The 57,671-nt window shown below is 66.3% G+C and carries 47 protein-coding genes, 1 tRNA gene and 1 pseudogene (2 of these 49 cut by a window edge); 20 read left to right on the plus strand and 29 right to left on the minus strand.

Annotated features, from left to right (window positions below; all coding sequences use genetic code 11):
* From ACQPYH_RS22770 to ACQPYH_RS22795, 6 genes are all read right to left on the minus strand, one after another.
* On the minus strand, window positions 1-918 hold the 5' portion of the coding sequence (locus tag ACQPYH_RS22770) for a M20/M25/M40 family metallo-hydrolase (protein ID WP_432874759.1). The gene continues 408 nt to the left of window position 1, outside the view; the window shows 918 of its 1,326 coding nt (coding positions 1-918); the start codon lies at window positions 916-918; its stop codon lies beyond the left edge, outside the window.
* Window positions 919-966: 48 nt separating this feature from the next.
* On the minus strand, window positions 967-1,383 hold the full coding sequence (locus ACQPYH_RS22775; RefSeq protein ID WP_432874762.1) for a Rieske (2Fe-2S) protein: 417 nt from the start codon (window positions 1,381-1,383) through the stop codon (window positions 967-969).
* Window positions 1,380-1,910, minus strand: a complete 531-nt coding sequence (locus ACQPYH_RS22780) for a DUF6529 family protein (protein ID WP_432874764.1) — start codon at window positions 1,908-1,910, stop codon at window positions 1,380-1,382. Before ACQPYH_RS22780 ends, ACQPYH_RS22775 begins: the two co-directional genes overlap by 4 nt.
* On the minus strand, window positions 1,910-2,590 hold the full coding sequence (locus ACQPYH_RS22785) for a hypothetical protein (protein ID WP_432874767.1): 681 nt from the start codon (window positions 2,588-2,590) through the stop codon (window positions 1,910-1,912). The genes ACQPYH_RS22780 and ACQPYH_RS22785 overlap by 1 nt, the downstream gene beginning before the upstream one ends.
* Window positions 2,591-2,667: 77 nt before the next feature.
* Complete coding sequence (locus ACQPYH_RS22790; RefSeq protein WP_432874770.1) at window positions 2,668-3,156, minus strand: VOC family protein; 489 nt, start codon at window positions 3,154-3,156, stop codon at window positions 2,668-2,670.
* Between the two features lie 9 nt (window positions 3,157-3,165).
* The gene (locus tag ACQPYH_RS22795; protein ID WP_432874773.1) at window positions 3,166-3,975 is read right to left on the minus strand and encodes a maleylpyruvate isomerase family mycothiol-dependent enzyme; all 810 of its coding nucleotides are present in this window, start codon (window positions 3,973-3,975) and stop codon (window positions 3,166-3,168) included.
* A gap of 151 nt (window positions 3,976-4,126) precedes the next feature.
* Here ACQPYH_RS22795 and ACQPYH_RS22800 point away from each other — a divergent pair.
* Window positions 4,127-4,212 (plus strand) — tRNA-Leu (locus ACQPYH_RS22800).
* On the opposite strand, the gene ACQPYH_RS22805 is transcribed toward ACQPYH_RS22800, so the two are convergent.
* From ACQPYH_RS22805 to ACQPYH_RS22830, 6 genes are all read right to left on the minus strand, one after another.
* A complete protein-coding gene (locus ACQPYH_RS22805; protein ID WP_432874775.1) occupies window positions 4,194-5,951 on the minus strand; it encodes a recombinase family protein in 1,758 nt (585 codons plus the stop codon). The genes ACQPYH_RS22800 and ACQPYH_RS22805 overlap by 19 nt on opposite strands.
* 318 nt (window positions 5,952-6,269) lie before the next feature.
* Complete coding sequence (locus tag ACQPYH_RS22810; RefSeq protein ID WP_432874778.1) at window positions 6,270-7,142, minus strand: methyltransferase domain-containing protein; 873 nt, start codon at window positions 7,140-7,142, stop codon at window positions 6,270-6,272.
* A gap of 260 nt (window positions 7,143-7,402) precedes the next feature.
* Window positions 7,403-8,356, minus strand: coding sequence for an ATP-grasp ribosomal peptide maturase (tgmB, locus tag ACQPYH_RS22815; RefSeq protein ID WP_432874781.1), 954 nt, complete (start codon window positions 8,354-8,356; stop codon window positions 7,403-7,405).
* Window position 8,357: 1 nt separating this feature from the next.
* The gene (locus ACQPYH_RS22820) at window positions 8,358-8,588 is read right to left on the minus strand and encodes a hypothetical protein (protein WP_432874783.1); all 231 of its coding nucleotides are present in this window, start codon (window positions 8,586-8,588) and stop codon (window positions 8,358-8,360) included.
* A 94-nt stretch (window positions 8,589-8,682) separates the two neighbouring features.
* Complete coding sequence (locus ACQPYH_RS22825; protein ID WP_432874786.1) at window positions 8,683-9,066, minus strand: hypothetical protein; 384 nt, start codon at window positions 9,064-9,066, stop codon at window positions 8,683-8,685.
* Window positions 9,066-9,395 carry a hypothetical protein gene (locus tag ACQPYH_RS22830; RefSeq protein WP_432874789.1) on the minus strand — a complete coding sequence of 110 codons (330 nt, stop codon included), beginning with the start codon at window positions 9,393-9,395 and terminating at the stop codon, window positions 9,066-9,068. The genes ACQPYH_RS22825 and ACQPYH_RS22830 overlap by 1 nt, the downstream gene beginning before the upstream one ends.
* A gap of 546 nt (window positions 9,396-9,941) precedes the next feature.
* On the opposite strand from ACQPYH_RS22830, the gene ACQPYH_RS22835 reads away from it, so the two are divergent.
* The 6 genes from ACQPYH_RS22835 to ACQPYH_RS22860 all read left to right on the plus strand — a co-directional run bounded on the left by ACQPYH_RS22835 (window position 9,942) and on the right by ACQPYH_RS22860 (window position 16,297).
* Window positions 9,942-11,225, plus strand: a complete 1,284-nt coding sequence (locus ACQPYH_RS22835; RefSeq protein ID WP_432874792.1) for a hypothetical protein — start codon at window positions 9,942-9,944, stop codon at window positions 11,223-11,225.
* On the plus strand, window positions 11,222-11,761 hold the full coding sequence (locus ACQPYH_RS22840; RefSeq protein WP_432874794.1) for a hypothetical protein: 540 nt from the start codon (window positions 11,222-11,224) through the stop codon (window positions 11,759-11,761). Before ACQPYH_RS22835 ends, ACQPYH_RS22840 begins: the two co-directional genes overlap by 4 nt.
* Window positions 11,762-12,156: 395 nt before the next feature.
* On the plus strand, window positions 12,157-12,480 hold the full coding sequence (locus ACQPYH_RS22845; RefSeq protein WP_432874796.1) for a hypothetical protein: 324 nt from the start codon (window positions 12,157-12,159) through the stop codon (window positions 12,478-12,480).
* Between the two features lie 231 nt (window positions 12,481-12,711).
* Complete coding sequence (locus ACQPYH_RS22850; RefSeq protein ID WP_432874799.1) at window positions 12,712-14,181, plus strand: DUF3375 family protein; 1,470 nt, start codon at window positions 12,712-12,714, stop codon at window positions 14,179-14,181.
* Window positions 14,178-14,927: a DUF4194 domain-containing protein gene (locus ACQPYH_RS22855; RefSeq protein WP_432874802.1), complete on the plus strand. Its 750-nt coding sequence runs from the start codon at window positions 14,178-14,180 to the stop codon at window positions 14,925-14,927. Before ACQPYH_RS22850 ends, ACQPYH_RS22855 begins: the two co-directional genes overlap by 4 nt.
* A complete protein-coding gene (locus tag ACQPYH_RS22860; protein WP_432874805.1) occupies window positions 14,924-16,297 on the plus strand; it encodes a Wadjet anti-phage system protein JetD domain-containing protein in 1,374 nt (457 codons plus the stop codon). Before ACQPYH_RS22855 ends, ACQPYH_RS22860 begins: the two co-directional genes overlap by 4 nt.
* A gap of 656 nt (window positions 16,298-16,953) precedes the next feature.
* Here the strand turns inward: ACQPYH_RS22860 and ACQPYH_RS22865 are convergent.
* On the minus strand, window positions 16,954-19,713 hold the full coding sequence (locus ACQPYH_RS22865; protein ID WP_432874807.1) for a DUF4365 domain-containing protein: 2,760 nt from the start codon (window positions 19,711-19,713) through the stop codon (window positions 16,954-16,956).
* Window positions 19,714-19,840: 127 nt separating this feature from the next.
* On the opposite strand from ACQPYH_RS22865, the gene ACQPYH_RS22870 reads away from it, so the two are divergent.
* Complete coding sequence (locus tag ACQPYH_RS22870; RefSeq protein ID WP_432874810.1) at window positions 19,841-21,523, plus strand: TIGR04141 family sporadically distributed protein; 1,683 nt, start codon at window positions 19,841-19,843, stop codon at window positions 21,521-21,523.
* Window positions 21,524-22,034: 511 nt separating this feature from the next.
* Here ACQPYH_RS22870 and ACQPYH_RS22875 read toward each other — a convergent pair.
* From ACQPYH_RS22875 to ACQPYH_RS22900, 6 genes are all read right to left on the minus strand, one after another.
* A complete protein-coding gene (locus ACQPYH_RS22875; protein ID WP_432874813.1) occupies window positions 22,035-22,940 on the minus strand; it encodes a hypothetical protein in 906 nt (301 codons plus the stop codon).
* A gap of 752 nt (window positions 22,941-23,692) precedes the next feature.
* Complete coding sequence (locus ACQPYH_RS22880) at window positions 23,693-24,415, minus strand: hypothetical protein (RefSeq protein ID WP_432874815.1); 723 nt, start codon at window positions 24,413-24,415, stop codon at window positions 23,693-23,695.
* A gap of 113 nt (window positions 24,416-24,528) precedes the next feature.
* On the minus strand, window positions 24,529-24,840 hold the full coding sequence (locus tag ACQPYH_RS22885) for a hypothetical protein (protein WP_432874818.1): 312 nt from the start codon (window positions 24,838-24,840) through the stop codon (window positions 24,529-24,531).
* A gap of 113 nt (window positions 24,841-24,953) precedes the next feature.
* Complete coding sequence (locus tag ACQPYH_RS22890) at window positions 24,954-25,979, minus strand: ImmA/IrrE family metallo-endopeptidase (RefSeq protein ID WP_432874821.1); 1,026 nt, start codon at window positions 25,977-25,979, stop codon at window positions 24,954-24,956.
* Window positions 25,976-26,851, minus strand: a complete 876-nt coding sequence (locus ACQPYH_RS22895; protein WP_432874824.1) for a hypothetical protein — start codon at window positions 26,849-26,851, stop codon at window positions 25,976-25,978. The genes ACQPYH_RS22890 and ACQPYH_RS22895 overlap by 4 nt, the downstream gene beginning before the upstream one ends.
* A gap of 54 nt (window positions 26,852-26,905) precedes the next feature.
* On the minus strand, window positions 26,906-27,262 hold the full coding sequence (locus ACQPYH_RS22900) for a hypothetical protein (protein ID WP_432874827.1): 357 nt from the start codon (window positions 27,260-27,262) through the stop codon (window positions 26,906-26,908).
* Between the two features lie 147 nt (window positions 27,263-27,409).
* Here ACQPYH_RS22900 and ACQPYH_RS22905 point away from each other — a divergent pair, with 147 nt between their 5' ends.
* Complete coding sequence (locus tag ACQPYH_RS22905; RefSeq protein ID WP_432874829.1) at window positions 27,410-31,888, plus strand: sacsin N-terminal ATP-binding-like domain-containing protein; 4,479 nt, start codon at window positions 27,410-27,412, stop codon at window positions 31,886-31,888.
* Here ACQPYH_RS22905 and ACQPYH_RS22910 read toward each other — a convergent pair.
* On the minus strand, window positions 31,854-32,327 hold the full coding sequence (locus ACQPYH_RS22910; protein ID WP_432874832.1) for a hypothetical protein: 474 nt from the start codon (window positions 32,325-32,327) through the stop codon (window positions 31,854-31,856). The two genes, ACQPYH_RS22905 and ACQPYH_RS22910, sit on opposite strands and share 35 nt — an antisense overlap.
* A 320-nt stretch (window positions 32,328-32,647) precedes the next feature.
* On the opposite strand from ACQPYH_RS22910, the gene ACQPYH_RS22915 reads away from it, so the two are divergent.
* Complete coding sequence (locus tag ACQPYH_RS22915) at window positions 32,648-33,373, plus strand: hypothetical protein (protein WP_432874835.1); 726 nt, start codon at window positions 32,648-32,650, stop codon at window positions 33,371-33,373.
* A 70-nt stretch (window positions 33,374-33,443) separates the two neighbouring features.
* On the plus strand, window positions 33,444-34,610 hold the full coding sequence (locus ACQPYH_RS22920; RefSeq protein ID WP_432874836.1) for a DUF4062 domain-containing protein: 1,167 nt from the start codon (window positions 33,444-33,446) through the stop codon (window positions 34,608-34,610).
* 14 nt (window positions 34,611-34,624) lie between these two features.
* On the opposite strand, the gene ACQPYH_RS22925 is transcribed toward ACQPYH_RS22920, so the two are convergent.
* Complete coding sequence (locus ACQPYH_RS22925) at window positions 34,625-34,873, minus strand: hypothetical protein (RefSeq protein WP_432874838.1); 249 nt, start codon at window positions 34,871-34,873, stop codon at window positions 34,625-34,627.
* Between the two features lie 17 nt (window positions 34,874-34,890).
* Window positions 34,891-35,166, minus strand: coding sequence for a hypothetical protein (locus tag ACQPYH_RS22930; RefSeq protein ID WP_432874841.1), 276 nt, complete (start codon window positions 35,164-35,166; stop codon window positions 34,891-34,893).
* 117 nt (window positions 35,167-35,283) lie between these two features.
* Between ACQPYH_RS22930 and ACQPYH_RS22935 the strand changes: the two genes are divergently transcribed.
* The 4 genes and pseudogenes from ACQPYH_RS22935 to ACQPYH_RS22950 form a co-directional block, all read left to right on the plus strand.
* Window positions 35,284-35,949, plus strand: coding sequence for a TetR family transcriptional regulator (locus ACQPYH_RS22935; protein ID WP_432874844.1), 666 nt, complete (start codon window positions 35,284-35,286; stop codon window positions 35,947-35,949).
* The gene (locus ACQPYH_RS22940) at window positions 35,946-36,884 is read left to right on the plus strand and encodes an ABC transporter ATP-binding protein (protein WP_432874846.1); all 939 of its coding nucleotides are present in this window, start codon (window positions 35,946-35,948) and stop codon (window positions 36,882-36,884) included. The genes ACQPYH_RS22935 and ACQPYH_RS22940 overlap by 4 nt, the downstream gene beginning before the upstream one ends.
* Window positions 36,881-38,470 carry an ABC transporter permease gene (locus ACQPYH_RS22945; RefSeq protein WP_432874849.1) on the plus strand — a complete coding sequence of 530 codons (1,590 nt, stop codon included), beginning with the start codon at window positions 36,881-36,883 and terminating at the stop codon, window positions 38,468-38,470. The genes ACQPYH_RS22940 and ACQPYH_RS22945 overlap by 4 nt, the downstream gene beginning before the upstream one ends.
* A 95-nt stretch (window positions 38,471-38,565) precedes the next feature.
* Window positions 38,566-38,766, plus strand: a pseudogene (locus ACQPYH_RS22950) (AMP-binding enzyme); the annotation flags it as partial.
* Between the two features lie 63 nt (window positions 38,767-38,829).
* Here the strand turns inward: ACQPYH_RS22950 and ACQPYH_RS22955 are convergent.
* The 3 genes from ACQPYH_RS22955 to ACQPYH_RS22965 all read right to left on the minus strand — a co-directional run bounded on the left by ACQPYH_RS22955 (window position 38,830) and on the right by ACQPYH_RS22965 (window position 40,801).
* A complete protein-coding gene (locus ACQPYH_RS22955) occupies window positions 38,830-40,245 on the minus strand; it encodes a M1 family metallopeptidase (protein WP_432874851.1) in 1,416 nt (471 codons plus the stop codon).
* A 66-nt stretch (window positions 40,246-40,311) separates the two neighbouring features.
* The gene (locus ACQPYH_RS22960; protein WP_432874854.1) at window positions 40,312-40,596 is read right to left on the minus strand and encodes an MBL fold metallo-hydrolase; all 285 of its coding nucleotides are present in this window, start codon (window positions 40,594-40,596) and stop codon (window positions 40,312-40,314) included.
* Between the two features lie 7 nt (window positions 40,597-40,603).
* Entirely contained in the window at window positions 40,604-40,801 is a 198-nt protein-coding gene (locus ACQPYH_RS22965; RefSeq protein WP_432874856.1) for a hypothetical protein, read from the minus strand.
* Between the two features lie 291 nt (window positions 40,802-41,092).
* Between ACQPYH_RS22965 and ACQPYH_RS22970 the strand changes: the two genes are divergently transcribed.
* Window positions 41,093-41,422, plus strand: a complete 330-nt coding sequence (locus ACQPYH_RS22970) for a hypothetical protein (protein WP_432874859.1) — start codon at window positions 41,093-41,095, stop codon at window positions 41,420-41,422.
* Window positions 41,423-41,954: 532 nt separating this feature from the next.
* Here the strand turns inward: ACQPYH_RS22970 and ACQPYH_RS22975 are convergent.
* Complete coding sequence (locus ACQPYH_RS22975; RefSeq protein WP_432874861.1) at window positions 41,955-42,863, minus strand: alpha/beta fold hydrolase; 909 nt, start codon at window positions 42,861-42,863, stop codon at window positions 41,955-41,957.
* 183 nt (window positions 42,864-43,046) lie between these two features.
* Between ACQPYH_RS22975 and ACQPYH_RS22980 the strand changes: the two genes are divergently transcribed.
* Window positions 43,047-43,424: a VOC family protein gene (locus tag ACQPYH_RS22980; protein ID WP_432874864.1), complete on the plus strand. Its 378-nt coding sequence runs from the start codon at window positions 43,047-43,049 to the stop codon at window positions 43,422-43,424.
* Between the two features lie 83 nt (window positions 43,425-43,507).
* On the opposite strand, the gene ACQPYH_RS22985 is transcribed toward ACQPYH_RS22980, so the two are convergent.
* Genes ACQPYH_RS22985 through ACQPYH_RS22995 form a run of 3 tightly spaced genes read right to left on the minus strand, consistent with a single transcriptional unit; the run spans window position 43,508 to window position 46,487 of the window.
* Window positions 43,508-44,461, minus strand: a complete 954-nt coding sequence (locus tag ACQPYH_RS22985; RefSeq protein WP_432874867.1) for a TAXI family TRAP transporter solute-binding subunit — start codon at window positions 44,459-44,461, stop codon at window positions 43,508-43,510.
* Window positions 44,458-45,834: a sensor histidine kinase gene (locus ACQPYH_RS22990; RefSeq protein WP_432874870.1), complete on the minus strand. Its 1,377-nt coding sequence runs from the start codon at window positions 45,832-45,834 to the stop codon at window positions 44,458-44,460. The genes ACQPYH_RS22985 and ACQPYH_RS22990 overlap by 4 nt, the downstream gene beginning before the upstream one ends.
* On the minus strand, window positions 45,831-46,487 hold the full coding sequence (locus ACQPYH_RS22995; RefSeq protein ID WP_432874872.1) for a response regulator transcription factor: 657 nt from the start codon (window positions 46,485-46,487) through the stop codon (window positions 45,831-45,833). Before ACQPYH_RS22995 ends, ACQPYH_RS22990 begins: the two co-directional genes overlap by 4 nt.
* Before the next feature lie 243 nt (window positions 46,488-46,730).
* On the opposite strand from ACQPYH_RS22995, the gene ACQPYH_RS23000 reads away from it, so the two are divergent.
* The 3 genes from ACQPYH_RS23000 to ACQPYH_RS23010 form a co-directional block, all read left to right on the plus strand.
* Window positions 46,731-50,084, plus strand: a complete 3,354-nt coding sequence (locus ACQPYH_RS23000) for a LamG-like jellyroll fold domain-containing protein (protein WP_432874875.1) — start codon at window positions 46,731-46,733, stop codon at window positions 50,082-50,084.
* Between the two features lie 52 nt (window positions 50,085-50,136).
* Window positions 50,137-56,277: an RHS repeat-associated core domain-containing protein gene (locus tag ACQPYH_RS23005; RefSeq protein ID WP_432874878.1), complete on the plus strand. Its 6,141-nt coding sequence runs from the start codon at window positions 50,137-50,139 to the stop codon at window positions 56,275-56,277.
* Window positions 56,278-56,586: 309 nt separating this feature from the next.
* Window positions 56,587-57,671, plus strand: partial view of a TRAP transporter permease gene (locus ACQPYH_RS23010; RefSeq protein ID WP_432874881.1) — the 5' portion only. Its footprint extends 787 nt past the window's final position; the window shows 1,085 of its 1,872 coding nt (coding positions 1-1,085); the start codon lies at window positions 56,587-56,589; its stop codon lies off the right edge, out of view.

The following is a 57,671-nucleotide window of genomic DNA, read 5'->3' on the forward strand; positions in this document are numbered from 1 at the left end:
GTTCACCTTGTAGCCGGCGTTCAGCATCGTCGGGTTCGAGGTGTTGCGGATCGTGGCGCCGAACATCCGGCTGAACGTGCCCAGCTTCGCGAGCGTCGAGGTCATGTCCTCGGGATCGAGCTCGACCCCGAGCACGTCCTCCAGCGTCTTCAGGAACTCGCGCACCGTCGGCGTGATCCGCAACGGCCACTCGTGCCCGCCGATCCGGGTGACGGCCTCGACCAGGTTGGTGACGGCGTTGTCGTTGTTGACCATCGAGCCGTGACCTGCGGTACCGCGGGCCTTGAGCCGCATCCAGTTCATACCCTTCTCGGCCGTCTCGATCAGGTACAGCCGCAGGTCGTCCTTGACCGTGATCGAGAACCCCCCGACCTCGCCGATACCCTCGGTGCAATCGGCGACGGTGTCCGGGTGATTGTTGATCAGCCACTGCGCGCCGTACACGCCACCGGCCTCTTCATCGGCGGTGAACACCAGACGCACCGGCCGCCGCGGCTTCACGCCGGCGCGCTGACGGGCGCGGACCACCGACAGCACCATCGCGTCGAAGTCCTTCATGTCGACCGCACCGCGACCCCACACGCAGCCGTCGAAGATGTCCCCGGAGAACGGGTCGACCTTCCAGTCCTTCGGGTCCGCCGGTACGACGTCCAGGTGCCCGTGCACGAGCAGCGGGTCCGCATCCTGGTCCTCGCCGTCCCAATGGGCGACCAGCGTCGCGCGACCCGGCTCGGACTCGTAGATCGTCGATTCGATCCCGACCTCGTCCAGCTTCGCGGCGACATACTCGGCCGCGACCCGCTCCCCGTTGCTCTTGCCGTTGCCGTAGTTCGTGGTGTCGATCCGGATCAGCTCACTGCAGAGCTCCACCACCTCGGCGTCGGGGGCGTACGACGGACGGTCGCTGGGGTTCGTCATGGGGCCCATCCTCCCCCACCGCGACGATCAGGGCACCCCGAGGTCGGGTCAGACCAGCGTGATCGAGTCGCCGGAGATCGTGATCTCTTTCGGCGGCAGCGGACGCGGCGCGGGTCCAGCCACGACGGAGCCGTCTTTGACGGAGTACTTGCTGCCGTGGCAGGGGCAGTCGATGGTGCCGTTGGCAACAGTCGTGACCTGGCAGCCCTGGTGGGTGCAGGTGCTGCTGAACGCCTTGAACGTGCCTTTCACCGGCTGCGTGACGACAACCTGGTTCTCGTCGAAGATCTTGCCCTCGCCGACCGGGATCTCCTCGGTCGTCCCGAGTACGGCGTTCGCGGGCGCGGTCTGGGTCGGTGCGTTCTGCGGCGGCGGGTTCGAGGGTTCGCCGTACTTCGAACAGCCGGCGGCGGTCGCTCCGAGTACGACGGCCAGCACTGCGCGGCGGCCTGGTTGCTCCGTCATCGGATCACTCCGAACGTCGTGAAGAACCACAGCGCCGAGGTCAGCCAGAGGCCGATCAGCGCGGTGAACAGGGCTCCGCCGACGACGGGCAGGAGCCACTTGGGGGCGTCGGTCCGGGTGAGGGTGAGCATCTTCGCGACGAACGCGCCGTAGAAGAAGCAGCCGAGCAGCGAGTGGATCAGCACGCGCGGTTCGCCGTACTCGAAGCCGAGTGCATAGAGACAGTGCGCGACCACGGGCAGCGTGACCGCGACGGCGGCGCGGCCGGACCAGCGGTGGAGCGGCGCGACTTTGGGGCGGCCGTGGTACAGGGCGTAGGCGCTGACAACCTGCACCAGGCCCAGGACCGCGGCGAGCGTGGCGAGCCAGGTCTTGACGGATTGGAAGCTCGAGAAACCGGCGATGTTGATCGCGACGCCGGCCGGATCGTGGAGGCGGCCGTAGACACCGAGCGCGACGGCCGCCGCCGCGCCGGCCGCCAGCGGTACGGCGATCGTGGTCGCTTTCTGGACCTGTGCTGTGCTCATCAGAACGTCTCATCTCCGACGACTGCTTGCGCGGTCACGGGTACGCCGTTCACCGTCGCGGCGCGGGTGGTGGTGTCGAGCGGCGGGGCGGGCGCCGGCGTACCGTCGTCGTCGACGCCGACCTGCTTGCCGTCGGGCAGGACGATCCAGCCGATGGTGCTCTTGGAGTTCTGCCCGCGGTAGAGGCCTGCCGGCGGGCCGGCCTTCGCGATCGAGAACCGCAGCGTGCGACCACTGAGCGTGAAGGTACCGGTGGCAGTGTTGTTGGTGATGGCGGCGGTCAGGCGCTCGCCGGTCTTGGAGCGCAGTACGAGCTGGCCGTTGCGGTAGGTGCCGGTCAGCCAGGCTTCGAGGCTCCGGCCGTCGCAGACGTACGCCGCGGCTCGGTCGCCCTTCGTCGCGATCGCCAACGAGGTTTGACGTTCGTTGGTCCGACCCGCGTAGACCGCGGGCGGTTTGGCTGTCGCAGTCGTCGCCGGCGTTGTGCTGGGCGGCGTCGTTGTGGGCGGCGGCGTGGTCCCGGGTGCCGTCGGGGTGACGGTGCCTTGGGCGGCCGGCGTGGCCGCGGGCGGGCTGCTCGCGGGTGTCGGACTGCCGGTCTGGGTGCTGTTGACCACCAGGAACCCGACCAGCCCGACGGCCGTCGCCGCCAACGTCACCAACGGACTTCGCTGCCCCATCGCCGCCCCACCCCGAGCCTCGTCTCACCCCGACACGAGGATCCCGCCCGCCACCCGCCCGGTCAACGGCTCAGCGGTCAGAGCACCTTCAGGCCGTACATCTCGCCGAGCGGATCCGAGATCAGTTCGATCCGCGCGCCGTCGGGGTCGCGGAAGTAGATCGACGTACCGCTCTCCTCCTGGAACTCGACCCCGTTCGCGGTCAGGCTCTCCTTGAGCTCGTCCCACCGCCCCGGCTCGACCGAGATCGCCATGTGGTGCAGCCCGCCGAGCACCTCGGCGTACGGCCCGAGATCCAGCCCCGGGAAGTCGAAGAACGCCAGCAGGTTCCCGTTCCCGATGTCGAAGAAGAAGTGCGTCGAGCCCTCGTAATCCCGGTTGCCGACCATCTCGGTCAGCGGGAATCCGAGCACGTCCTGGTAGAACTTCACCGTCCGCTCGACGTCCGCACACAGCAGCGCTGTGTGATGCAACCCGCGCGCCGACGACCTCGCACCGGCCTTCAGATACGCCGCCCGGATCCGGTCCCGCTCCGCCTCGATGGCACGCAGGTCGATGTCGGTCATGCGATCCCCTCAGATCCGGAAGAACAGGTTCAGGTACCGATCCGCAACAGCCCGGTCGCCACGGATCGTACCGGCGTTGCTCCGGCCGAACGCGGTCAGCACGAAACTGCCCGGATCGAACTCGATCACCGCCGGCAGATCGCTGACGTCACCGTCCGCGTAGTCCATCCCGTCCGGGCCGACGCTCACCCGGGTGTCCCCGGCGTTCGGGCCGCTGGTGATCCGGATGCCGAGCTCGCACGGATCCTTGGCGCCGGTCGTGTACTTCCACAGCACGAACATGAACGGCACCAGCAGGTCGGCCGCCGCACCCGACAGCCCGTGAGCGCGGCCGGTCCCCTGCCGGATGTCCCAGGAGTGGACGCCGTAGTCCATCAACTGGAACGCCGGGTAGAAGAACGCCGGCAGCGGACCCATGTAGAAGTGCGGGACGGTGAACCCGCCCCACTCGTCGGGCCCGAGCGCGTCGAAGATCCCCATCACCTTGTCGAAGTCGGTCCGCAGCCGCTCGACCAGCTCCTCCCGCGGCACCTCACGCAACGCGAGCGCCTGCCGGTCCACCCGCTCGGCCATCCCCGGCAGCCCGTACGCCGGCGGCACGTCGGCATGCGACCGGGCCGCGTCGAAGGCCACGAAGTACGCCTCGGTCGTGTCGGTGAGATGCGCCACCACATCCCGCACCTCCCAGTGCCCCGCCCCGGTCGGCGCCCGCCACACGTCGTCCGAGTCGACCATCCCGAAGAACAGCTCCGCCTCCTCCCGAACCACCCGGAGCATCGTCTCCTTACCCTCGAAGGCCATCCCGTTCCACGCGTCCACGACGCACCTCCTCCGCCCCAAACCCCTTCCTTGAATTTCAAACTACGCTGCCCCGACCCGCCCGTCACCACTCCGGCCGTCCGATGTGAATTCCACCCCTGGAGTTTGCTACTGTTCTCCGGTCGGCACCGCACCCCGGTGCAGACCACTCGTCCGGGTGGCGGAATAGGCAGACGCGCTAGCTTGAGGTGCTAGTGCCCTTTACGGGGCGTGGGGGTTCAAGTCCCCCCTCGGACACCGACCTTAACCACACGTGTGGTTGGGCTCATGAAGACCTCGGCCACCTGTTCTCGGTGGTCGAAGGTAATGGCCACACCGAGGGCCTTGTAGAGATCAGCAAGGTCCCCTCGATCCGCTCGCTTGAGCGCCTTTCCCACGTCGCCGAGTTCAGCGACCATCTGTTTGACTTCGGTCGCCGTGAGCCGGTCTGTGACCTCTATCGCATCCATTCCAGCCAGAGCCGCACGCTTTTCAGCGACGGCAGCGTTGTACTGACTCGTCAGCTGCTCCGGATCCCAGCCGGCCTCAAGCGCCCGCTGCAGCCGCGCCATCTCGGCCTCTGCCGCGACGATCCGACGCCTGAAGGCAACCTCCGCCACCTGGGCCGGATCCGGGCCATCCTGGGAGCCGACCAGGGCCGCCACAGTGCTGTCTAGATTCCGCGGGCTGAACAGCCCGCCGATCCATCGGTTCACCTGACCAGCGAGGCGATCTTCCCTCAGGTAGACAGTCGGCGGATGATCCAGCAACTCCCGCGCACCGGGCACCAACGTCCGTGCGGCGCAGCGATAGAACACCGCATGGGACCGCTTGGCGCCTTCCATCTTGCGGCCACAGTCCGCGTGCCTGATCGCCCCGCGGAACAGGTACGTCGGCACCGCGACCACCCGGGTCCGATCCGGCGATGATCGTCCGGCGCGGCTGGCCCCTGCCCGCGCCCGGAGCTCCAACTGCACTCGCGTGAAGTCCTCGACCGAGATGATCGCCGGATGCGCAGGCTCCCGCGACCGAACGATCTTCGCTTGAGCCGACCGCCGGAAGCGCACAACATGGCCCGCCGCGACATCGTCCGGATTCAGCAGTTCCTCGACCTTCTGCCACCGACCGTAGACCGCGAAGCCTGTGTAGCGCGGGTTATCGAGAATCGCCCGCACCGTCGAAGATTGCCATCCATCACCAGTTCGATGACGATTCTGACTCGGCGTATGAGCAGAAGGACAGGGAATCCCCTCCAAGTTCAACAGATGCGCGATGGACTTGTGTCCCATCCCATCCAGGAACAAAGCAAAGATCCCCTCGACCACCGGCGCCGCAACTTCGTCCAGTGCCAAGACCCGAAGCCGGTAGCCCTCCTGCGCCTTCCGCGGATTCGGGTGCACCCCACCATCAACAACTACATACCCGTACGGTGCCCGCCCACCCTGATGCTTCCCATCAATCAGCACCTGCGCAGCCATCGCCGCCCGAACCCGGCGCTGCACATGCTGCCGCTCACTCTTCGACAACCCGCCAGTGATCGTCATTGCCATGTCGTGCACCGTGTTGTCGGGTTCGAACCGACCGCCCAGGCTGGGGATCCACAACGACACGCCGTGCCGGTCGAACTTGGGCCACGTCAGGCTGAACTGGTTTCCGAACCAGCACCGAGTCGCCTCCCCGACTACGAGCCCATCCCAGCCGCGCGCGGGGTTCTTGAGGTCCCGCAGGATCTGCCCCGCCTTCTCACGCCGCTCCCAAGGCAACGACCGCGATTGGCCGATGTCGAAGTACTCCGCGACCACCAACCCACCGAGCGGCTCCACGAACCGCTGCGCCTCCCCCAATTGCCACGCCAGAGAAGTCCGCGGATCCTGGTTGTCCTCTGTCGAGCACCGCCCGTAGAACGCCAGCCGGCCGACACCGCTGCGGGAGGTGGCCTCGTTCGCGAGCGCCTCCATCCCCAATAACTCATCCAGGGTTGCCCACGGACCTGCCATATCGCCACTCAAGACGCCTCCTCTGTCGCACGCTTTGCTTTCGCCAGTCGTACAACAATCCGGCAGAGCACGCGAGCCGCCTGTGGACGCACCACCGGCGGCCGACGCGGAACATGCACCTGTACCGGCGCCTCACCGGCCGCCTGTCTCGAACTCCGTTCGCCTTCCATGCCTAATCAACGGCGGGCAGGACCAACATTCGCGGACAACCGAGCCACAACTTCCAATCGATCGACCCCGTGCTCGCAAGGACTGGGATTGATCGTTGCCGTTGACATCCAATACCGCTCAGCACCTATCGATGCCCATCAACATTTCCTAGAGGCGGATGATCCACTTGCCGTCCGGACTGGTGACCTTGGTTGTTTCCGGCGTGAGCTCCACGGTCAGATCATGGAGCGAGAACTGCCCAGCCTCTTCCCATCGCGCGCGGACCCGCTCCAGGTCATCCCACAGGCGAAGTGCGCCGCTTTGGTGAACCTTCCCCGTGCCTTCCTCAGCTCGCGCCCAAGATCCATCACCGGCCAGTAGCCAGACAATCGTCTTGCCGTCATCGTCTGTGGCCGACCGGTTCTCGATGTCTGCGCTGTCCAGCTCGTACAGCGCTCGCAACTCCCAATCGGTCCAGAGGTTCGGCACCGGCCCACGAAGTTCTCGCACCTCATCACCATCGGCGTCCCGGGCGTCGGAATAGACCGCGTCCAGCCGGGGTGGGTAGTTGGCGCCGCTGCGGGTACGCATGAAGCTGGCCGGATCGGATTGGACCGATCCGCGCGCCACCAGTCCACGCTCCAACTTTGCGGACACCAGAAGCGAGGTCTGGGCGATGGTTGTGACGATCTCTCCGCCGGGCCGCAGCGCGGCCAGCCATGACCTCGGTACCGGACGTACCGAGACCGTTGCAATCATTCGGTCGTAATCCCCCTCTGGAAGCTCGCCGGTGGCGTCAGCCACCACCATTCGGGGTCTCCGTCCGAAGCCTTCCAGCCTGTCGCGGGCGGCCTGAACCAGGTACGCATCCACATCGATGCTGGTCACCAGTTCGTCACCCAGCCGGTGTCCGAGAAGCGCAGCGGAGTATCCCGAGCCAGTACCGATGTCGAGCACCTGCTGACGCAGCTCGGGGTTGAGCAGGTGCAGCATCCTGACGATCAGGCCCGGCAACGTCGACGATGAGGTTGGCGCTCCCACAGCTCGATCCTGAGGCTTGGCAAGGTCGGCGTGGAGGCCACCGACCCTCGTCACAAGCGTCTCGTCCGCATACACAGACGCCCACGGATCGCTGACGTTCGGAGTTACAAGCTCCCACTCGAACGCCGGACTGTTCCTGATCCGGTCCCACCACTGGGGAACCAGCACATGACGAGGCGTGGCAACCACCGCGTCGTGCCACTCCGGCGCTGTTGCAGTCACCTCGGAGGCGAGCTTGCGAGCTGCTTCAGTCCAGTCGGTCACGCCTGCTGGTCCTTTCGTTGTAGGGCGTCGGCCATAGCCTCCACCATGGGGACACCGGCTTTGACTGCGAGCCAGTGCCATTGCCCGTTCGGGTTCACCTCGAAGAACACCCAACGACCATCCGGCGTCACGGCAAAGTCGAGGGCTCCGAAGAACAGCCCGAGCTCGTCCATCAGGAGCCGGACTCCCTTCTCTACGTCGACCGGCACATCCAACCGCCGATACGTCAGGGACGCATAGTCTGTGCGCCAATCGAGTTTGGCAGCCTCCGTGCCAGCGTGGATCGCGACCGGGAACATCCGGCTGCCGATCACAGTCAGCCGAACCTCGAATGCCTTCGGGACTCGCTCCTGGAAGAGGTGCGCCGTGCCGGCTAGCGCCTCGTCCAAATCACTAGCGCGCAACAAGGTGGTCGGGATGTAGCGGTGGCGCCTGTCAGGGGCCAGGACGCCTCCGCTCAGACCCTTATAGACCACCTCGTCGCTACCGATGAACTCTCGGGCGTGCTCCAGGTCGGACGTGATCACCGTTCGCGGGATCTCGAGGCCGGCGCGAGCTGCGACTGCGAGTTGCACCGGTTTGTAGTTGGCTGCCGAGTCCCGAGACGGGTGATTGATCCACCGTGCAGGCAAGGAACCAAGCACACCCAGCACGCCGACCCGACCTTCCGAGGCGGCGAACGCTCGCGCCTCGTCGGGCCAGTCCGGCGGTACGGCGAACTCGCCTGGGCGGCGCCACCACACCGAACTGATGGACTCCAGCTCGACGCGGCGGTCGCCGCTCAGCGATCCTTGCCAGCCCTGGGACCCGAGTGTGGCCGCGACCTTCGAGGAGACTGGAAAATCAGCCGTATCGTAACGGACCACACGTGCCCGCCGTCTCGTCAGCTCGTCCACAACTGCATCGGCGGTAATGTCACCGCGGCCGGTCAGGACCAGGACTGTACTCACCTCAGTAGTTGTCGGTCGCGTTGTCCGAGCCCGGCCGCTGACCGTCCCCGGTATCGGTCTCAGTGTTGGTCTCGGGCAGGGCATTCGTCAGCGCGTGATACGGGTTTCCACCCGCATCGAGGTTCATCTGAAGCTTGGCGCTGTACGAGATCGGCAGATCCACCTTCTTCGCCTCGGGCGGCGACGCGAGATGACGAACCCCCAACGGCACCACAATTCGGTCAGTACTCATGTAAATCTCCTTCTCCTAGTGACGGAATCTCCTGCAAGGCGGGGCGGACGTGGTGCAGGGACTGCACGCCCGTCCCGCCGCTCCTGGCCGCGATTTAGTCGCGGGGATCGTGGACGTCGTCGGCGTCGACCGCATGTACGACAACGCCGAGGTCATCCTCTAGCTCTGCGATCCGCTTGTCCTTCTCGTCCCCAAAGGCATCCAGGGAAGGCACCACAACTCCGGTTGCCTGTGAATGCCTGAGACCGGCAACGAGACTCAAGTAAGCGGGCGCAGCGTCAGCGTGGTCGAACAAGGGAAGCGAACCGGCACGCTCGAAGTACACCGTGCCGAGCTGTAGCCCGGCCCTCAGCGCGTAGCTAGATAGCTGCGCCTGCACAATCGTGTGGTGCCCGTGGCCTGCAAATGGTGCGAGCCGGGCATAGCCCAGCACCAAGGGCCGCAGTTGGACGACTTCCCCCATCACAACGCTCGGCATCAGTGGTCCTCGGGTTCGGACCGCATGACGTGATGACCTGAGGGCGCTCTCAGTTCCTCGACCAGCGCAGTCACGTCCCCATAAGGCTTGAGGTGGTACACGGTCGGAACTACGACCGCTGCGCCGTCTTGCCGCACCGCATCGCGCAGCCTGTTGAACGCTGTTGGAGCCTGGCCAGGCTCCTCCGTGAAAACCTTCGCCAGGCGGTAGTTCCAGCGCGCCGCGAACTCGGCCATTCGCCCGCGAGTATCAGCCGCCTCTCTCGGCGAGGTGAACAGCTCCTCGCAGAAGAAGCCGTACAGCGCGGGCCGCTCGTCGATAGTCGTCATGGCAGCAATCCCGCAATGCAATCGGCGCAGCGAGTGCATGGCCAGGCTCCACCGCAGCCGCCACATAAGCCGTCATTGCTCGCAGCCGGCACCGACAGCCCCGAGGACAACGGGTAGGCGAAGTCGTCCGCGGTTCGATTAGCAGGCAGCTCGTCAGGAAACAGGATCTCCGTCGCGCCACCGTGCCCGTGAATGCGCTCGATCGCCTCGACGCCTCCGGGCCAATACGCCACCGTCGGATCAGATCCTCGCCACCGCACAGACGCCGAGCCGTCGGTCCACTCCGCGCCCTCGGCCACGATGCCTGTGCCACTAACCTGCGATGGGTCGTAGTAGCGGATGAGCACGAAGGATCGCGGAGCTGTCAGGCTCATCGCTACCACTCCTTTGGTTGCTGGGATCTGCCGACATCGGCCCAGCACCAGACAACTCCCATTCGCTTCCATAGGAGTAGGACGATCAGGTAGCTATCGCGACGAACGCCCTAGGGTGATTCTTGAGCCGCGTCGCCTGGCGGACACGGAGGGTGAGCGCTACCTTGCAGAGATGGGAAGCACGCGCAACGTGGCTCTTGATGAGTGGATGGCCGAGCACGGGCACAGCTCCAGCAGCCTTGCCGAGGCACTCAATCACGCGCTGATCGAGCTGACTGGAACGCATGGCGGCCTTGATGGGTCATCGGTCCGAGACTGGAAGGCCGGCCGCGTCAGGTGGCCCAAGACGGCCAGCCGCAGGGCGCTGGAGGCCGTCACAGGCCTGCCCGTCACTGCCTTAGGGTTCGTACCACGGGGCCAAACTTCGCCCAGCCCGAGCATGACGCCGCAGGAGGTCCCCGACATGAAGCGCCGCAACTTCGTCGGCGGTATCGCAGCGGCTGTGGCTGTGGCATCAAGCGCTCCCGGCACCGGGCAACGCCGTCTCGGCATGAGTGATGTTGACCGACTACAGCAGCGCTTCGCAGAAATCATTGCCAGCGACCACCGTCACGGTGGACAACTGGACATCGAGCAGCGAGCCGGCCAGCTCGCTGAGCAAGCCCTCAACCTTCAGAACTCGGGCAGCGCTACCCAGCGCGTACGCAGCAGCCTCTACGCCTCCGCCGCGGCCTTCCGTTCCTCGGCCATGTGGGCTGCCATCGACGGCCGCAGGTTCGACGCCGCCAAGGTGCACATGCGCGAAGCTCAGGCCCTCGCAGAGATGTCCGGTGAGCAGGCAATCAAGTTCCGCATCTGGAGCCACGCGGGGACCCTGTACCGGCACACAGGTCGGCCTGCTGACGCGCTCGCCGCCAACGATGTCGCACGCAATCTGCACCTCACTCGCCGCGACCCGCTGTTTGCATCACTTGGCCTGGCCCGTGAAGGGGCGATACACGGTGCCGCACAGGACGCGGCCGGCACCCGCCGCGCATTCGGGCAGGCGCAGGAGGCGATGCTGCGCGCCGACCCCGCCGCAGAGCGGCCAGTCTGGATGCTGGCCTTCTACGACCAGGCCGAGTTGGACTCCCTAGCCCTCTCGGCCCACTTAGCGCTGGGCGATTACTCGACCGCGGAGTTTCACGGCCACCGCTGCCTATCGAACCTCCGACCCCATATGTTCCGATCCTCTGCCATCACCACGACCCGACTTGCGCATGCCCAGCTCGCGCAGGACATGCCAGAAGCCGCCACGGCCACGGCCACGAAGGTCCCCGCCGATGCCGCCACCCAACATGCTCGGGTGACCCGCATGCTGCAAGAGTTCGGAGCTGCATTGCGCGCAAAGGCCGCAGGCAGTTCTGCCGTACAGACTTGGGCCGAGCATGTTGCGACTTGGAGGACCACTGCATGACCGCGACATCGACCCTCGAACTGCGCACGTTCACCAACATCGACGCCGTTCGCGGCGATCTCGTCGACGTGTACGCCGACGTACGTTCAGCGCTACTCCACCTGCCGAACTACGCAGTCACCGCGTTCGGCGAGAGAATCGACAGGCACGGCGCCGAGCCGGGATTCGTGGCAGTCCTTGCATACGCAGACGGGTTCCCAGTCGGTTACGCCTACGCCAACACCATCGAGCACGGCGACCGCTACTGGGAACGCACCAGCCCATCACCAGCGGACAAGTACACCGAGCATCCAGCTGCCGCCCTCAAGGAGATCGGCGTTCGCTCGCCCTGGCGAAAAACCGGCACCGCTCGCCGCATCCACGACGCCCTCCTGGCCACACGAACTGAACCTTTCGTGACACTCATGGTCAACCCAGCAGCCGGCGACGGAAAGGTTCACGCCCTCTATCGGTCATGGGGCTACAACGACATCGGCCAAAGCCAGCCCTCCCCATCGTCACCGCTCCTCAGCGTGATGATCAAGCCAATCGCCTGACAACACTCATCTGACCGACCCCTTGGCCGGCACGACCTCGGCCACCACCCATCGCGCGCATGCGGAGTTCTTCAAACCGGACCGGTCTCCCGCACACCCGGAGGTAGAGGGTGAACTCCGTCATCGCCCATCTGCCGTCGGCCGCGATCAGTTCCGTCGGCTCGCCGATTGCCCCGGCACGACTGGCTAGATCGATCACCCGGCAGCGGACGTCACCACCGTCTTGAGGATGTTCATTGCCTTAGCCTCGGTGCCTACGGCCACTGGGCGGACGTGAACCCGACGATTTGGGCGAGCCGAAGGGGCTGATCACCGACACACATCTTGCACTCAAGGCGTTTCAGCTGAGTTGAAACGCGCGATCCATCAGTTGCCCGGCCCCTCGTTGAGCCATCGTGGACGATTCCGAGGCTACCTACGATGCCATTCCCAACTCACGGCTGCACGTCTGCACGCACTGCGGCGACACCTACTTCGCCTCCAGGACCGATCAGCGCTTCTGCTCGGGCTACTGCCGGCTCCAACACTGGCGAAGCCGAAAGTCGCTACAACCGGAGGCAGCCTCCAACGACTCGGAACGCGTCGAAACCCTCCTCGCAGAGATCCGTCGGCTGGAGCGGCAAGTCGCTGAAGTGCACCGCGCCAACCTGCTACTACGCCATGCCCTCAAAGACGCGGAATGGCAACTGCTGGTATCTCAGAACAGGTTCGGACGGTAGATCCAGAGCTAGCCGGCGCGGTCCATACCGAGCTTGCGGTCCGTGTGCGACGGCCCCGGAATCGGCTTCTACGAGCTTTCCCCGCCGCCGGATTCCCGGTGGCCGCCACGCTCTGCGACGAAAATGTCGGCAGTTGTCGGTAGCTTACGGATAGCCGCGGCTCGAACTCGTCCAGACATCTGACACGGGTCGAGCGAGGAACCCGCGCGGCCGATACCGGGAGGTGTCACCGTGGCCGAAGGCTGGCTGACCGGCGACGTGGTCGAACAGGCATTCGACAGCAACCCCACGCTGTCGCTACTGCGCGCCACAAACGCCCGCTGGATCCTCCCACTGTTCTCGGAGCACCTGGAGTTCGCCGACGGGCCCGTCACGGCGGAATGGTTCCACGAGAAAGTCGCCGATGCCCGCGCCCGGCACCCCAGCTGGCAAGGCGAGGTCACTCCCGTCGAACACAGCCGCAAGTGGATCGACGCTGGCTGGCTCCAGACCGACACCGGACCCGACGGGCGAACCAGATACCGGCTCTCGCCAGAAACGCTGAGAGCGCTTCGCTACATGCGCGAAGTAATCGAAGGCGAGAACACCGTCTCCGGCGCCAGACTGGGCAGTATCGCCCACGCCGTCCGCCTACTCGCCGACATGACCGACCCGAACCGGGAGGTCCAGGTCGCACGGATCGAGGAACAGATCCGCGAACTCCAGCGCCGCAAGGACGACGTCGCCGCCGGCCGGGTGCGGCTCGCGACCGTGGAGGAGATGAAGCATCAACTCCGCGAGATCTTGTCCATGACCGCCTCATTGCCGGCCGACTTCCGGCACCTGCGATCGATGGTCGAGGACCGCCACCAAGAAGTCGCCCGCGACGCCATGACGCAGGGACCGACCAAGGCCGACCTCGTCGAGCGCTACCTGCAAGAGCACGACCTGCTGTCCCAGACCCCAGAAGGCCGCGCCTACCGCGGATTCGCGCGGATGCTCACCTCACGCCAGGCCGACGTGATCCGCGACGACATCGAGCAGATCCTTGACCAAGACTTCGCCCGCACCCAGATGACGACGCAGCAACGAACCCAGCTGGACACGATGCTATCAACCCTGCTGGCCGAAGAACTCGTCGTCCAGACCAGCTACGTGCGCTGGACAGCGTCACTTCGGCGTCTACTCACCCGCACCGCCCACGGCCGGCACGGACGACTGCTGACCATGGCCGACCGGGCATTGAACGCCGGAGCCGAATGGGCGAAAAGTGGACGCGGACCACGCACCATCCCCGACGTTCTCGGTGTCGGAACCGCCGCAGTCATCGACATCACCCAAACCCAACTGTGGCGCGACCACGGACCACAAACAGTTGAGGTTCTCGTCCAGTCCCGACCGACCGCCATACCCGAACACGACCGAGAATCGCTGCGGGTTGCCGCCGGGATGAGCACCAAGGCGGCGACCGGCACCGTCAACCGCCTCCTCCTCGACCGGCACCTCGTCACCGGCAGCGAAGCCTACGAAGCCACCCCCGCCGAGTTCCAGCGCCTGGGGACGCTCCTCAGCCTCCTCGATCTGGCCATCGCGCACGGCGAGGTCGACACCGATCTGGCCGAGGAGATCACCTTGGCGACCGCAGCCGGCCACCAACTGCAAATCACCGTGCCGTACATGGTCTTCCACGAACCTCTCCCCACCAAGGGCGGCCACCCATGAGCGATCCCGAAGACCTCAACGACACCGTGGACCTGTCCAGGCCGGCCGGCCGCAGCGACGCCGGCGCATCCGATCCGGAGGCGGCCTCTCGTCTCCCGATGCCGGCCCGGCGGGCCTACGTCTCGCTGCTCACCAACCGATTTATCACCCGCAGCCGCAACCGCGCCGCCTGGGACGCAGTACTGGACTACGAGACCGAGCTCGGTGAACGGCTGGCCGACATGTTCATGACCCTCGAGGTCGACCGGGCCTACGAGGTCGCCTTCAAACGAAGGATCGCCGATGACGACGCGCCCGTAATGCTGCGCCGCGACAAGCCACTGTCCCGCGACGCGTCATTCCTCCTCATCTTCTTACGCCGCGAGCACGCCTACACCGATGCAGCTGACGACCCCGTCATCGTGTCCCACAGCCAGATCGCGGACTTCCTGCGACCGTTCAGGGAAAGCGGTGACGCCGACGACGCGAAATACGAACGCCGGGTCTCGGCCGCGATCCGCGCGGTCGCCGACCTCGGGCTGCTGACACAAGACCCGGCCGCCGGTTACCTGTACGCGGTATCGCCCGCCGTCGTTCCGCTCATCACTCTCGACGTCCTCACCCACATGGAACAGGTCTACCTGGAAGCACTCAACGACCCCGAGGCCACCGCGACAGCCCAGGACAGCTCGGCCCCGTCTACCGACGAGCCCAGCGGCATCGACGGCTACGAGCAAGGCACCAGTGGCCCGGAGACCGGCCAATGACGACCCGGCCGCCGGTCCTGCAATCCCGGGCCCCAGCCGAAGGGACACCCGAACAGTTCCGCATCGCCCAAGTGCAACTGCTCAACTGGGGCCGCTACAGCAACCTGGAAACCATGCTGGTCGGCCGCGCCGGCACCGCCATCCTCGGCCCGACCGGCGCCGGTAAGTCCCAGATCCTCGACGCCATCGCCGCGGTACTGATGCCGAATCCGCAGGAGTTCAACCAGGCCGCCCGCGACGACCGCCGGGGCCTCAGGGCCGAACGCACCGTCTACAGCTACGCCCGCGGCAAGACCGATCAGATCCTCGACAACAACCGGCACAGCTCATCCACGGCCTACCTGCGCCCGCCCGGAACCGAGTTCGCGTCCGGAGTCGCGGTCATCACCCACCTCCAAGCCCCGACCGTCGACGCGCTGGCCACAGCCGTGCCGGCTCTGGCCACGCACTGGCGTGCTGCCCGCGCCCGCTGGCGCCAAGTCGTCGAACTCCACGCGATCGCCACCATCGTCAAGCCCTACATGCGCCAGATCGTCGACCTCGACGACGCCGACTTCCAGCTCCTGATCGCGGCCGCGGGCTGGTTCACCGACAACCCGCGCAGCGGACTCACCCCGCGGCAAGTACCCGTCGAAGGCATGCACACCAAATGGCTGAAACGCCACCGGCGACTAGTCCTGGCCATCCTCGGCCTCGTCCCCAGCAATGACCAGCCGCCCGAAGACCACACCGGCAACAACCCCAGCACCGCCACAGACACCGGTGCGAGTGCTGACGATGAAGTGCCCGCCGCCGATCTCGATCTTCTCGGCCTGCTGGCCCTGCCCCGCCACATCGACATCATCCTCACCGACACCGCCGACCGGTCGGCGATCGCCGGCCTGCGGCACCTGCGCGCCCCGATCGCCGAGATCGCCGGCCTGCCCCTGCGGCCCAGCATCGTCCTCATCGTGGAGAACAAAGAATCCGCGCTTCTGATCCCCGACCACGAAGGCCTCGTCGTCATCCACTCGCTGGGCAACCACCTCGACGCCCTCACACATCTGCCGTGGCTCAACGACGCATCGCTGCTGTACTGGGGAGACCTCGATCGGCCAGGCATCACCTTGCTGTCGCGTGCGCGAGCACTCCAACCCCGGCTGCAATCAGTCCTGATGGACCCCGGAACCGTCCAGGCACATCTGCACCTGGCTGTCCCCGAGCGGATCAACCGCGTCGATCCACCGCTGAACACTCTCCTTCCTCACGAACAAGCCGCTCTCGAAGCACTCACCGGCACACTCGACGGCCAACACGCACAACTCGAACAGGAACGCCTACCAGCCGCGACAGCCCTCACCGCCATCCTCGCCGCCCTCCTGCACTGCTGACCACCCATCCCCGCGCAGCGCACCGAGCCGCAAGCAGAGATCCGCCTACGACCTGTTATGCCGTCTGTTCTCTATTGTGCAAACAGCTGCCCACAGATGGGTGGTGCTAGAAGCGCCGTGCTGTATCGGGCAGGTGACCATCCACGGCGTCCGTGAACCTGACCTGCGACTGAGTCATCCGCCATCTACCGCTGAGGGTAAGCTTTCAGCCCGGCTGGAACGGCAATGGCCCGAGTTCGCGCAACACAACGGCCTCGTCTTCACCATGACGCTTCCTCATGAGCTGGTGATCGTCGGCGGACTCGAACTGACGCTCTCCGCACCGGTGCACAGCCTAAGACGGCAACCTCGCCGTACGCCTAGAGGAGGTCGACGAGGCGGGAACAGCTACCCGCATCAGCCAAGGCTTGTTCAAACTCAGCCACCGCAACAGCCGTGACCTACAGGCGCTCACCTGTGCGACTTGATGGTTCCCCTCTGGACCGCACACCACCGCGTGGTCGGTGGCCCACACCCTCCGCCTCGCCCTATTTAGCGAAGACCCCCCCGAGATCGAAACCGAAACATCGCCGGCAACATCCTTGTAGAACTCGGCGCTGCCGCCCTGGGAGCCAACGTCCTCGACAACCCACTCCACAAAGGCGGTCCAGATCTGTCTAGGTCGCGATCGGATCCAGGTACGAGCGCACCAGCGCAGATGGGTGCTCACCCAGTTCCGATCGTACGGAGGGCAACGACACGTCCGGGAAGTCACGCAGAGCCTGGGCAACTGCGCTCGGCAACCTGCACCCGTCATCGAGCCGCAAGGCAGCACCGAGTGTCAATTCGACTGTGGCAGTCAGTTCAGGTTGCTTGGCAGCGACCCGAACCAGCCCGTACGCCGCTTCCGCTCGGACATCCGGATCGGCGTCCACCGACATCGAGATCATGAAAGAGAGGTTGTGCGGACTCCCCCAGATATGGAAGAGGCCCGTGAGCGTCGACTTGTCAGCGCTCCGGTGTAGTTGAAGAAGGGCATTCAGCACCTCGTCATCGTCAAGAGTGCCTGCCGCGACCTCGAGTGTGAGCTTCGCAACGGCGATGCCCCGACCGCTGCCGAACGGATCGGCAAGGGCCTTGAGCTCGGGCACAACCGACCGCAGTCGACTCTGGATGTCGGGCGGAAGGTCCGCAAAGTTTGCCGCCAGGAACCGGACGGTGGTCTCCAGCTGATTGGCCAACAGTGTTCCAGCGGAGAGCGCGTCGATGACGCACCCCCACAGGTCCAGATCGCATGTGTGGTACGCGGCGAGCGCCAGATCGTGAAGCTGGTCGTGAACAAATTGGGTGTACTTGGATGTTCCGTCGTCACCTGAGGCGTCAGAGATCATGCCCCGCACGCGTTCGGCCATGGCCTGACCGAGACTGTCCCAGTCTTCTTTCAAGGTAGATCCCGTGGCTAGCAGGCTGCGTACAGCTTGTTGATCGCCTCCGGCCACCAACTGGCGCAGCTCCAGCACAGACTCCTGATCGAGAGATGCCAGGATCTCGAGCAAGCGCGTCCGGTAGTGGTCATCGCGGCTGAGCGCCTTCTGCCTCAGCTGCGTGATCGCCGCCGGCGGCAAGCTGGTCAGCCGTAGGCCGCCTGCAATTCTCATCAGCGAATCTGCAATGCCCGCCGAATCGCTGAACCGGGAGCAAATCAGGTCAGCACAGGCAGACTGCGACGCCAGTGAGGCCACCGTCAACAGGCGCCTGAGGGCACTGTCTACTTCGTTCCACCTGTTGCTCCCTCCACCTGCATGGTGCCGCACATCGCCATCTGTTGCGAGGAGGCTCACAATGCGAGCAACGGTCTGATCCGCCGCTGCCGTGTCGAGGAGGTCACCGGCGAAGGCGATGGTCGCCAGCGCTGCACCCTCAGATCGCTTCGACCACTCACTGGTCACGAGCTCCTCGACCATCGATCGAAGGCCATCAACGGGCCCACTCGCCCACAAACGACGAGCGGCATCCTTGGCTGAGGTCTTGTGCCCCGCGTCGATCAGGAGTTTCAACGCTCCCTTAGTCGCAGCCGCGTCCCCTCCGGTCGTCAGTACCAGTTGAGCGAGCTGCAGGGCCAGGTATCGCCAGCTCCCCCACGCGCCGCAGAATGCGGCGTTCCAGCGGACAGCGTTCAGCTCCGAATAGCTACTGCTGGTCGTGAAGCGGATTCTTCTCGCCGAGGTCCAACCCTCGAATCGATCGGTGAGGTCCTTCCCCAGCGCACGGTTAATGTCCAACGCTCGCCACCAGGAGGCCGCGTTGTCCTGAGCAGTAATGGCGGTCTCAAGGTCGCCCCGCCCGAAGCCGGCGGCGGAATACAGCACCGCCGCACAGCCGCCGCGGATGGCTCTCACAGACGGATCACCATCGAGGGCCTGCAGGGCTCTCAGCGCCTCAGTTGCAGCTGTCACCGCGGCCTCGGGCCGGTCGCCCTCAAGCAGAAGATGCGCCCGCTGGGCCAAAACCCAACCTCGATCAACCAGCTTGGAGTCATCCTGGGCCTGCAGGAATTCGAGAGCTTGGCCTCCGAGCCACGTCCCCGAACTGAAAGCAAGACAAGCCCGGACCACGTTGCACGCGTCTCGCTCGAACGGGGTCTTGGCAGTATTGGCGAGCAATTCAAGAGCGCCGTCGTCGCCCTCATTGGCAAGAACGCTGTGTAGCGCACCTGCAAACCGCCAGGACCAGTCCTTGTGGGCGGGCCAGTCCTTCAAGCTCGGGCACCGCTTCTCGAGCTCGTCCAAATTGCTGAGACGCCCACGCAGCAGTAGCGCGATCGCCTCTTCGTAGCAGAGCTCCTCCTGCTGACGATTCGGATGCGGAGCGACCAGCCGCGGAGTCACCAGCGCCGCTCGAAGGCGCTCGCTGGGAGCCAGGTTCGACAGGTGGCCGGACCAGGCGCTGCCTTCGAGTTCATTCGTTCGATGGCTGATCGCGATCGCGATAAGGGCGTCGAACGAATCGAGGTCGATTCGTTGATCCTGCGGTACAAAGATCTTGCGTCCCTTGCCTGTGGAGACAATAGCCCGCGGTTCTACATGCGCCCAGTATGTCACCTTGGCCTTGTTGTCCTGGAGAACAAGCAAGTACGGCAGACCGAACTTCACCCAGTGGTCGAAGTGATCGGCATCCGGCTCGGCAAACCACCATCCATGGCGGCCATCAATCTTATGGGTGGGTTCGTTGTACTCGGTTGGACTGGCCTTTACCTGCACCAGGACCGGCGCACTCAGATCGTTGCCGAACTTGTCACGCGCAAACGTCAGCAGATCGTCTCCGATGTCCTGCGGAATCTTCACCGGCGGCGCCCATCCGATTTCCTGGAACGCGACGCCGGCCAGGCTCTCGCCCAGGCCGCCGGTCTGATTCTTTTCAGGTACGGGCAGCGTCATGAGATGGATTCTGCACCACCTTCCCAACCGCAAACATCCGGTACTCGGTACGGCTCGCCGTCTTTGGCACGAGGTACGGACTCTTGTGCTCTGCTGATATGTGCAGAGAGTGACGGGAGGGTATTTGATGGTCACGCGGACTCCACGGGCGCGGAAGGTGACGCTGCACCGTCTGTGGCGCACGCCGGTCGAGGCCGCCGCACTCATCGACGTTCTCGACCAGGAGCAGCTGGACGCACTCGAGAATCTGGATCTCGATGCGGTCACCGTCGCGGGAGCTCCGGGTCTGTGGGTCGAAGGCTCGTTTCGAACTACGGATGGCGAGTCGGCCGAGTGGTGCGTGGCGGCAAGTCGTACGACCGGCCGGCAGGTGCACTTCGTCGACTCCCGATCGGCCGGGCTCCTCCTGTTGATGGTCGACGGCCGTACCTACGCCATCGGCTACGGCCAAGGCCACCGGTTGCTGTCAAGCGACGAGAAGGACCGCCGATTCGGCCTGGAGTTCGCCATTCGTGCACTTGACCCGAAGCAGGTCAGCAAGGTGATGCGCCGACGGCCGGGTGCCAGAGGGCGTACGGAAGTCACCCGGATACCGAGTGGCTCAACGATCTGGGCCTTCGACGTATCCGATGCCCACGCAGACCTGGTCGGCGGCGCAGGCGGGAAGTCGGAAGGTTTCCAGCTAACCCATACACGCCCGGAACAATCCGTACCGGTAGACGGTGGCGTAGGCCTGCAGATCCGGCTGGCCACCGATCCGGCCGAACTCGTCGCAGATATCCGCACCATTGCCACTGTCCTCAGCCGCGAGCGCAAAGCCGAACTCGAGTTCGCCGACCGGATGCGCCCCCTCCAGGACACGGACCTACTCGCCCGCCTGGATGCGGGTCTGGAGGAGATGCTGAGCAGCAACCTCGATGAGGTCGAGCACCGGCTGAGCAGCGTGGTACCGACGGATCTCGCGGATCAGATCGACGATGTCCGCGCGTTCAAGGTCAGGCTCGGCGGCACGAGCCGCATCGCGACCGAGATCACCGTAGAGAACCTCCTCGGTCGGGCACACATCCTGAAGCCCGGGACCCGGCTGCAAGCCTTCCGGGAAGGGCGCATCTCGGCGTACACCGACGACGGCTGCAGCTACCAGATCGGCAGTGCCAAGGCAATCGAATGGCTGGAGGGCATCGCCACCCTGGGCGATCATCACTTCGCACTCGTCGACGGCCACTGGTACGAGATCGACACCGAGTACCAGGTACGACTCAGGCACGCCGTCCGCGAACTGCTCCACGTACGGTCCGACCTTGAACTGCCCGCCTGGCGAAAAGGCGAGTCCGAAGGCGACTACAACGACAATGCGGCCCTCGACCCCGACCTCGGCCTGGTCTGCCTGGACCGCAAAGGCGTCCGGGACGAGTTCCACACCCGCTGGGGCTTCGAAGCCTGCGACCTGCTCGGCCCGGACAACGAACTGATCCATATCAAAAAGGCATCGGGCTCATCCCCTCTGAGCCACCTCTTCATGCAGGCCTGCGTCGCGATCCAGGGGCTCGAAGGTTCCCCCGAGGCACGCGCCCGCTTCCGGGAACTCGTCCACAAACACGGCCGCGGCCGCGAACTGCCGGAAGACTTCAGACCAGCCAAGATCGTCTTCGGAATCCTCCTGAAGTCCGGCGAGCAGATCACGCCCGAGACGCTCTTCCCCTTCGCTCAAGTCGCCCTGGTCCAAGCCGTCCGCCTCCTCCAGTCAGCCCGCATCGAGGTAGAAGTCCGCTCCATCCACCTCACCGACCTTGACCCGGATGGAAGCTGAGCGGTCCCTGATACACCGCGACCTCCAGCCGATGCTGGAGAAAGGCGATTCTGGGCACGACTATCCGGCGCGAATTCCCTGTGACCAGGTCTCCGCTCGGTCACAGGGTTGGCCCCGCACTCCCAACGTCCGACTCCAGTCGCGTGGTTAAGGTGCGTGTCCTCCAGGCCATCGCGTCCATGATGTGGCAGAGCCAGTGCCGAGCGGCTGGTGCCGAGCTGTCACGAGAGATCAACATCGGACGGGGTCCGGTTGAATTCAAGTTTCTCTGCTGGCTGGCACCGGCGTGCACTGGCCGAGGTGAAGCTCATCAAGAGCAGTGGATTCTACGTCGGTGCTTCGAGGCAGTTGCCGCAGTACCATTCGCCAAGCTGGGTGGACGCGGCGACCTTGTGTGCAGTTCGGTTCGGCCTCATGGATGGCCCGGGGTCGCCGCTGTTCGGTGATTTTGAGCTCTCCCGGCGCCGTCCTGGCGAACACCACGACCACTAGCCAAATCTGACAAGGCCAACTAGTGCGCCGAAGTCTGTGCCACAGAATCCGATGCACCGTAGACGAGTTGGTCAACCAACTCCTCGATGGTGCGGTTGTCCGGCTCGGAAGCTCGCTCCGTGCATCCGAGGAACATGGCCAGGACGGCCGTTCCGAATGCGCTTCGTTTGGTCTCCTCGTCGACGTTGCCGGCTGTCGGGTCTGCGATACCCCGGAACGCGTACCCAGTGACCAGCGAGGCAAGCATCTCGCCGAAGTCCTCGAAGCTGAGGCCAGCACGCAGCCGTAGTCCGCGGGCACGGAAGACCTCGGGGTACAGCTCGATAAAAGGCGCGACCGCTTGCTTCAGGTTTGCAGCCAGCGCTTCCCGCACGATCTCATCGCCGTCCGAGGCCGCGGTCGTCAACAATTCGAGCCGAAACTGAGGGCTGCGCAGCACCCTCCCCAGCTCCTCGTAGCTCAGCCGGTGCGCTGCGTCGATGAATTCTGGCCCCTGGATGAGCCGCTCGGCCGCGTTGGCGATCTGGTCAGTTGTGTCCGCGGATTCGTTCACGTACCAGAGAGCAAAGCTCAGCAGGTCAGCGATGTAGTCGGACTGCGAACGCCACCGACTGCGCATCGTCGAGGTACTACCGACTCGTGGAAAGGGGTCAGCGTTGTTCTCGACTTCAGCGGCAACAGACCGCTGCGACAAGAACCCGAGCACGGGCCGGCCCACTGTGTTGGGGTCCTCAGGATCGGTGAGAAGCTTCGCCGATCCTGGGCCAAGATGCTTGCGGATCAGCTGCATGCCGGCCGCGATGTAAGCGGCAGTGACCGGGTCATTCGCTAGTCGCGTACGACTGAACGGTGTCCGTCGATCGAGGTGCTTCAAGACTGCGGCTAGATCTTGATTGTAGGGATAGGGCAGCTGCTGCTTGACCACGTGGTTGACGTTCATAGCGCAATGGTGGGCGCCGATCCCGTCGCGGCGATAGTGCGCAGCTGCGCGCTGGTTCGCAAACGCGTGCACGCAGTTGTGCCACGCAGCTGCGTAGCTGCGTCAGTCTGCCTTCGGCCGCTACAACAGTGACCAACGCAGGCTCGTCAGGATGTCGCGCCCATTGAGACAGCGATCTGCCCAGCAGACAAGCCGTCTCCAGACGGCCCAGCCGAAGACCGAGCCCAACTCGTCTAGGAGAGGTCACCCAAGTGATCGGTACGCCTGTACCCGGCACCTCCGTACCAGCTGCGAGCGGGACGATCAGTCTGCAGCTCCTGGTAGTCGGCGGGCTGTTGGCCGTTGTGTTCATGGTCGCGTGTGCCTACTGCGCGGTTGTAATCATGTCCGTGGTCTCGAAGACGAGCGCTCAGCGCGCCGACGCACGACAGGTCCTCGGTCAGGTCGGCCTGACTCTGGAGCACCTCGTGGAGCGGTTCGTCGACTTGGTGCGCGGCCGGGCTCAGCCACAAGGGACCTCTGACGCAGATCCGTCGGATGACCATGAAACCGCCGATTCGCCTCCGCTCCCTTGACCAGATCGGGTGCCGGTCGGCGGTGCAGACCATTGATCTGGTATGCACCCGCGCTGGGAAAGCGACAGCCTCGCTCGCTCCGCAAAGACTCAGCGCATTGTTGCCGCTAGCCCCTACATGCCTCAGGCATCCCACCCTTGCGGTGAGGGCCGCTAGCGAAGATCACCGTCGCAGGTTGCGATCGTGATCAACCACCTGGCCCTCGGTGGCGGCGTCGGCTCGCATGGGCTGCCGTTCTGTACGTACGTGGTCACGGGCACGATCCGCCAAGCTACCGGGCTGCTGCTCGGGCCGATCGATCGCGCTCGGAGAGTCGGGCGCCTTCGCTGCTGCGGTCGCCGCCACTGGTGCTGGCGGGTTTGCTGCTGCCTGGAGTTGGTCGTTGATGCTGTTGCGTGTCGCGTAGGCAGATTGCAGCGCGGCGTAGTGTTTGAACGGCTGGCCGATCTGCTCCTTGGCGCGGCCGACCTCGGTCGTGAGTCCTTCCAGCCAGTCCCGCTCGCCGGCGAGCTTCCGATCCAACGCCCTGATCACGTTCTCGACCCGGACCACGAGGCCGGGCGTCGGGCTCTCGTTTTCGGTCCGCCAGACCGAGACTCCGTCGACTGGCGCTCCGGCGAGCTTGATGCGTGCCAACGGTTGGTCGGCCAGGTAGAACCGTTCGGCCGTGAGCTCGAAGCCACCGAGTTCACCGACACTGCGCAGCGAGTCGAAGCCGGGGCGAGTGGCCATGACGATCGCGAGTTCATGGCTGAGCGCCTTGGCCACAGTGCCGCGGTCGTTGTGTCTGGAACCGGCGACCGTCATGCGGAAGTTGTCGCCGCGGGTGTCGACGCGCTGGGCGATCGCATTCTCGAGGTCGCCGATTTTGATCCTGGTGGCCACGACGCCGACGAACGGCCCGATCGACCGGCCTACCGGCCCACCGGCGGTCCCAGCGAATCACCGAGCGACGGCTCCACTCCTGAATCCCCAGGCACCCAGGTCTTGACCTCGCCTCAGTCCCCCACCGGCGCGCCATCCACCACTCCGACGTCGGGAAGCTCACCCCCGACGGACGACGGCAACATGTCAGCCGAGGAACTCGCCCTCTTCACCCTGGTCGACACCGCCCGAACCAGCCGAGGCTGCGCCCCACTCCGCCGTAACAGCGACCTCAGCAACAGCGCCGGCACCGAAGCAACCGACCGAGCCCGCTCCAACACCTTCTCCACCACCGCGACCCGAGCCTCAATAGGCAGCAAGAACATGACCGCCGCCACCCGCCTCCTGAACGGCACTGCCACCACACTCCTCAACTGCTCTCTCACCGAACTTGGCGTAGGCCAGGACTACGCCAAGTTCTGCGACGCCCTGCTCTGCCTGGGCGGCGGGCAACTCCAAACGCTACGCCTGGGTCCTCGCCTTCAGATAGCGCTGCGCCCTATGGACACTCGTGCGGAATCACACCGTCCCTCTCGGCGACGCTGAGCTCGCCGAAACACTCCGGACAGGTCGGAGATGCCGTGCGTTCACAAGAACAGGCGTTACACGCGGGGCACCTTGGATCTTTGCAGTCTCCGCACCGCTGGACCGATGCATCGAGAATGAACGTCTCGGAGCATGCCGCGTTGGGGCAATCGAATTCGGCCTTGTCCCATCGGTCTGTGCCGTACCGCGACTCCCGGGTGATCACCGCGAAGCCGTAACGGCCGGTGTGATCCACCGCAACCTCTGCTTCCAGTTCGTGCTGAGCCCAGCCCGATGCCGTCTGAAGCCCGTCGACGAAACGACCTCTGGCAAAGCCGTCGCCTGCTGCGGCCTCGGCGAGGAGCCGCGCCAGGTCCGGCTGGATAGCACCCCGCCGGGGCATCACGTCATTGCTGGGGCTCCGAGCGAACATGACCGTACCGTCGAGGGCTGCCAGCACGATGACGGCTCGCTCCCCCGGCTTGGCCAGATCCGCCGCCCGCATCACCGTTGCCTGGCGAGATGCCTGCGAGCTCTCGAAGGTGTCCCGGATGTGTCTCGCACTCAACTGGTCCGTTCCGAAGGTGACAGCGCCGGCCGGCAAGAGAATCTCGGCTGCGAAGGCGTCTGACACCTCCTCGTTCACCACCCGTCCCTCGGCATCGGGGAGCGCCATCCATACCGACAACCAGTCCAGATGCTGACGCTGGACATGATGTCCGTACTCGTGCAGCACGGTGAAGTTGTCGCGTCGGTCGGACACCGACGGATGAAGGATGATCGTCGGCGGGTTCGGTCGGTAGAAGCCGAAGACCGAGCAGCCGGCCGGTGGATGGTCGTCGAACTCGACAGTCACCTCGGGGTGGCTGTCCAGGGCGACGATCGGGTTGTCGCGAAACGCCGATGCATCCAGCACCCCACGCCCGATCTCGAGCTGGATCAAGCGCTGAGCCACCGTGTGCAGGTCTCTCTGCCTGAGCAGGTAAGCAAAATCGGTCATCCATCATCACGCAGCAGCCGCTGTACTGCGGCGGCCATCCTGTCCCGCTGGGGCGCCGGGCCCGCCACCCGGGCCGCCAGGGCGTACTCCTCGCGCACCCGTTGCCGTGCCACCGCCTCACCCACGCCGAGCTTGCGTGCCACCGCGAGCACATCGTCCTTCCAGATCGGCGACAACAGCTCGACCACCGACTCGTCGGCCAGCGGCGCGAGCAGCTCCGCCGGAGCCAAGCCGAAACGCTCGACCAGTACTTCGACCTGCCCGGCCGACGGCGCCGCTTCTGCCAGGAAGAGCTGAGCGGCGTCCGGCGCTGCCAACCGCAGAGCCTCCGCAAGATCTGCGACCGTGATACCGCTGTCGCGCAGAACGTCGCGGTTCAGCGGCGCTTCACCCGGCACCGGATGCGGCCAGACGTTGAAGCAGATGTCCTCCCACTGGTCAACCATCGCGGTGTCCTGATCCCGGGCCGCGGAGTCGTCAGGCCGCACCGCGGCGTACGGGAGCGGGGACTCTGTCCCGTTCTCGACAGCTTCCAGCATCAAGGCCATCGTTCGCTGCGACAGCTCTGTGCCGAACCGCCGATGGAGCAGGTGAAGCCCGGCGCCGGTTTCCCGGCTCGGCCAGACGAACAAGGGTGTGCCAAGGCTGGACGACGGAAGCTCGATCGCCGGCCTGAACCCGCCGTCAGCGGGCAGCGTCACCGGCCACAACAGCACGTGACCCTGCGCAACGCCGGAGACAACTGCCAGACCCAGACCGCTACCATCCCACGACAGCAGCCAGAGATCGCCGATGGCCACCGGGCCGGGTTCACCGTTCAGCCAACGTCGTTCGTCGGTGACTCCCGGCGGCGCACTCATCAGCTCAAGCACCGCGACTTCCCTTCTGACGTCCCGACCCGGCCGGCGCCGGACATATCACCTTACTCAGGCCATCGGTCGTGGCCGGTTCATGTAGTGAGCGAGGACAGCTGTTCGCAGCGGCTCCGGCAGCGTGGACTTGTAGTCGCAGACGCTGCGCCGCCCGGTCAGATCCTTGCGAACAGCCCGGATGAAGCGCGTCGTCCACCACCCCGGCCTCGTGAGTTTCAGCTCGTTCTGTTGCGGGCTGGGAAGGTCATCCGGCTGATTGGCCGTGGTGATCCTCGCCATCGCCCGCCATGTCGACTCGTCCGGCAGTTCGGCCACGCAGACCATGCGGCGACGTTCCTTCTGATCGAACTCTCGTGTGGCATTGCGGTGAACCTCGTAGATGTCCCCGCGCTGCGCAGACCCCCCTGGCATCTGGTCAGCCTAGGGCGTGGCGCTCTGCCTGGGAAGCTCTGACCGCGTGTAAGCGCCCTGGTCCCGCGGTAACACTCTGTGGTCAGGCGCGATGTAGGGCATGGAAGACCGTGGGCGACAGTCGACGGCATGTATGCGGGGGAAGTCGTGGCTGAGACAGTGACAGAGCAGGGGCTGGTTGGTGCGGTCTTCACCGAGATCGAGGCAGAGGGCGCGGCGCGGGCTGTGCTGGAGCATGATCCGGAGGGGGCCGCGCGGGAGTTTCCCGAACCGGAGGATGCCGGGGCGGCGGCGGAGGCCGTTCGGTGGCTTGGGAAGCTTCTGAATGGGCAGTTTCCGGCTATTCGGCGGGCGATGCAGAGTGCCGAGCTCAACGCGGCCCAGCTCAGTGACGATCGGCTGCAGGGGCTGGCTGAGCTGATACAGAACGCCGATGACACCGGCGCCACCGCGGCCTCGTTCGCGGTGACCCGCGATGCGTCCGGTGGGCGGGTGTACTTCACCCACAACGGATCGGCCCTCAGGTTCCGCGATGTGCTCGCGCTGGCCACTCCCTGGTTGAGCTCGAAGACCAACGAGTCGGACAGCCTCGGCAGATTCGGTATCGGCCTGATGACCCTGCGAGCGCTGTCCGACACGATCGAGGTTCACTGCGCGCCGCTCCATGTGAGCCTCGGCTCCCAACAGGTGCGGCCGATCTCCCCGATGGACTTACCGCCCGACGGGCGGACGACGTTCGTCATCCCGCTTCGCGATCACGAGTTCGGCCTCGAGGACATCCGGCAGTGGTTGCTCGGCTGGGGTGACACCGGGATGCTCTTTCTCCGCAACCTGGCTCGAATCGACCTGATCGACCCGACCAGCGAAGATCCTGAGTACTTCCAGCTGCTACGGGAGGCGAAGGGCGCGCTCGATCTGCCCGGCGGTGAGGTTGAGCAGCACACCGCGGTCGCACGGGACGGGCGACGCTGGAGTGTCTTCTCCCGGGCCGAGCCCGTCAGCCCGGACGTCCAGCGCAATCTCAAAGCTCAGGGCGCCACCACGAGGCTCAGTGTGGCGTTCCCAGTCGGGCATGGCGATCCAGGGCATCTGCACGCCGGCCTGCCGATCCGCCCGATCAACCTTCCGTTTCGGGTGGCCGCACAGTTCGATCCGCTGGCCAACCGGCGTGACATCGCCGAGACACCCTGGAATCTGTTCCTGATCACGGCGTTCAGCCGCTTGTGGCTCGACGCCGCCCGGTACCGGTTCGAACTCGACCCGGCATCGGCCTGGTCCTGCATTCCCGAGCTGTCCGAGTTCGCCCAGGACACTCGAACCGTCGGCCGGCTGCGTGAAGCGTTCGAATCCCGCCTGCTGGTCGAGGAGAGGACCGAGTTCACCGGCACCGTGAAGGTCCGAACACCCGCTGGATGGCTTCGGCTCTGCGATCTCGGGATCGAGCCCGAGATCCTGACCGGCGTCCTCACCGCTGAGGACATCACCCGGCTGGCCGATACCGCGGGCGCGCTGCCTGTCGACGCCCGCGACCCCGGAGGCGACTGGCGCCGGATTCTCGAGGATCTCCGCTCCACCGGAGCCACCGTCCCGCGCCAGGTCGAAGTGGCGGATGCACTGGAGTTGCTCGGCCAAGAAGATCGCCCGGTCGATTTCGTCGCGGGCCTCACCGCCGCCGCCCTCCACGAGAACCTGGCCGATCAGCTGGCCGGCCGGCCGTGCCTGGTCCTCGCCGACGGTCGCCGGCTCCGCCCCGGAGACGTGGACGGACCATCGGCCCTCGTCGACGCGGATGCCGACCAGATCTGGGCCGACCTCGAGATGGGCCGGCATCTTCACGACCAGTACGCCACCGTCCCGGGCTGGCAGAACATTGCCGACTGGCTGACGACCACCCACCGCCTGGTCCCCGCCGCAACCTCCGACAACGCCCTTGCCAGACTGGCCATCGCAGGCACCCGCGATCAGGTCCTCCCCCACTCCTTGAGCGATGCCCAGGCGAACAGCCTGCGGGCGGCCCTCGAGCGATCGACCGACGCGAACCGGACGAGATGGGCGCTGAACATCGGCCGCGCGGTTCGCTTCGATGCCGTCAGGTACGGCCTGGGCGGCGAGCGAATCTCCCTCAAGGCAAGACCGTGCGAGGCCTACATCATCGAACGCGACGCCGATAGTTGGTACGTCGCGGCAGGGCGAACTCCCGGTCTGATCTGGCTCGATCGCCGCTACGCCAAAGAACTGACCACCAGCGGCGGGCGGTCGATCGGCGCCCAGAGAATGTTCAAACTCCTCGGCGCCGAGGTTGCTCCCAGACTGCAGACTCCGACCCAGCTGGTCAGGCGCCTGACCAACGAACGGCAGGCCTTGCCAAGTGGTTCGGCAGGTGAACCCCGCGAACGGGCCGTCCAGATGCGACGCCTGCAAGCCGAATACACCCTGGACGACCACGTTTCGCCTGATCTGGACGCGGTCCTAACCGACATCGCGAACGAGAAGGACAGCACCCGGCGCAGGCGCCGGGCGGACGCGGTGTTGAGCACCCTCGCGCGCGCCTGGAGCAGATTCGACGGCCACACCCACGCCAAGGCAGTCGCCCCGTACTACTCATGGCAACCCAAAGGCGACCTACCCGCTTGGTGGCTACTGCGTGCGGCCGAGATTCCCTGGCTGAGCAGCGGCCGTGGATCGGCCAAGCAGCCGAATGAGCTGAGGCGCCGCACTCCGGGAACCGTTGCGGTCTACGGCGGCGAACCCTCACGCTACGTCCACGCCAGCCACGACACCGCGGCTCACCGGGTGGTCCTGGATGCCCTCGAAGTTGCCGGTGATCCTCCGGCCAGCGAGCTGGTCCGGCTACTGGAGAACCTCCGGAAATCCATCACCGATCCAGGCGAAGCCGCGGACGCGACCGCGGCTGTCTACCAGGCTCTGGAAGCTCAGATCCGCACAGCCGATCTCCGCCGTCAGCGGCTCGGCGACCTCTCCTTGCCAGCGCTCCGTGAGCTTTTCGGCCGTCAGGACGGGCTGATCGCCACGAATCTCGGCTGGCGCCGGCCGACGACGGTACTGGCCGGTCCGCCGGTGTTCGGCGACCTTCGGCCCTTCGTCCCCGCCACGTCCGGAACCCAGCGACTCTGGGAGCTGCTCGGTATCCGTCCACCCTCGACCGAGGACGCAAAGCAGGTACTTCGGAAGCTGGCCAAGCGGCCAGATCTCTCCACGGCCGAGCAGGTGATCATGCACGAGTCGCTGAAGCTACTGGCCGACAAAGAGGGTGCATCGCTGACCAGCCTTCACCGGCTGGCTCTGTGGACCGACCGCGGATGGGTCACGACGCGCCCGGTCTACGCCGTCACCGACCCCAGGCTCACGGCCCCGGTATCAGCGCTGGCGCCGGTCTGGACACCGGGTGGCGATCTGCGGCAGTTCGACGCCCTGATCAAGCCATTCGATCTGACGGTTCTCGACACCAGCAGGGCGCGGGTGGTCGGCCGGGACCGGGCGATCCCCGATGACGACGCGACGGAGATCTTCGGCCGCGCGGTACGAAACTTGCAGACCGATCTCTCCCTGAACGACCCGGGCGCGGAGCGAACCCTCGCCCTGCCCTGGGACCAACTCGCTCGCTACCAGGTGCAACTACTGACCAACCTCCGGATCAAGCTGGAGGAGCCCTTGCTGAAACGAAGCGAGCTGCAGGTGGCGGCCTGGATCGATCCCGCGGAGGAGATGCTCTACATCAGTGAGCCCGGCGCTGCCGGCCGGATTGCCGCCGGTGGCTACGCGATCGCATCGTTGTTCACGGTGGGTTCGCGGCAGATCGCCCAGGCGTGGATCGCTGCCTGGGCGGATGCGGTGGACGGCCATCGTGCCGAGGCCATCACTTTGGCCTCCCGACGCGCGGCCGACGAGCAGGCCCGGCGGGACGCGAGCAGGAAGAGGCTCACCGGCCTCCGGACCACGCAGAAGACCCCACAGAAATCCACGCCCAAGGCAACTACTACATCGGGGAGGCCGGGCGGCGCGAGTCCGCCGCCCGCACCCCGGCCGGCGCGAACACTGGTCGATCCGGCAAGCCTCACTCTCAACGAATCGTCGGGCCAGTTGTCCTCAGGTGCCGAAGGGACCGAGACCGAGAAGACCCGATCACCACTGAAATCTCCCGACCTGGATCGCCCGAAGCCACCGCCCGCCAGTTCACGGGGACCGGCAAACTACTCACCGCAGGAGCGCGAGGACGCCGGTATGGAACTGCTGCAGAAGATCTTCACCGAGATCGGGGTGACGCTGACCGACATCCGGCACCAGCCGAACGTCGGCGCCGACGCGGTCGACGACCGTGGGCGGTACTACGAGCTGAAAGTCCACCACAACGCCGTCCCGGACCAGGTCCGCCTGACCGACAGCGAGATCCAGCGCGCACTCAGCACCGACGACTACTACCTGGTTGCCATCGGCAACATCGAGGCCGGTCAGGGCGATCCCGAGGTCCGGATCATCACAGACCCGGTGCACCAGCTCAGGGTGGAGCCGACCGGCACGCTGGTGTTCAGCGGAGTCCGGTCGGCCGAGGCCCTCGTCTACACCTTCGGGGTCACCAGGAGTTCGGGAGAACCGGGCGAGAGATGATCTGGTTCGATGGACTGGCGCCGTAGAAGCGAATCTGCGACTCGCTGTTGCGATACAGGCCCGGGGCACTGGCCAGTTGGTCGTTGGAGAACTTGGTGAAACCGGACCAGGCTCCGTTGCGCCACGACGCGTACCAGGGTGCGTTGTCCAGCCCGCGGATCACCAGCCGGGGGATGCCGATGTTGTCGGTTAGCAAAGCAGGGCTGGCGTTGGTGAGGCCCGTGCGCAGCTCCGTCCACTTCACGCCGCGGAAGTCGGTCTGACCGGCGCTGAGGGTCGTCGTGCGCAGCGTGTCGTCGCCCTGCACGCTGGACCGCAGAGCGACATGGATCTGGTCGCCGGAGGTGGTCGCGATCGCGGGACCTGACCGGGCCTGAGCCTGGTAGAAGCCTCCTTGGGGAAGCCTTTGCATGATCTGGATCGGTCGACCGTGCTCCATGCCGAGATGACAGGCTTGTCAGCTGCTCGTCAGGGGTGCCCCAGTAGTACAAGTAGCCATCGTCCTGCCAGCCACTGACGCCGCCGAGCGGCTCTCGCGAGCCGTAGACCAAGACCAAATGGGCATCCCTGAGCGACCCAGAGATCCCGCGTTGGAGATCCGCCCCGCACTCCTCATGCAACTCCCACCTCGTGGTGAAGTCACCATGACCGAACTTCTAACGACCCGATCCGTACCTCAAGTCTCATCCACCAACTCGTCGCCAGGTCCATCGTCGTCTGCCCAACCGACATTCTGAGGCGGCTGAAATTGTCAGTGCCTTGGCCCAGACTGACGGTATGACGGTTGAATCGCTGACAGAGCAGCTCAGCACCGAATGCAGTTCCAGCCTCCGTAGCACGCTGAGCGTCGAACTCGGCACCGTGCTAACACTGCCGGATCAGAACCCACATCTACCCGGAGCTGTTGGCTACCAAGCAACGACGACGCTGACTTGGTACCCGCACGACGAGGACAACCCTAGCGATCTGCAATTGCTGGGGTCGATCGCCGGCCAGGGCACCGAAGTGGACAGCGGCGTCGAGTTCACCGTGGGTCACGGCAACTTCATCATGGTCGACATGCTTCAGCCGGACCTGTTCGAAGCCCTCGACGAGCGAGAGTCCGACCTCTCGTACCTCGGCAGCTGTCTGTTTGCTGCACACGCGAATGACGGGTATGAGATCGAAGCCGAGCTGGATAACCTCGAGAGTACTGCGATCCTCGTCAACTCCGTGGAAGTCGATCCGCAATGGCGCGGTCTAAGGCTCGGCCTGCTGGCCACAGGCTTGGTGATCCAGGAGCTCGGCCGCAGCAGCAGCTTCGCCGCCCTGCACCCAATGCAGCCGGGGCTTGACGACCCACACGAGCGCAGCCGCTCCCACCGCCGACTTGCCGGTTACTGGTCTCAGCTGGGCTTCAGGCCCTGGCGTGAGGAGGTCCTGGTCCTTGATCTGAGCACTAGGACCCTCGACGACAACATGTCCGAGCTGCTCGCCAGGTACTAGCCGGGGCGGCGCTCAGATGGAGAACCTCTGGGCTCCCTCGGCGTTCGCGAGGAAGGCGTACGGTGAGTTGGTGATCATCGACGCAACTGCCGCCGCCCGCCGTGCAGACCGTGCTCAGGCTGACGAATGGCTGACCGAGCAGCGCGTCTTCATCTCGAGTGCGATGGGCGACACGGCTACTGAACGGCATGCGGTGGCCGGTCTGATTGAAGGGACGGGGGCCCGCGCCGTCTGGTTCGAGGAATTCGGCCGAGATGCTGATGCTGAGGAGGCCTATCTTACGCAAGTAGATGCCTGCACGATCTATCTCGGCATTCTCAACGAGTTGTACGGCCGCCCCAATCCGCCGGACGGCGACTCGGCGACCGAGATGGAATTCCGCCGCGCACGCGAGGGCGGAAAGCGTGCCGTTGTCTATCTAGCGACGGACTCGCCTCAGCGGGAAGGCGCACTCGCGCGCTTCATCGACCGCGTGCGCTATTCCCTTACCACCGAGAACTACGCGGATATCGAGGACCTCGTACGCCGCGTTGGCCGGCGTCTCGACGAGCTAGCGGCCGAAGCCTTGTCGCCCTGGATCAAGCTAGGAGACCTCGTGTTCCGCGCCGACGAAATCGTCGACACCGGTGGAGCGATCACGATCCGAGCTCGGGTTTCCGAGGACGTTGCTCATCAACTGGAAGGCATGCGGGATTCCCGCTACGGTCGACAGCGACTCGTCTACACGTCCCGCGTTCGCGTCGCTACTGCCGAGGTCGGAGGCGTTCAGCGCACCACTCGGGCCGGCGGCCCCGAAGAACTGACTATTGAACTCACCAACGTCAAGGTGCCGAGCGGCGATTCGCTCCGTGTCGCCACCACCGGCTACAGCGCCGACGACTTGGTCGAAGTGGGCGTTCGCGGCGCCTTCCTCGGCGAGGCAATCCCTGACCAGCTTGGAATGCTCGGTTCGCTCGCCAGCCCAGGGGTCAACATCAACGACCTACGCGAAGCGTTCGACCTGCCGAACGAGTTCGCAGAGGCCGTTGCCCGTCTGGTCGTCACCGAGGGCCTCGTCGGTGGAGGGAAGGCCCAACGGATCATCTCGCTCACTCTCGGGCCCCGAACCGGGAACGTGCGTCGATTCGCGCTCGAGTGGGAGAGTCCGCAGATCTACCAGAATGAGCAGCCGACTCGTCACCGCGTCGAGGGCGAATGGCGCCGACCCCGCCCGCAAGAGCCACGCTCTCGCCGCTGATCGGACCCGCACCCTCAGTCCGCAGGCGAGCGGCCAGCGAGCGAGTCCACACAAAGGTCGAGGCGTGTGGTTAAGGTGTGTGTTGCTCCTCGGACACGGTACTTATCCACACGGTCGGCCAACGGGTCGACTTCCAGGTCCACGGTTTGCTCGCGATGGTCGTACGTCAGCGACAGCCGAAGCGACGAGTAGAGCTCACTCAGCTCCTCCGGACCGGCATTGTCCAAGGCGCTCGCGATGTCGCCTAACTGGTCCACGTACATCTCAAGTTCTTCACGACCTAACGCCTTCGCACTCGGCACGGACGCGAGCGCCGTCTCGGCGCACGCTTCTCCGCGACCGCCGCGTTGTACCGCTCGCGCAGCTCCACCGGATCCCAGCCGGAATCCAATGCCTTGCGCAACTTCTCCATAACACTCTCAGCCGCAGCCACTCGGTCACGCAGCCGTGCGGCCTGCTCGACCAGCCGCTCCCGGGAGTCGTCCGCCTCGAGAAGAGTGGCGATGGTCTCGCGCCGATGGATCTGATCGAACAGTGACGCGATCCACCGGTTCACTTGCGGACTGCGTCGAGGTGCGACGACCGACGAGTGCGAAATTCAACGTATGTTGACTTAGGTGTCCGACCACCTCTACCGTCGATATCTCAACGCTCGTTGAATTAGGGGTGCATGGTGGCGGAGCGCAGAGCCGGGCGTGCTCCCGGTCGGCGTCCGGGTCGGCCCGCGACCAGGGACGAGATCCTGGGGGCCGCGCGAGGTCTGTTCGCGGAGCGTGGCTACGTCCGTACGACGATCCGCGCGGTGGGCGCGGTCGCGGGGGTGGACCCGGCTCTGGTGCACCACTACTTCGGCACCAAGGAGCGTCTGTTCCGGGCGGCGCTGGAGGTGCCTGTTGATCCGGACGTTCTGGTCGACGAGATCGTGTCGGCTGGGTTCGACGAGGCGCCGTCTCGACTGGTCGAGGCTTTCCTGCAGGTGTGGGATGCACCGGAGACGGGGCCGGCGGTGGTGAGCTTCGTACGCCGGGTGTTGTCCGAGCCGGAGTCCGCGGATCTGGTCCGGGAGTTCTTTGCCGCGAACGTACTGGGCGGCGCCGCGAGGAAGCTGCTCGGCGATGTCGCTCCGGACGAGGCCGGTGTGCGCATCGGCCTTGTCATGAGTCAGATGTTCGGTCTGGTCATCCTGCGAAAAGTGCTGGGTGTCGAGCCGATCGCAACCATGCCGGCCGATCAGCTGGCAGTGATGGTGACCCCAACGATCATCCGCTATCTGCGGGGCGGACTGTCCGACGTTCTGTTGCCAACAGCAACCGAGTCTCAGGAAGTAGGACTTTCATGACGCTCACCTCTGCGTCGGCCGACGTGCCGGCGATTCGCACCGAGGGGCTGGTCAAGAAGTTCGGTGTGTTCAAGGCACTGGACGGTCTCGATCTCACTGTCGCCCGGGGCGAGGTCCACGGGTTCCTGGGACCCAACGGCGCCGGGAAGTCCACGACCATCCGTGTACTGCTCGGGCTGCTGCGCGCGAACGCCGGCACCGTCGAGTTGCTCGGCGGCGACCCGTGGCATGACGTGGTCGAGCTGCACCGACGCCTGGCGTACGTGCCAGGAGATGTCGTGCTCTGGCCCGGCCTGTCCGGAGGTCAGGCCATCGACCTGCTCGGCAACCTGCGTGGTGGACTGGACAAACAGCGCCGCGCCGACCTGATCGACCGATTCGAACTCGATCCGACCAAGCGCGGACGCCAGTACTCGAAGGGAAATCGGCAGAAGGTCGCGATCGTCGCTGCCCTGGCCGCGGATGTCGAACTGCTGATCCTGGACGAGCCGACATCAGGTCTGGACCCGCTGATGGAGGCCGTGTTCCAGGAGGAGATCGCCAAGGACAAGGCCAAAGGCCGGACGATCCTGCTGTCCAGCCACATCATGAGCGAGGTAGAGGCGCTGGCCGACCGGGTCAGCATCATCCGCCAGGGCACGATCGTGCAGACCGGGACCCTGCATGATCTCCGCGGTCAGGCACGCGTCGCGATCAAGGCGACCCTGGCCCGTCCGCCCGCGGATGTCCGTTCCCTCACGCTGATTCACGACGCACATCTCGACGGACAGAACCAGCTCACCGGCTCGGTCGAGCCCGACCAGGTCAACGCGGTGATGGCCGCGCTGGTCCCGCACGACATGTCGTCCCTGACCGTGTCGCCCGCCTCCCTCGAAGACCTGTTCCTGCGCCAGTACGACGATGGCAAGCAGCCGGCTGGGGAGAACTTGTCATGACGACCTTCACCGGCACCCAACCACTGTTACGGGTCGCGCTGCGCCAGGACGTTCGCAACATCGCACCGTGGGTGGGTCTGATCTCCGCACTGTCTGCGACGTCGATCCTGGCCTACGCCTGGATCTTCCCCGACCCAGAGGATCGCGCCGCGCTGGCACTCACACTAGGCGGCAACCCCGCCCTGTCGTTGCTCTTCGGGCCGGCACGGAACCTCCTGACTGCCGACGGTTTCAACGCCTGGCGGGCCGGCGGCCTCGGCGCATTCTTCGCAGGACTGATGGCGATCCTGATCGTCGTCCGCAACAGCCGCGCCGACGAGGACTCAGGACAGGCCGAGTTGCTCGCATCCGGCGTACTCGCCCGGGCCTCCCGGCTCGCAGTCGCCGTACTGATGGCCGTGATCGCATCCGTGGCTCTCGGCGTCGTCTGCTTCCTCCTCACCCTGGCATGCGGTGGCGGAGCCGCGTCCACGCTGGTGTTGGCGGCGACCTTCACCGCATCAGGCCTGATGTTCGCCGGCCTCGCGGCCGTTGCCGCTCAACTGGGTTCCGACGCCCGTACGGCGAGCAGCATCGCCGTCGCCGCGCTGGGCGTCTGCTACGTACTGCGCGGCTACTTCGACTCCAGCAACGCCCCAGACTGGACGAGCTGGCTCACCCCCTTCGGATGGCTGCAGGAGACTCGGCCCTCCACCGACAACAACCCGGTGCCGCTCCTTGCCGCCCTCGCACTCGCCGTCGTCCTGGTGGCGGTGGCTTTCGTACTTCAGAGCCGCCGCGACTTCGGACTCGGACTCATCTCGCCACGTCCCGGACCCGCCGAGGGCGGCATCGTCGCCAACATCTGGGGGTTCGCCTTCAGACTGCATCGGGCGGCGCTGATCTCCTGGCTGATCGCGTTCGCCGGCCTCGGACTGATCTTCGGCAACCTCGCCACCTCTATCGGCGACATCATCGGCGACAACCCCGCGATGGCCGGGATCCTCGCGTCCGGCGCCGCCACCTCGTCCGACCTCACCTTCGCGTTCCTGGTCACGATCCTGCAGATCATCGGCATCATCGCCGCGGTGATGGGCGTCCAGGTGGTACTGCGGATCTACGCCGAGGAGATCGACTACCGCGTCGAACCTCTGCTCGCCGGATCGCTGCGACGATCGACGTACCTGGCCAGCAACGCCCTTGTCGCGTTCCTCGCTCCCGCCGTGGCGCTGCTCGTGGCCGGCACGACGCTCGGTCTCGTCGCCGCCGGGGGCGACGACGACGTGGCGTTCGGCAAGGTCATCCTGCAAGCCGTGGTCACGATCCCGGCCGTGTGGACCCTGGTCGGCCTCGCGCTGGCCGCCGTCGGCGCCGCACCGAGCAAACGGATCATCGCCTGGCTCGGCGTCGTCGCGACCTTCGGCATCACGCTGCTCGGGCCGACCTTCAAATTCCCCGACTGGGCGCTGGGCATCAGCCCACTCCACCACGTCCCCAACGTGACCGCACCAGCCCCGACCTGGAGCGGCCTGGCCTGGCTCGGCGGCGTCGTGATCATCTTCACCGCCACCGCATTCGCCGGCTTCCGCCGCCGCGACATCATCTGACTTTCGCCGTCCGGACCCACGGCTGGCACCACATCGGCGGCATCGGCTACCTCGATCAGGACGGCTACGCCTACATCGTCGACCGCAAGAGCGACATGATCATCAGTGGCGCCTTCAACATCTATCCCGTGGAGGTCGAGGCCGCCCTCCACGCGCAACCGGAAGTCCGGCAGTGCGCCGTCATCGGCGTACCGCACGAGAAATGGGGCGGGGCCGTCGTAGCTGTCGTCGTAGCTGCCCAGGACGCCGCACGCGACGAGGCAGGCATCATCGCGCAGGCGCGGCAGGCGCTCGGACCGGTCAAAGCTCCGAAGGCCGTCATCATCGTCGACCGCCTGCCCCAGACTCCAGTCGGAAGATCAGAGTTTCGGCTTGCCTGGTTGGTAGAGCCAGGTGTGGAAGAAGGCACCGAGATCGCGGTGGGTGAGTCGTTCGACGAACCGGATGAAGGTTTGCGTCGAGACATTGCCGTGCCGGTAGGTCGTCGGCCACTGCTTGAGCACCTGGAAGAAGGCTCGGTCGCCGATCTTCAGGCGTAACGCCTGCAACGTCATCGCACCGCGGTTGTAGACCAGGTCGTCGAAGATGCGATCCCGTCCGGGGTCGGCCACCTTCCCCGTCCAGTCCTTCTCGCCGGCGTAGGTGTCCGCGAAGCTCCGTGCCACCGGGGTGCCGTTGAACTTCTCCTGGTAGAGCCATTCCGAGTAAGTGGCGAAGCCTTCGTTGAGCCAGATGTCCGACCAGTGCACCGGGGTGAGGCTGTCACCGAACCACTGGTGGCCGAGTTCGTGGGCGAGCAGGTCACCATCGACTTCGCTGGTGCGCTGGTCGTACACCGGTCGGCTCTGCGTCTCCAGGGCGTAGTCGACGCCGACATCGGCGAGAATGCCGCCGGTTGAGTCGAACGGGTAGCGCCCGTACATCGACGACTCCCACTGGACGACCTGCGCTGTCGTCCGGTTGAACACCCTGCCCTGGCCGGGCTTGGTATCGATCGATTTGCCGATGGCGGTGATGTTCGGGAGGCCGGTGGCCGTCACGCCGCGGGTGACGTTGTACTTCCCGATCGCGAGCATGGCCAGCTCGCTGGCCATCGGCCGGTTCATGTGCCAGCGGAAGGTGGTCCGGCCGTTGTGCTTCGTGGTCGGCCCGGGCTCGCCATTGGCCAGCACGGTGAGTCCGGTCGGCACGGTGATCGTCTGGGTGTACGTCGCCTTGTCGTCGGGGGTGTCGTTCACCGGGTAGTAGGTTGCCGCGCCGATGGGCTGGTTCAGTGCGACCGCGCCGTCCTTGGTGGCGACCCAGCCGGAAACGCCCAGCGCCGGGTCGTCGACCTTCTGCGGAACGCCGGCGTACGTCACCGAGACGACAAACCGGCTTCCCCGCCACAGGCCGTGCGGCGGGGTGATCACCAACTCCTGCGCACCGCGGCGGGTGAAGGACGCGTCCCGCCCGTTGACCGAGAGCTTGCTGATCTTCAACGGTCCCTGGAAATCCAGGTCGAAGCGGGACAGATTCTGAGTGGCCTTGGCGAGAATGGTCGTGGTCGCGTTGATCGCCTTGGTCTTGGGGTTGAACGCCAGGCCGATGTCGTAGTGGCTGACGTCGTAGCCGCCGTTCCCCATGTCGGGGAAGTAGGGATCCCCGGCGCCAGCCGCGCCGGGGAGGAACACCGACGCTCGTCCTGGCGCGGCGTTCGCCGTCAGGTTCGTCGCGGCCACCAACCCAAGGGCCAATGCACAGACCATCAACAGGTAACCACGGCGACGCTCCACAATGCCTCCTAGCCCGGGGGGACCTGGCCCAACCCTAACGGCCTTCGACTCCGAACGGAGCAAGATCTACAGCGCCACCCGCAGTCCGGGATTAGCCAGGATGACCGGGCAACCTGCCACCTGGGCCGCCTCCTCGAGAATCCACAGGTGGTTCTGCCAGGCGCGCAGATGGGTAAGGACCAGCAGCTTCGCCCCAGCCTTCGCCGCCAGCCGGCCGGCATCCCCGGCAGTGAGATGCGCGCGTATCGGACCGTCGGCGTCGAAACCCGACGCCTCGGCCAGCAGTACCCCGCAGCCGTCGGCCAACGCCTCGATCGCTGCACGCGGCTCGGTGTCCGCCGTGTAGCACAAAGCGTCGTCAACCCTGCTCGAGTTGTGTCCGCGCGGTGAGCCCGCCGCGTTGCGGCGGGAGAACCGCCGGCCGCGGCCCCTCGGCGCGCGAGCGGCGCGACGCCGAACTGACCGGCAAGATCGCCGCAATCCACGACGACTCCCGCCACACGTACGGTCGCCGCGGGTGCACCATGAGCTCCGGGCCGGGGTGAGCGGTGCTCATGCAAGCGAGTCGCGCGGCTGATGTGGGCCGCCGACCGGCACGGACGGCCGCCCAGGCACTGGAAGGCGACCACCATCAGATTCAGTCCGGTATGTCTTGAGAGATCTGTCCGCTATGTCCTGACGGAGTACACCTGACGGCGCACACTAGCCCATGTCACGTGAATGGCCTGGGCTTCGTTGTGTCTGGGGCGCACCCTTTTCCGGGCTCCAGCTGGTCGTGACTGTTCGTCACGTCACAGCCTCCGGAGCAGCGGTTCGCGAGGTGGAACGGTGCGGGAATATCGGCGCCGTGAACATCCTCCGTACAACCCCGCCGCGGCCGCTCGATGTCGCCGGGATCTTCACTGAACTGGGCGCATTGGCGCGCCGGGCGATCCGGTTGCATCCCCGCCCCGGTTCCCCGTCGCCGTACGACAGCTCAGTCGGAGGGCCGCTGCTGTGGCCGGCCAACCAGCCGTGGCTGTGCTGCGACAAGTGGCACGAGGGTCCTGCCGCGCCTCTGCTTCCGGTGGCCCAGCTGTACGCGCGCGACGTACCACTGACCGCCACGCCGTTCCTCAGTAACCTCAAGGGCGCCCAGAACACCTACGGCGACTACGACCAGACCGTCAGCCTGTAGTCCGCGACCCTCGCCCTGAGAGCGATCCCGGGGCCGCTGGCTCCCCGCGAAACACGACGCAGCGCATCTTGAGCCTTACCCGCCAAGGCTCGCCGTCCTGCTGCGCGCGTACTCATTGCTCAAAGCAACTGACCCTGATCTTCGGCTCGTGATCGCGGGCGGCGAGACACTGTTCGACTACCGGGACCACGGAGCCACGTGGGACACCATTGCAGCTGACCGGAGCCGGGCGCATGTGAAGGTCGCCTGCAGTGCGGGCCGGTCGAGCTGAACCGGATAGCGGGCGAACTGCCAGATCACGTCGTAGACCACGTCGAGGCTCAGGCCGAATGCTCAGAACACCACGGCTGCGAGGATCACTTGCGTCGACCGCATCATCACCGTCGCGGCGCTGCGATGGATCCAGGCCTGCTGGTATCGCTGGGCTGGGCGCCGGTTCCAGTCGTACCCGTTGTCGGCCGTGGCCGGATGCCGGCACCGCTCAATCGCCTCGGCGAGGGAATCCGCATGCGCATGGCATGGGTCAGCTCGATCAGGCTGTTGCTGCCACGTCCAGGACCGCACGCGCGAACGCTTCCGGAGCCTCCTGCGGCGGGTTGTGCCCGATGCCAGACAGCTCTCGCCGCTCGAAGCCGCCGATGAACAGCGGCTCATCGACACTCGAGTCGTCGGCGCCGAGGCCATCGGCGAGCGCATCGAGCGCAATGGTCGGCACGGTGATGGCCGGCGTGGTCGCCAGCAAGTTCTCCAGCTGGTCGTAGCGCGGGTCGCCGGGAGCCGCGCCGCGACGGTGCCGGTAGGAGTGGATCACGGTGGCGACGAAGTCGGGATTGTGCAAGCTGGGCGAGGTAGCAGCAAAGGCCGCTGCAGTATCTGTCCAAGTCGGCGACCATTGCCGCCATAACAGCCCACAGAGCTCGTCGGTGTAGCGCTCAAGCCCGGCTCGTCCGCGCTCAGTGAGGAAGTAGTGGGTGTACCAGGCAGCGCTCTCGGCTTCCGGAGGCGCCGGCTCCCCGGACCGGGCGATGTCCTGGATGTTGTACCCGCCCACCGTGACCAAGCCGGTGACCCGCTCGGGCGCCACAGCGGCCGCGATGCAGGCGCCCCGGCCGCCCCAGTCGAAGCCGCCCACGACCGCGCTCTCGATCTCGAGTGCGTCGAGCAGGTCGAGCAGATCCTGGCCGAGCGCGCCCTGCTGACCAGAGCGCATGATGTCCGCGCCGCGATAGCGGGTCTGCCCGAATCCCCGCAGGTACGGAGCCACCACACGCATCCCCGCGTCGGCGAGGACTGCGGCCACCCCGTCGTAGCAACGCACGTCATAGGGAAACCCATGAAGGAGTACGGCGGTTGGACCGTCCGCCGGTCCGGTCGCGTCGTAGGCGATGTCCAGCACCGGTGTCGAGACAGTTCCCGACTCGTTCAAACCGCGCGGATCCATCAAGGTCCTCCTCGGCGATCGACTCCAGAGCGCCGACAAACTATCCGGAACAGACCGACCCCCGCCATGGCCGGATCGCGCAGGACTTCGGCACCTACCCTGACTGATCGATCGGCTGGGACCCGGACCTGGACGTTCGGCGACCATCCGGCGCAGAGTCGGAGCAGCGAAAGGAGACGCATCATGAAGATCCGCGCGACCTGTCTCGACCACGTCGTCCTGAATGTCTCCGACCTTGATGTCAGCCGCCGATGGTGGTCCGCGCTGACCGGCTCACGAGCAACCCTCGACCACGAAGGCGAGGTATCGCTTACCGTCGGCGGCCAGGCCATCCGCCTACGCCGAGGCACGCCGGCACCCAATGGCTCGATCAGCATCTGCTTGCTGGCAGACGCCTCGATCCACCAGCTGTACGAACGCGCCGAGGAACTCCACGCCGTACATGGCGACGTCCACCCTCGAACCGCCGCCTCAGCACCGGCGCAAGCCCTCACCCTCGAGGACCCCGACGGATACCACGTCGAACTGGCCACCTGCACCCCCGAAGGCACCATCCGATAACCACTCCGCCAAGACGTGTCCACTGCCGCGCCGCTTTCGACAGCCTGGGTGAGGCGTTTCGCGTAACCGCTTGAGTCGTCCGCTCAGCCGTGGACGCTGCGATAGCGCTCGGCCGCGCCTGGGTGGAGCTGCAATGGGCTGGTGCCGATGAGGGAGTTCGGATCTAGGTAGTGCGCGCCGACCGCGGCGGCCGGCACGAGCCCCGCTGCGTGCTTGACGAGCACCTCAACGATCTTCGACGCGACCGCACGGGAGACTTCGGGACGGCAGATCAGCAGGTTCGGTACGCCGATCGTGCTGACCTCTTCGACACCGCCGTAGGTGCCGGCCGGGATCTGTGCCCTCTGGTAGACCACGCCGTAAGCGGTGCGCAGCGTGGACAGCCAGCGATCGAGAGGCAGCAGGCGGATAGGCACCTGAGCGGAGAGATCCGACAGTCGCCGGGTCGGTACCCCACCGGACCAGAACATCGCGTCGATCCGTCCGGTGGCAAGCGCGTCAGTGGCGTCCGAGAGATGAAGGTTCGCGATCATGGGCGCACGCTCGGCGTGCATGCCGGCTGCGATGAGGAGCCGGTTCGTGGTCAGCGCGGCACCGGCGCCTGGTGGCCCGGAGGAGACCCGCTTGCCGACGAGGTCAGGCAACTGGCGGACGGGTCCGGCCGCGCGGACCACGCACTGCAAATAGTTCTCATACACCCTGCCGAGAGCGACAACCTCGCGAGACTGCGCCGTGGCATCGGCGAGGCATATTGCCAGGTCTGCTTGCCTGAGACGCAGGAGCTCGAGATTCTGCAGGCTGCCCTCGGTCGACCGCACCTCGACGGACCGGGCGACCTTGGCAGCCGTCAGTTGGGTGGCGAGGAGCTGTGCGAACTCCAGGTAGAACCCGCCACGCTCGCCGCCGGCCACCACCAGCCGGTCCACGAGGGTGTGGCCGGAGCTGCAACCATCCACGACCGATGCCAGTCCGGCAGCGAGAAGAGCCCGCCGGGACAAGCGCAGCATGTCCCGCCGAGTGCCTGCTTCGTCGCTCATGTCACCGTCCTCAGGTCGACGTGAACCGCCAGGCCGTGTGGCGTCGCCGACTCGATCGTGAGCGTCCCGCCGGCGGCGCTCACCAGTTGGTCGACGATCGCCAAGCCGAGGCCGCTTCCCCGCGACGACTGGTGCTGATCGGCGCGCCAGAACCGCTGCGATGCCAACTCACGTTGCTCCCGGGGAAGCCCTGGCCCGTCGTCGACGACACTGAGCCGGACGCCATCCGCGCCTGACTGCTCGATCCGGACGATCACCCGCGCTCCGTCGCCGGCGTACTTGATCGCATTGTCGACGAGAGCGCCGACGATCTGTTGCAGGTCAGTTCCGCTGATCGCCACAGGCGGTACAACGGCGAGATCGGCTGCGAGGTCGACACCGTTTTCGGCAGCGAGCAGCCGCCACGCTCCAACTTCACCGGGGAGCACCTCGGACACCACCGACTGACCGGCCACGGCATCCGGGCGCCGGCTCTCCGCCTCAGCAAGCCTGAGCAGATCGTTGAGCAGCGCTTCGAGCCGATCAAGGTCCTGCTGTATGCCGGCGAACCGCGGGCTGGACGGATCGTGGAGCTCCGAGGCCAGGGCGTCGAGCCGGAGGCGGACGGCCGCCAGCGGGTTCCGCAGCTGGTGCGACGAATCGGCCACCATCCGGCGCTGCATCTCCAGAGATCGTGTGACCGTGGCCGCCATGTCCGCGAACGATCGGGTCAGATGACGCAGCTCAGGCGGGCCTGACAGCATCACGGCCAGGCCCGTCGTCGGCGTCTCGGCAAGGCCCACGACCGCCTCCTCGAGCCGCCGGACCGGACGGACCACCCAGCGGGTAAGGAGGATCGCCAGCTCGAGGAGGAGTAGCTCGGCGGCGATCGCCCCGGTCACGATCAGCGCCCAGTCGCGACGGACGCCGGAGATCGCCCGGCCGGCGTCGACGCGCAGTACGACTGCGCCGGCCAACTCATGGGGGGTGCCAACGGGACGGGCCAGCAGATGCCGTGGCTCGCTCCACGGCCGAACCGGGTCGAGGGTCGTCTGCGCAAGGTTCCGCGACGCGGATGCGAGGGCCTCTCGCACACCCGGATCGTCGAGGTCCAGCGAGCCGGTGGACAGGACGGGTTGTCCGCTCGGGCCCACCAGCAGCAGGTCTTCGCCGTACACCTCGGTCATCCGGGATGCTTCGGCCTGCACGGCGGCCAGGTCGCCGGCATCCGTGATCTCCCTGGCCAGTGCAGCGAGCCGGTCAAGCGTTGCGACGCGGCTGAGCAACAGCGCCTGCGTGCGGGCCTGAGAGGTGGTCGCGAGGAGCGGCAGAACCAACCCGGCAACTGCGACGAGGGAGAAGACCGTCAGCACGATCAGAACTCGCGTTCTCATGCGCCGAGTCTGTATCCGAAACCGCGGATGGTGGTGATCAGGCCGGGACTGCCGAGTTTGACACGTAGCTGGGCAAGATGGACGTCGAGTGCCCGCGAGCTCGCCAGGAAAGCGTCGCCCCACAGTTCGTCGAGGATCACCTCCCGGCTCACCGCGGCACCTGCTCGGCGCGCCAGCGCCCCGAGCAGGTCGAACTCCTTCGGAGTGAGCGCGACCTCCCGCTCGCTGACCCTGACGCGTCGAGCAGTCAGGTCGATGACGACGTCACCCACCTCGACCACCCCGGCCGGCAGTGAGCTCCGGGCGCGACGGGTGACCACCACGTCGATCCGGGCCAGAAGCTCGCCCAACCGGACGGGCTTCACCAGATAGTCGTCCGCTCCGAGCCGCAGGCCGCGCACCACCGACCGCTCGTCACCGCGCGCGGTGACGACCAGCAGCGGTACTTCGCTGACCTGGCGCAGCTTTCGCAGCACGTCCAGCCCATCTCCGTCAGGCAGGCCGAGGTCCAGCAACACGACATCGGCCGAGCTGTGCCGAAGAAGCACGTCGGCGCCTCTGGAGACCCGATGCGGTTGGTGACCATGCGCACCGAGGACGTCGACCAGCGCCTCACCGACGCTGTCGTCGTCCTCGGCGATCAGTATCCGCACGCCATCATCCTGTCCTGTTGAACGTACTGCGAGCAGGGTCGTGACAACCGCCGCACTGCACAACCCCGGGCGCCGAATCCTTACGTGGCCTTGAGAACAACCGCTGGACTGTACACCGGCCGGCACGCGCACGTCTGTTGTCGATACGCGCACGATCGTGGGGGACGTCGTGGACGCGACGGTGCCGGACCGTGTTCCTTGACACGGAGGACTCAGTTCTTCCTTCGTCCCGTGGAGGCCGTCATGCCGTCTCGTACTCTTCAACGCCTGCGTCAGGCCGGTTGGTTGGCGGTGACGATGAGCTGTGTCCTCGCTCTCCTCGGAGGTTGCCTGGTCGTCATTGCGTCGACGCCGGCTGCTTCCGCGACGGTGCCGGACGAAGCCTCGACGGTGTTCGGCGAAGCACAGGCGCGCGATGCCGCCGCCAGGACAGGGCGCCAGGTCGAGGTCGGCGCGCTGACCACCGAGACAGGGCAGGTGTTCGCCAATCCGGACGGTTCGTTCACCCGGCATGAGTCGGCGTTGCCGGTACGGGTACGCGGGTCGTCGGGGTGGGTGCCGGTGGACATGACGTTGCGAGCCAGAACGGACGGAACGGTGGCGCCGGTCGCCGGCCCGCTCGATCTGGCGTTCTCCGGGGGCGGTGAGACGCCTCTGGTGCGGCTTCGCCGGGACGGCCATGAGCTGGCTGTCGGCTGGCCGGGCAAACTCCCCCAGCCGGTGTTGTCAGGCGACACCGCGACCTACCCGGAGGTCTTGCCCGGTGTCGACCTCGTCCTGACCGCGTCGACTGCCGGTCTGTCCCAGATCCTGGTGGTCAAGAACGCGGCGGCCGCGGTGAACCCGGCGCTCGGAACGCTGCCGTATCGCCTGACAGCCAAGGGTTTGGTGGTTCATGCCACGGCGGCCGGTCTGACCGCGACGGATCCGGCCGGCGAGGTCGTGTTCAGTGGACCCGCGCCGTACATGTGGGATTCCTCCGGTCACGGGTCCGCCGTACAGCCCGGTGGCCGGGTGACGGCAGTCGGCGCCCGGGTAGCCGGGGATCAGCTGTCACTCGTGCCGGATCGGGCGTTGCTGACCGGCAAGACCACCCGGTTCCCGGTCTACATCGACCCGTCGTGGTCCGGCATCAAGCAGGCCTGGACCCAGGTGTGGAGCAACTACCCGACCACGTCGTTCTACAACGGCGCGAACCTCGGAACTTCGGAGAAGGTCGCCCGGGTGGGCTATGACAGCACGGACCAGAAGCGCACCCGCTCGTTCTTCCAGTTCGACACCAGCGGCGTGAAATACAAGCACATCCTCAAGGCCACGCTGCAGACATCCGCGAACTGGTCGTGGTCCTGCACGGTGCGCGAGGTGCAGGTGTGGGCGACCAACCCGATCTCCTCGGCGACGACCTGGAGGAACCAGCCGACCTGGGCGTACCAGATGGAGAAGAAGAGCTTCGCGAAGGGCTTTTCGTCGTCCAGTTGCCCGGCCGGCGGGGTGGAGTTCAACGTGACCAGCCACGTCACGAACGCCGCGGCCAACGGTTGGTCCAACATCACGCAGGGACTGCGGGCCTCGACGTGGGCGGAGAGCAACAACGATTCGTACTCGTGGAAGAAGTTCGCCAACAACCCGAGCATCACCATCGACTACAACACGATTCCTGACAACCCGGCCAACCTCACCACAGAGGGCTCGGCGTCGTGTGTGACGGGCCCCGATCGGTTGGTCGTGTCCACGGTGACGCCGGCGCTTCGAGCGACTCTCCAGGACGCCGACAACTCGGTCCAGGCGCACTTCGAGTGGTGGACGGTCGACGGTACGGCCCCTGTCGGGGAGTACGTCTCGCCGGTCGTCGCGGGCGCGACGCCGACGGTCGTGGCGACCTCTGTTCCGTCGGGTGCCTTCGGCAACGGCGCGGTCGGCAAGTGGCGGGTACGGGCCGAGGACGGCATCGACGTCAGCGCGTGGAGTCCGTGGTGTGAGTTCGCCGTGGATGCCACCGTGCCCGAGGCGCCGACGGCGGTGTCGTCGGGGTTCCCGGACAACGGAGCCGGCGACGCGGTGATGGGGACGAGCCTGCCGGTGACGTTCGGCGCGAACGGGGAGTCCGATGTCGTCAGGTACGAGTACGCCCTGAACGGGACCTCGACTGCGCTGAACCTCACCGCGACGCCGTCGGAGCAGGGCGGCGAGGCGACAGTTTCGGTAGTGCCGGATCGGTACGTGAACTGGGTGCACGTCCGCTCGGTCGATGCCGGGGGCAACCGTTCCGAGGTGGTGACGGCGGTGTTCTACGCCGGCCCGGCGCCAGGCCCGGTCGCAGACTGGGGGCTGGACGAGACCGGTGACGGCACGGTGGCGGTCGACTCCGGGCCAGGAGGACACAGCGCCTCCCTGGGTGGCGGCGCGTCATGGGGCGACGGCAGGCAGGGCAGTGCCCTGACGCTCAACGGCACCACGGGGTACGCGGCGACGAGCGGGGCGGTGCTCAACACGCTGAACTCGTTCTCCGTGTCGGGCTGGGTACGGCTGACCGACACGTCGCACACCGCGGTGGTGGCCACCCAGGTCGGGAACCAGGCCGGCGCCTTCACGTTGTACTACTCGAGCTCGTACCGGCGGTGGATCTTCAACCGCACCTCGGCTGACGTCGCCTCGCCGACCTACATCCGGGCGATCTCCACCACGGTGCCCGCGGCGGACGGCGGGTGGGTCCACCTGACCGGTGTGTACGACGCACCGAACGCCCAGATCCGGCTTTATGTCAACGGCGTTCTCGAGGCCACCACGGCGTACACCACGCCGTGGAGCGCGGCCGGCTCGTTCCAGATCGGGCGGTCGAAGGTCAACGGAGTCTACGGCGAGTACTGGCCGGGTGACCTGGACCAGCTCCAGGTGCACAACCGGGTGTTGCTGCCGGGCGAGATCCAGCAGGTGGCCCGGCGCGACGGTCAGTGGCTGATGGACGAGAGCTCCGGTACGACGGCCGGGGACGCCGCCGGGGCGCATCCGGCCAGTTGGTCGGCCGGCGGTGTGTCACGCGTGGCCGGCAAGACCGGCAACGCGGTGCAGCTGAACGGCACCACCGGTGTGTTGACGGCGTCGGGGCCGGCGGTCCGCACCGACGGCAGCTTCACAGTGGCCGCCTGGGTGAGGCCGTCCGCGGTCGGCAAGAACGAAGTCGTGATCAGTCAGGACGGCTCGCAGGTGAGCGGTTTCAGCCTGGGATACGCCTGGGACGACATGTACGGCGGCTACCGCTGGTCGGTGGCGATGCCGGTCGCGGACTCGGCGGCGGCGGAGGTGCACACCGCGGTCGGCCCGTTTGACGAGCCGGTGGCCGGTGGGTGGACGCACGTCGCGGGGGTGTACGACGCGAAGGCCCAGATGCTGCGGCTGTACGTGGGCGGCCAGTTCGTGACCGAGACGTATCACCGCAGTGCGTGGAATGCGGCCGGGGCGGCACGCTTCGGAGCCGGGTGGACGTCGGCGGCCGGCCTCGGTCGCTTCTTCACCGGCGCCATAGACGACGTGCAGATGTATTCCGGTGTGCTCACGGATCAGCAGATCGCCGACCTGTACTTGCCGTCCCAGCTGTGACCCACCCGCCCGTGGGCACAGTTCCGCCCCGCCCGATGAAAGGAGTGGCGCCATGCTGGTGCCGTTCACCGGAATAGTCACGGCCGTCGCGCTCGCTGCCGGCAGCCTGGTCGCCGTGCCCGTCGCGCACGCCGATGTTGGTGCGTCCACTGCGTGGCGGCCCGCGGCGCAGACCGAGTTCTCGGTGCCTGGGCACGATTCCGCGCCGAGGTCGCGTCCAGCCGATCCGAAGGCGGCGTCCGTACTGCGCCAACCTCCGCAGGTCAGTCGACCGGAGCCGGGTGCGGCGGAGGTGTCGCTCCCCGTCGACGGCACCACTACGCAGGCCGGCCGGTTGCCGGTTCGGGTCGGCGCGGGGCGGGTCAAGAGCGCTGCGTCGACGCCCGTGAACCGTGTGCGCGTTCAGGTTCACGACCGTTCGGCCGCCGAAAAGGTGGGCGTTTCGGGGATGCTGTTCAGCGTCGGTCGCGCCGACCTCGTTGCGAGCAGTGGCCAGGTCAAGGTCGAGGTGGACTACTCGGCGTTCCGTTCGGCGTACGGCGGTGACTGGGCAAGCCGCCTGCGGCTGGTGCGGCTGCCGGCGTGTGCGCTGACCACACCGGACAAGGCCGGGTGCTCGGACGGGCAGGTACTGAAGTCCAGTGTCACCGGCGACAACCGGATCGCTACCGAGGTCGCCGCATCGAGTGAGGCGACGGTGCTGGCGTTGTCGTCGGCACCCGCGGGCAGCGCGGGTAGCTACAAGCCGACCGCGTTGTCGGCGTCGGCGTCGTGGAACGCGGGCGGCTCGTCAGGTGCGTTCACGTGGGGCTACCCGATGGATGCCCCGGACGGCCTGGGCGGCCCGGAGCCGGATCTGGATCTGGGCTATTCGTCGGGTGACATCGACGGCCGGGTGGCGTCGACGAACAACCAGTCGTCGTGGGTCGGGGAAGGCTGGGGCCTGGACGAGGGGTTCGTCGAGCGGCGGTACACGTCGTGCGCGGATGAGGTGTCGACGACACCGAAGCCGCAGGACCTGTGCTGGGAGACCGACAACGCCTACCTGGTTCTGGGTGGGACCGCGTCCGAGCTGGTCCGTGACGACGCCACCGGTACCTGGAAACTGCGGGACGACGACGGTTCGCGGCTGGAGCGGTTGACCGGTGGAGTGAACGGCGACAACGACGGCGAGCACTGGCGGCTGACGTCGCGGGACGGCACGCAGTACTACTTCGGGTTGAACCGGCTGCCGGGGTGGGCCGCGGGCAACGAGGAGACCGGTTCGGTCTGGACGGCGCCGGTGTTCGGCAACGACGCGGGTGAGCCGTGTCACGGGGCGTCGTTCGCGGCGTCGTACTGCACGCAGGCGTGGCGCTGGAACCTGGACTACGTGGTCGACCCGAACGGCAACGCGATGTCGTACTTCTACGGCAGCGAGACGAACTACTACGGCCGGAACCTGACCGCGAGCGCCGGCACCCAGTACGTGCGCGGCGGGTACCTGAAGCGGGTCGACTACGGCCAGCGGTCCACGTCGATGTATTCGGCGGCGGCTCCGATGCGGGTGTCGTTCACGGTGGACGAGCGCTGCGCGGCGGGAGCGACCTGCGGCACCGGCGACATCACGTCGGCCAATGCCGCGAACTGGCCGGACGTGCCGTACGACCAGAACTGTTCGGCGGGCAAGTCGTGCACGGGGTTGTATTCGCCGACGTTCTGGACGCGCAAGCGGCTGGCGACCGTGACGACCCAGCTGTGGGTGTCCGGGACAACCTACCGGGATGCGACGTCGTGGGCGTTGGGCTATGAGTTCCGTGACCCTGGTGACGGAACATCGCCGGCGTTGTGGCTGGCGTCGATCACCGCGACCGGCAAGGTCGGCGGGACCGCGTCGCTGCCTTCGGTGTCGTTCCAGGGTGTGCAGCTGGCCAACCGGGTGGACGCCGCAGAGGGGATTCCGCCGATGTACAAGTGGCGGCTGACCGACGTGTACGACGAGGCCGGTGGGCACGTCCACGTGAACTACTCGGCGCCGGAGTGTACGGCGAGTTCGTTGCCGGCTCCGGACCAGAACACCAAGCGGTGTTTCCCGCAGTACTGGCAGGCCGACGGGTCGGAGTCGTTGACGCGGGACTGGTTCCACAAGTACGTGCCGGTCACGGTGCTCGAGGATGACCAGGCCGGCGTGGCCGGGATCGAGCGCACCGACTACGAGTACGACGGCGGCGGCGCGTGGCACTACGACGACAACGAGCTGACCCCGGCGAAGTACCGCACCTGGGGACAGTGGCGCGGCTACGGCCGGGTCCGGGAGCTCCACGGCAACCCCGGCGAGACCCGCTCGCAGGAGGAGAATCTGTACCTGCGCGGCATGGACGGCGACAAGCTCGCGAACGGCGGCACTCGGTCGGTGACCGTCACCGACTCACTCGGCGGGACGATCACCGATCAGCCCGCGCTGGCCGGGTTCGAACGCGAGTCCCTCACCTACACGGAGGCAGGCGCCAGCGTACTGGAGGGCGTGATCACCGACCCGTTGGTCTCCTCCCCCACCGCCACCCAGGTCACCCGCAACGGCACGCTCAAGGCCTACATGGTCAACGAGGCCGCCGAACGGTCCCGTGAAGCGCTGTCGTCCGGTGGATGGCGCAACACCGAGACCCGCACCACGTACGACTCCTACGGACTCGAGGTCGAGGAGAACGACCTCGGCGACACCGCCAAGACCGGCGACGAGGAATGCACCCGTACCACGTACGCCCGCAACACCTCGTCGTACCTGATGGACTTCGAGGCCCGCGAGCAGACCGTGTCCGTGGCCTGCACCGCGACACCGTCGTATCCGGCCGACGCGGTGTCCGACGACCTGACCTACTACGACGGCTCCACCACTCTGGGTGCGGCGCCGACCAAGGGTGACGAGACCCTCAGCAAGGAACTCGCCTCCTACTCGGGCACCACGCCGGTCTACACCCAGGAGGGACGGACGGTCTACGACACCTACGGCCGGCCGATCGAGACCTACGACCAGTTGGACCGCAAGTCGTCGGCCACCTACACCCCGGCCAGTGGCGCGGCCGTCACCGATATCACCGTGACCAACCCGGCCGGGCATGTGACCACGACGACTGTCGAGCCGGCGTTCGGTGAGTCGATCGCCGAGGTCGACCAGAACGGGCGGCGTACCGACACGACGCGGGACCCGCTCGGCCGGATCACCGCGGTGTGGCTGCCGGATCGGTCGAAGGCGGCCGGGAAGACCCCGAACACCAAGTACTCCTACCTGATCCGGCAGGACGCGCCGTCGGTGATCACCACCGAGGAGGTCCGCGACGACGGCACGTACGAGGCCGGCTACGACCTGTTCGACGGGCAGTTACGCGAACGGCAGACCCAGGACCCCGCGGCCGACGGCGGCCGGGTCGTGACCGACACGTTCTACGACGCACGCGGCCTGGAGGTGAAGTCCAACGGCTCGTACTGGAACAGCGGCACCGCCGGTGCGACGCTGCTCACCGGGGTGACCGACGCGGCCGTACCCGGCCAGGACGTGACCGTCTACGACGGCGCCGAACGCGAAACCGTGGAGATCTTCCGCTCGCACGGGTTCGAGAAGTGGCGCACCACCACGACGTACGGCGGAGATCGCATCAGCGTGGATCCGCCGGACGGCGACACGGCCACCACGTCCATCACCGATGCCGACGACGCGGTCGTCGAGCTGCGCCAGTACACCGGCGGCTCGCCGACCGGTTCCTACGACGCGACGACGTACACCTACAACAACCGCGGCGACGTGGCAGGCACGACCGACCCGGCGGGCAACACGTGGAACACCAGCTACGACCTGCGCGGCCGTGTCACCCAACGCGAAGACCCTGACACCGGGACGAGCAGCTTCACCTACGACAACGCCGGCCAGATCCTCACCAGCACCGACGCGCGCGGCATGACCCTCGCTTATACGTACGACGGCCTGGGACGCCGTACCGGCATGTACGACGGGTCCACGTCCGGCACCAAGCGCGCGCAGTGGACCTACGACACACTCGTCTCGGGCACCAGCGTCAAGGGCATGCTCGCGACCTCGACCCGCTTCGTGAACGGGAACGCCTACACCAAGTCGGTCGACGCGTACGACATCCGGTACCGGCCGCTGACCAGCACCGTCGCGATTCCCGCCTCCGAGGGCGCGTTGGCCGGGTCCTACAAGACCAACACCGGCTACACGGCCACAGGTCTCCCGTCGCTGGTGTCCTACCCGGCAGCGGGTGGGCTCGCGGCGGAGACGCTGCGGTACGGCTACGACTCGGCCGGCCGGTTGCAGACCGCGAACAGTGGGCTCGGCACGATGCTTACCGCGGCGACCTACACGCCGTACGACGAAGTCGCCCAGTCAACCCTGTCCGCCGCGGCCGGCAAGCAGCTCGTCCACACGGCGTTCTACGACGACGCGACCCGGAACCTGGACCGGGTCCTGGTCGACCGCTCGACTGCCCCCGAACACCTGGCGGACATGAAGTACACCTACGACCCGGCGGGCAACATCACCAAGATCGCCGACACACCCCAAGGCGGTATTAGTGATGTCCAGTGCTTCAGCTACGACTACCTGCGCCGACTTACCGAGGCATGGACCCCTGCTGCCGACTGCGCCACCCAACCCGGCGCCGGCGCACTGGCCGGACCCGCGCCGTACTGGCAGGGCTGGACGTACGACAAGACTGGCAACCGGCTGAGCGAGACCAACCACGACCCGGTCACCGGCGCCGCCACCACATCCAACTACACCTACCCAGCCGCCGGAGGACCCCGGCCGCACACGCTGGCCGGCGTCGCCACCGGCACCCGGACCGACAGCTTCACCTACGACGCCGTGGGCAACACCACCGCCCGCAACGTCGCCGGGAAGGCCCAGACTCTCACCTGGGACGCCGAAGGCAATCTGGCCACCCTCACCGAGAACGGCAAGGCCACCAGCTATCTGTACGACGCCGACGGTGAGCGACTTATCGCCCGCGGCACCGACGGCAGCACCCTCTACCTCGACAACTCCGAACTCCACCTCAGTCCCACCGGCACGGTGACACCCACCCGCTACTACGACCTCGGCACCACCAGCGCCGTCCGAAACGAGTCGGGTCTCAGCTTCACCGTCGCCGACCACAACGGCACAAACACCCTTTCGGTCAACGCCAACGACCTCACGCAGGAGCAGCGCCGCTTCACCCCCTTCGGCGTTGCCCGCGGCACCAAGCCCACAACCTGGCCCGACGAACACGGCTACGTCGACGGCGTCGACGACCCCACCGGACTCACCCATCTCGGCGCCCGCGAATACGACTCCGCCCGCGGACGCTTCATCTCCACCGACCCGGTCGCCGACTTCGACAACCCGCAACAACTGAACGGCTACGCGTACGCCGACAACACGCCGATCACGGCCAGCGACCCCGATGGCCAATGGCGCGTCCTGCCCGGCGGCCACTACTGCGACGGCTGCAGCGCCCCCAAGAAGAAGAAGGCCAAGAAACACAAGAAGGCCACCAAGAGCGCCGCCGCCCACCACTACTGCGATGGCTGCGACTACCAGCGCTACCTCGCGAAGAAGAAAAAGGAGAAGATAGCGGCGGCCAAGAGGGCCGCCAAGAAGGCGGCGGCCAAAAAGGCCCGCGAGAAGGCAGCCAAGCTCAAGAAGAAGAAGGCCAAGAAAAACGCCAAGAAGCCCAAGAAGAAGGAACACCGCAAGGCGAAGGACCGCCCCAAGAAGAAGGGGAACTCCATCCTCGGCGGTGAGGACTATGCGCTGGTGAAGGTCGCCGGCGCCGGATACGCGATCTGCCGCTTCATCAGGGGCACCCCGGCCAACACCTGCGCCGTCCTCGGCTCGGCCCTCGCGAAGGGAAAGGCCGACGGCGGCGGGTGGTACTACGTCAAGTGGTACGTCGTCTCCCGTGGCAGCTGGACCCTCTACCGGGCCGGCGAGATCTGGAAGAAGGGCGGCGTCACCCCGAGGGGACAACTCGGCAAGGTCAAGGGCGAATTCAGAGCCGATGGAAAGGCAATGAGACGAGGCCTCGGCTTGTGGTTCCTCTACGACATGCTCGGCGGAGACACCCGCTCTCCACATCGCAACGACAAGCCCAAGCAGAAGACGAAGTGCGTGGTCTCGTGGAAGGTCTGGGGCCACAACGTCTTCAGCATCTGCTGACCCGCCGCGCCCCGACCAGCGCCGACGACACCTTGTCGTCGGCGCTGGTCGTTTGTTGTCCAGCGATTCTTCTTAAGGCGAGGTAAGGATGCGCCGGTCGGGGTTGTGGGGCAGCTGCGAACTGGAGATTCTTTGCGAAAGATCATTCACAGGAGGCCCTTTATGACAACCAGCGCGATATCGGTTGACACCGGCCCCAGTGCAGCGGAGTTGGCTGCTTTCGAGCAGGAAAGGCCGGCGCGGAGGCTGAGCCCGGTCCTGGACCGCGCTATCTCGGTGTGCTGCGCATTGGTCAGTGTCGGCGTTCTGGTGCAGGTATTCTTTCCGATTCCCGCAGGGACGCAGTTCTACCTGATGCTGTTCCTTGCTGCGGTGTTGCCGGGTGCGCTGCTGTGTTACCGCGGTTGGCGTGTGCCGGCGTTCCTGAACCCGTTCCGCGGAGATCGGCGAAGCGACGACCCGCCGGTGACGGACTGGGTTCTGGCGTCGGTCGCGCTGGCGGTCTCGCTCTATCCGTTGCTGGACTTCGACGCGTTCCTGGAGCGGCGGCAGGCTCCTACGCAGCTCGATCTGCTGGCGGGGTCGTTGCTGCTCGTGCTGGCGCTGGAGGCCTGTCGGCGTACGACCGGCTGGGTTCTGCCGGTGGTGAGCCTGTTGTTCATCGGATACGCCTATTACGGCGGCTATTTGCCGTACACGTGGGCCTTGGCGCACCAAGGTTTCGACTTCTCGGCGATCGTGGCGCAGTTGTTCATGGGTACGGCGGGCTTTTACGGGACGCCGTTGGCGGTGGCGGCAAGTTACATCGTCCTGTTCACGATCTATGGCGCCGTACTGGACGCCTCGGGTGCGGGGAAGTTCTTCATCGACGTGTCGTTCGCGGCCTTCAAACGCAGCCGCACGGCGCCTGGGCGGACCGTCACACTGGCGGGCTTCTTGTTGGGCACCGTGTCGGGTTCCGGTACGGCGACGGCGGTGTCGCTGGGCACGGTCGCCTGGCCGATCCTGCGGCGCGCGGGATATCCGTCCGAGCCGGCGGGCGGCATGCTGGCAGCGGCCGGTATCGGGGCGATCCTGTCGCCGCCCACGCTCGGCGCGGCGGCGTTCATCATCGCCGAGTATCTCCAGGTGAGCTATCTCGTGGTGCTCGGCTACGCGACGGTCCCGACCGTCTTGTATTACCTCGGCATCTTGCTGGCCATCGAGATGGACGCCCGGCGACACGGCGCGGAAGCGGCCGAGCCGTCCAGCCGGTCGGCGCGCCGGCTGCTGCTGCGGTTCGGATACCACTTCGTGTCGCTGTTCCTCATCATCGGCTTCATGGCGATGGACATTCCGCCGTTCAAGGCCGTCGTCTACGCGACGTTGCTACAGATCGGGCTGTCGTTCCTGGA

The sequence above is a fragment of the Kribbella sp. CA-245084 genome (genome assembly GCF_050942355.1).
GTDB lineage: Bacteria > Actinomycetota > Actinomycetes > Propionibacteriales > Kribbellaceae > Kribbella.

What these genes read in the sequence shown, in the direction of transcription:
- ACQPYH_RS22775 (WP_432874762.1), bottom strand. Translation starts at nt 1,383, where the DNA reads ATGACGGAGCAACCAGGCCGCCGCGCAGTGCTGGCCGTCGTACTCGGA.
- ACQPYH_RS22780 (WP_432874764.1), bottom strand. Translation starts at nt 1,910, where the DNA reads ATGAGCACAGCACAGGTCCAGAAAGCGACCACGATCGCCGTACCGCTG.
- ACQPYH_RS22785 (WP_432874767.1), bottom strand. Translation starts at nt 2,590, where the DNA reads ATGGGGCAGCGAAGTCCGTTGGTGACGTTGGCGGCGACGGCCGTCGGG.
- ACQPYH_RS22790 (WP_432874770.1), bottom strand. Translation starts at nt 3,156, where the DNA reads ATGACCGACATCGACCTGCGTGCCATCGAGGCGGAGCGGGACCGGATC.
- ACQPYH_RS22805 (WP_432874775.1), bottom strand. Translation starts at nt 5,951, where the DNA reads ATGGCAGGTCCGTGGGCAACCCTGGATGAGTTATTGGGGATGGAGGCG.
- ACQPYH_RS22820 (WP_432874783.1), bottom strand. Translation starts at nt 8,588, where the DNA reads ATGAGTACTGACCGAATTGTGGTGCCGTTGGGGGTTCGTCATCTCGCG.
- ACQPYH_RS22825 (WP_432874786.1), bottom strand. Translation starts at nt 9,066, where the DNA reads ATGCCGAGCGTTGTGATGGGGGAAGTCGTCCAACTGCGGCCCTTGGTG.
- ACQPYH_RS22830 (WP_432874789.1), bottom strand. Translation starts at nt 9,395, where the DNA reads ATGACGACTATCGACGAGCGGCCCGCGCTGTACGGCTTCTTCTGCGAG.
- ACQPYH_RS22835 (WP_432874792.1), top strand. Translation starts at nt 9,942, where the DNA reads ATGGGAAGCACGCGCAACGTGGCTCTTGATGAGTGGATGGCCGAGCAC.
- ACQPYH_RS22840 (WP_432874794.1), top strand. Translation starts at nt 11,222, where the DNA reads ATGACCGCGACATCGACCCTCGAACTGCGCACGTTCACCAACATCGAC.
- ACQPYH_RS22855 (WP_432874802.1), top strand. Translation starts at nt 14,178, where the DNA reads ATGAGCGATCCCGAAGACCTCAACGACACCGTGGACCTGTCCAGGCCG.
- ACQPYH_RS22860 (WP_432874805.1), top strand. Translation starts at nt 14,924, where the DNA reads ATGACGACCCGGCCGCCGGTCCTGCAATCCCGGGCCCCAGCCGAAGGG.
- ACQPYH_RS22865 (WP_432874807.1), bottom strand. Translation starts at nt 19,713, where the DNA reads ATGACGCTGCCCGTACCTGAAAAGAATCAGACCGGCGGCCTGGGCGAG.
- ACQPYH_RS22870 (WP_432874810.1), top strand. Translation starts at nt 19,841, where the DNA reads ATGGTCACGCGGACTCCACGGGCGCGGAAGGTGACGCTGCACCGTCTG.
- ACQPYH_RS22890 (WP_432874821.1), bottom strand. Translation starts at nt 25,979, where the DNA reads ATGACCGATTTTGCTTACCTGCTCAGGCAGAGAGACCTGCACACGGTG.
- ACQPYH_RS22900 (WP_432874827.1), bottom strand. Translation starts at nt 27,262, where the DNA reads ATGCCAGGGGGGTCTGCGCAGCGCGGGGACATCTACGAGGTTCACCGC.
- ACQPYH_RS22910 (WP_432874832.1), bottom strand. Translation starts at nt 32,327, where the DNA reads ATGGAGCACGGTCGACCGATCCAGATCATGCAAAGGCTTCCCCAAGGA.
- ACQPYH_RS22925 (WP_432874838.1), bottom strand. Translation starts at nt 34,873, where the DNA reads ATGTACGTGGACCAGTTAGGCGACATCGCGAGCGCCTTGGACAATGCC.
- ACQPYH_RS22940 (WP_432874846.1), top strand. Translation starts at nt 35,946, where the DNA reads ATGACGCTCACCTCTGCGTCGGCCGACGTGCCGGCGATTCGCACCGAG.
- ACQPYH_RS22945 (WP_432874849.1), top strand. Translation starts at nt 36,881, where the DNA reads ATGACGACCTTCACCGGCACCCAACCACTGTTACGGGTCGCGCTGCGC.
- ACQPYH_RS22965 (WP_432874856.1), bottom strand. Translation starts at nt 40,801, where the DNA reads ATGAGCACCGCTCACCCCGGCCCGGAGCTCATGGTGCACCCGCGGCGA.
- ACQPYH_RS22975 (WP_432874861.1), bottom strand. Translation starts at nt 42,863, where the DNA reads ATGGATCCGCGCGGTTTGAACGAGTCGGGAACTGTCTCGACACCGGTG.
- ACQPYH_RS22980 (WP_432874864.1), top strand. Translation starts at nt 43,047, where the DNA reads ATGAAGATCCGCGCGACCTGTCTCGACCACGTCGTCCTGAATGTCTCC.
- ACQPYH_RS22985 (WP_432874867.1), bottom strand. Translation starts at nt 44,461, where the DNA reads ATGAGCGACGAAGCAGGCACTCGGCGGGACATGCTGCGCTTGTCCCGG.
- ACQPYH_RS22990 (WP_432874870.1), bottom strand. Translation starts at nt 45,834, where the DNA reads ATGAGAACGCGAGTTCTGATCGTGCTGACGGTCTTCTCCCTCGTCGCA.
- ACQPYH_RS23000 (WP_432874875.1), top strand. Translation starts at nt 46,731, where the DNA reads ATGCCGTCTCGTACTCTTCAACGCCTGCGTCAGGCCGGTTGGTTGGCG.
- ACQPYH_RS23005 (WP_432874878.1), top strand. Translation starts at nt 50,137, where the DNA reads ATGCTGGTGCCGTTCACCGGAATAGTCACGGCCGTCGCGCTCGCTGCC.